The organism is Acidovorax sp. LjRoot117, from assembly GCF_964252695.1.
Lineage (GTDB): Bacteria > Pseudomonadota > Gammaproteobacteria > Burkholderiales > Burkholderiaceae_C > Acidovorax.
On sequence record NZ_CAXUPO020000001.1, the window covers coordinates 672,090 to 729,453 of the forward strand.

Annotated in this window: 47 protein-coding genes and 1 pseudogene (2 of these 48 only partly in view); 15 read left to right on the top strand and 33 right to left on the bottom strand. The window is 64.0% G+C overall.

All coding sequences use genetic code 11. The annotated features are described in order from the left end of the window. From ACSQ3D_RS03255 to ACSQ3D_RS03270, 4 genes are all read right to left on the bottom strand, one after another. Nucleotides 1-289, bottom strand: the 5' end (the start) of a protein-coding gene (locus ACSQ3D_RS03255) for an ABC transporter ATP-binding protein (RefSeq protein WP_436125908.1). The gene continues 530 nt to the left of window position 1, outside the view; only the first 289 of its 819 coding nucleotides appear in the window; the start codon lies at nt 287-289; the stop codon falls past the left edge of the window. A gap of 581 nt (nt 290-870) precedes the next feature. Then, entirely contained in the window at nt 871-2,349 is a 1,479-nt protein-coding gene (locus ACSQ3D_RS03260) for a glutamate synthase subunit beta (RefSeq protein WP_436125909.1), read from the bottom strand. Between the two features lie 56 nt (nt 2,350-2,405). Then, a complete protein-coding gene (locus ACSQ3D_RS03265) occupies nt 2,406-7,139 on the bottom strand; it encodes a glutamate synthase-related protein (protein ID WP_436125910.1) in 4,734 nt (1,577 codons plus the stop codon). A gap of 181 nt (nt 7,140-7,320) precedes the next feature. Beyond that, entirely contained in the window at nt 7,321-8,019 is a 699-nt protein-coding gene (locus ACSQ3D_RS03270; protein ID WP_436126174.1) for a transposase, read from the bottom strand. A gap of 123 nt (nt 8,020-8,142) precedes the next feature. On the opposite strand from ACSQ3D_RS03270, the gene ACSQ3D_RS03275 reads away from it, so the two are divergent. Continuing rightward, nucleotides 8,143-8,319: a hypothetical protein gene (locus tag ACSQ3D_RS03275; protein ID WP_056415353.1), complete on the top strand. Its 177-nt coding sequence runs from the start codon at nt 8,143-8,145 to the stop codon at nt 8,317-8,319. Between the two features lie 57 nt (nt 8,320-8,376). Here ACSQ3D_RS03275 and ACSQ3D_RS03280 read toward each other — a convergent pair whose 3' ends face one another. The 10 genes from ACSQ3D_RS03280 to ACSQ3D_RS03325 all read right to left on the bottom strand — a co-directional run bounded on the left by ACSQ3D_RS03280 (nt 8,377) and on the right by ACSQ3D_RS03325 (nt 18,800). Then, entirely contained in the window at nt 8,377-9,351 is a 975-nt protein-coding gene (locus ACSQ3D_RS03280; RefSeq protein ID WP_436125911.1) for a class I SAM-dependent methyltransferase, read from the bottom strand. After that, nucleotides 9,348-9,986, bottom strand: a complete 639-nt coding sequence (locus ACSQ3D_RS03285) for a DUF1415 domain-containing protein (protein ID WP_436125912.1) — start codon at nt 9,984-9,986, stop codon at nt 9,348-9,350. Before ACSQ3D_RS03285 ends, ACSQ3D_RS03280 begins: the two co-directional genes overlap by 4 nt. Nucleotides 9,987-10,212: 226 nt before the next feature. Continuing rightward, nucleotides 10,213-11,391 carry a deoxyguanosinetriphosphate triphosphohydrolase gene (locus ACSQ3D_RS03290; protein ID WP_436126175.1) on the bottom strand — a complete coding sequence of 393 codons (1,179 nt, stop codon included), beginning with the start codon at nt 11,389-11,391 and terminating at the stop codon, nt 10,213-10,215. Nucleotides 11,392-11,434: 43 nt separating this feature from the next. Beyond that, nucleotides 11,435-12,538, bottom strand: coding sequence for a 3-dehydroquinate synthase (gene aroB / locus ACSQ3D_RS03295; RefSeq protein WP_436125913.1), 1,104 nt, complete (start codon nt 12,536-12,538; stop codon nt 11,435-11,437). Between the two features lie 80 nt (nt 12,539-12,618). Further along, nucleotides 12,619-13,737, bottom strand: coding sequence for a hypothetical protein (locus ACSQ3D_RS03300; RefSeq protein ID WP_436125914.1), 1,119 nt, complete (start codon nt 13,735-13,737; stop codon nt 12,619-12,621). 18 nt (nt 13,738-13,755) lie between these two features. After that, the gene (pilQ, locus tag ACSQ3D_RS03305) at nt 13,756-15,888 is read right to left on the bottom strand and encodes a type IV pilus secretin PilQ (RefSeq protein ID WP_396503502.1); all 2,133 of its coding nucleotides are present in this window, start codon (nt 15,886-15,888) and stop codon (nt 13,756-13,758) included. After that, complete coding sequence (locus ACSQ3D_RS03310; RefSeq protein ID WP_396503501.1) at nt 15,885-16,427, bottom strand: pilus assembly protein PilP; 543 nt, start codon at nt 16,425-16,427, stop codon at nt 15,885-15,887. The genes pilQ and ACSQ3D_RS03310 overlap by 4 nt, the downstream gene beginning before the upstream one ends. Then, the gene (locus ACSQ3D_RS03315) at nt 16,427-17,095 is read right to left on the bottom strand and encodes a type 4a pilus biogenesis protein PilO (protein WP_436125915.1); all 669 of its coding nucleotides are present in this window, start codon (nt 17,093-17,095) and stop codon (nt 16,427-16,429) included. The genes ACSQ3D_RS03310 and ACSQ3D_RS03315 overlap by 1 nt, the downstream gene beginning before the upstream one ends. Continuing rightward, a complete protein-coding gene (locus tag ACSQ3D_RS03320) occupies nt 17,092-17,724 on the bottom strand; it encodes a PilN domain-containing protein (RefSeq protein WP_396503499.1) in 633 nt (210 codons plus the stop codon). Before ACSQ3D_RS03320 ends, ACSQ3D_RS03315 begins: the two co-directional genes overlap by 4 nt. Further along, nucleotides 17,721-18,800 carry a pilus assembly protein PilM gene (locus ACSQ3D_RS03325; protein WP_436125916.1) on the bottom strand — a complete coding sequence of 360 codons (1,080 nt, stop codon included), beginning with the start codon at nt 18,798-18,800 and terminating at the stop codon, nt 17,721-17,723. Before ACSQ3D_RS03325 ends, ACSQ3D_RS03320 begins: the two co-directional genes overlap by 4 nt. A 269-nt stretch (nt 18,801-19,069) precedes the next feature. Between ACSQ3D_RS03325 and ACSQ3D_RS03330 the strand changes: the two genes are divergently transcribed. Beyond that, entirely contained in the window at nt 19,070-21,469 is a 2,400-nt protein-coding gene (locus tag ACSQ3D_RS03330; RefSeq protein ID WP_436125917.1) for a penicillin-binding protein 1A, read from the top strand. 112 nt (nt 21,470-21,581) lie between these two features. Here ACSQ3D_RS03330 and cyaY read toward each other — a convergent pair whose 3' ends face one another. Further along, complete coding sequence (gene cyaY / locus ACSQ3D_RS03335) at nt 21,582-21,911, bottom strand: iron donor protein CyaY (RefSeq protein ID WP_056415320.1); 330 nt, start codon at nt 21,909-21,911, stop codon at nt 21,582-21,584. A 12-nt stretch (nt 21,912-21,923) separates the two neighbouring features. Between cyaY and ACSQ3D_RS03340 the strand changes: the two are divergent. Continuing rightward, nucleotides 21,924-21,992, top strand: a pseudogene (locus ACSQ3D_RS03340) (LPS translocon maturation chaperone LptM); the annotation flags it as partial. 338 nt (nt 21,993-22,330) lie between these two features. Continuing rightward, complete coding sequence (locus tag ACSQ3D_RS03345) at nt 22,331-23,149, top strand: MBL fold metallo-hydrolase (protein ID WP_056422884.1); 819 nt, start codon at nt 22,331-22,333, stop codon at nt 23,147-23,149. 96 nt (nt 23,150-23,245) lie between these two features. Here ACSQ3D_RS03345 and ACSQ3D_RS03350 read toward each other — a convergent pair whose 3' ends face one another. The 5 genes from ACSQ3D_RS03350 to ACSQ3D_RS03370 form a co-directional block, all read right to left on the bottom strand. Further along, nucleotides 23,246-23,911 carry a sulfite oxidase heme-binding subunit YedZ gene (locus tag ACSQ3D_RS03350; protein ID WP_436125918.1) on the bottom strand — a complete coding sequence of 222 codons (666 nt, stop codon included), beginning with the start codon at nt 23,909-23,911 and terminating at the stop codon, nt 23,246-23,248. A 119-nt stretch (nt 23,912-24,030) separates the two neighbouring features. Beyond that, nucleotides 24,031-25,035, bottom strand: coding sequence for a protein-methionine-sulfoxide reductase catalytic subunit MsrP (msrP, locus tag ACSQ3D_RS03355; RefSeq protein WP_056415311.1), 1,005 nt, complete (start codon nt 25,033-25,035; stop codon nt 24,031-24,033). A gap of 174 nt (nt 25,036-25,209) precedes the next feature. Further along, complete coding sequence (gene ccsB, locus ACSQ3D_RS03360; RefSeq protein ID WP_436125919.1) at nt 25,210-26,556, bottom strand: c-type cytochrome biogenesis protein CcsB; 1,347 nt, start codon at nt 26,554-26,556, stop codon at nt 25,210-25,212. After that, nucleotides 26,553-28,718, bottom strand: a complete 2,166-nt coding sequence (locus tag ACSQ3D_RS03365; RefSeq protein WP_436125920.1) for a cytochrome c biogenesis protein ResB — start codon at nt 28,716-28,718, stop codon at nt 26,553-26,555. Before ACSQ3D_RS03365 ends, ccsB begins: the two co-directional genes overlap by 4 nt. A gap of 160 nt (nt 28,719-28,878) precedes the next feature. Further along, on the bottom strand, nt 28,879-29,520 hold the full coding sequence (locus ACSQ3D_RS03370; RefSeq protein WP_436125921.1) for a c-type cytochrome: 642 nt from the start codon (nt 29,518-29,520) through the stop codon (nt 28,879-28,881). 72 nt (nt 29,521-29,592) lie between these two features. Here ACSQ3D_RS03370 and yihA point away from each other — a divergent pair, with 72 nt between their 5' ends. Then, complete coding sequence (yihA, locus tag ACSQ3D_RS03375) at nt 29,593-30,351, top strand: ribosome biogenesis GTP-binding protein YihA/YsxC (RefSeq protein ID WP_056415298.1); 759 nt, start codon at nt 29,593-29,595, stop codon at nt 30,349-30,351. A gap of 50 nt (nt 30,352-30,401) precedes the next feature. Next, nucleotides 30,402-31,307 carry an alpha/beta fold hydrolase gene (locus ACSQ3D_RS03380; protein ID WP_436125922.1) on the top strand — a complete coding sequence of 302 codons (906 nt, stop codon included), beginning with the start codon at nt 30,402-30,404 and terminating at the stop codon, nt 31,305-31,307. 165 nt (nt 31,308-31,472) lie between these two features. Here ACSQ3D_RS03380 and ACSQ3D_RS03385 read toward each other — a convergent pair whose 3' ends face one another. Continuing rightward, nucleotides 31,473-32,339 carry a lysophospholipid acyltransferase family protein gene (locus ACSQ3D_RS03385; RefSeq protein WP_056415292.1) on the bottom strand — a complete coding sequence of 289 codons (867 nt, stop codon included), beginning with the start codon at nt 32,337-32,339 and terminating at the stop codon, nt 31,473-31,475. Further along, nucleotides 32,336-33,202, bottom strand: coding sequence for a lysophospholipid acyltransferase family protein (locus ACSQ3D_RS03390; protein WP_436125923.1), 867 nt, complete (start codon nt 33,200-33,202; stop codon nt 32,336-32,338). The genes ACSQ3D_RS03385 and ACSQ3D_RS03390 overlap by 4 nt, the downstream gene beginning before the upstream one ends. Nucleotides 33,203-33,334: 132 nt before the next feature. Between ACSQ3D_RS03390 and metK the strand changes: the two genes are divergently transcribed. The 3 genes from metK to ACSQ3D_RS03405 all read left to right on the top strand — a co-directional run bounded on the left by metK (nt 33,335) and on the right by ACSQ3D_RS03405 (nt 35,527). Beyond that, nucleotides 33,335-34,516: a methionine adenosyltransferase gene (gene metK, locus ACSQ3D_RS03395; RefSeq protein WP_056415287.1), complete on the top strand. Its 1,182-nt coding sequence runs from the start codon at nt 33,335-33,337 to the stop codon at nt 34,514-34,516. Between the two features lie 323 nt (nt 34,517-34,839). Continuing rightward, a complete protein-coding gene (locus ACSQ3D_RS03400) occupies nt 34,840-35,025 on the top strand; it encodes a DUF1328 domain-containing protein (protein ID WP_056415285.1) in 186 nt (61 codons plus the stop codon). Between the two features lie 49 nt (nt 35,026-35,074). Then, nucleotides 35,075-35,527, top strand: coding sequence for a hemerythrin domain-containing protein (locus tag ACSQ3D_RS03405; RefSeq protein ID WP_396503488.1), 453 nt, complete (start codon nt 35,075-35,077; stop codon nt 35,525-35,527). Between the two features lie 108 nt (nt 35,528-35,635). Here ACSQ3D_RS03405 and ACSQ3D_RS03410 read toward each other — a convergent pair whose 3' ends face one another. Both ACSQ3D_RS03410 and ACSQ3D_RS03415 read right to left on the bottom strand, forming a co-directional pair. Then, on the bottom strand, nt 35,636-36,880 hold the full coding sequence (locus tag ACSQ3D_RS03410) for a diguanylate cyclase (protein WP_396503487.1): 1,245 nt from the start codon (nt 36,878-36,880) through the stop codon (nt 35,636-35,638). Nucleotides 36,881-37,105: 225 nt separating this feature from the next. Then, nucleotides 37,106-37,783 carry an NUDIX hydrolase gene (locus tag ACSQ3D_RS03415; protein ID WP_396503486.1) on the bottom strand — a complete coding sequence of 226 codons (678 nt, stop codon included), beginning with the start codon at nt 37,781-37,783 and terminating at the stop codon, nt 37,106-37,108. Between the two features lie 174 nt (nt 37,784-37,957). Here ACSQ3D_RS03415 and ACSQ3D_RS03420 point away from each other — a divergent pair, with 174 nt between their 5' ends. From ACSQ3D_RS03420 to ACSQ3D_RS03435, 4 genes are all read left to right on the top strand, one after another. Continuing rightward, nucleotides 37,958-38,824, top strand: a complete 867-nt coding sequence (locus ACSQ3D_RS03420) for a cysteine hydrolase (RefSeq protein ID WP_436125924.1) — start codon at nt 37,958-37,960, stop codon at nt 38,822-38,824. A gap of 212 nt (nt 38,825-39,036) precedes the next feature. Then, the gene (pncB, locus tag ACSQ3D_RS03425) at nt 39,037-40,236 is read left to right on the top strand and encodes a nicotinate phosphoribosyltransferase (protein WP_436125925.1); all 1,200 of its coding nucleotides are present in this window, start codon (nt 39,037-39,039) and stop codon (nt 40,234-40,236) included. A gap of 140 nt (nt 40,237-40,376) precedes the next feature. After that, entirely contained in the window at nt 40,377-42,077 is a 1,701-nt protein-coding gene (locus ACSQ3D_RS03430; protein ID WP_436125926.1) for an NAD+ synthase, read from the top strand. A gap of 233 nt (nt 42,078-42,310) precedes the next feature. Beyond that, the gene (locus ACSQ3D_RS03435; protein WP_436125927.1) at nt 42,311-43,366 is read left to right on the top strand and encodes a bifunctional nicotinamide-nucleotide adenylyltransferase/Nudix hydroxylase; all 1,056 of its coding nucleotides are present in this window, start codon (nt 42,311-42,313) and stop codon (nt 43,364-43,366) included. A gap of 47 nt (nt 43,367-43,413) precedes the next feature. Here ACSQ3D_RS03435 and ACSQ3D_RS03440 read toward each other — a convergent pair whose 3' ends face one another. From ACSQ3D_RS03440 to ACSQ3D_RS03475, 8 genes are all read right to left on the bottom strand, one after another. Further along, nucleotides 43,414-45,477 (bottom strand): putative bifunctional diguanylate cyclase/phosphodiesterase, encoded by a 2,064-nt coding sequence (locus tag ACSQ3D_RS03440; protein WP_436125928.1) that lies wholly within the window; start codon nt 45,475-45,477, stop codon nt 43,414-43,416. Nucleotides 45,478-45,734: 257 nt separating this feature from the next. Then, on the bottom strand, nt 45,735-47,258 hold the full coding sequence (locus ACSQ3D_RS03445) for a methyl-accepting chemotaxis protein (protein WP_396503481.1): 1,524 nt from the start codon (nt 47,256-47,258) through the stop codon (nt 45,735-45,737). Nucleotides 47,259-47,550: 292 nt separating this feature from the next. Beyond that, on the bottom strand, nt 47,551-48,807 hold the full coding sequence (locus ACSQ3D_RS03450; RefSeq protein ID WP_436125929.1) for a Zn-dependent hydrolase: 1,257 nt from the start codon (nt 48,805-48,807) through the stop codon (nt 47,551-47,553). A gap of 153 nt (nt 48,808-48,960) precedes the next feature. Next, entirely contained in the window at nt 48,961-50,415 is a 1,455-nt protein-coding gene (gene hydA, locus ACSQ3D_RS03455) for a dihydropyrimidinase (protein WP_436125930.1), read from the bottom strand. A 74-nt stretch (nt 50,416-50,489) separates the two neighbouring features. Further along, nucleotides 50,490-51,947: an NCS1 family nucleobase:cation symporter-1 gene (locus ACSQ3D_RS03460; protein ID WP_396503479.1), complete on the bottom strand. Its 1,458-nt coding sequence runs from the start codon at nt 51,945-51,947 to the stop codon at nt 50,490-50,492. A gap of 223 nt (nt 51,948-52,170) precedes the next feature. Next, on the bottom strand, nt 52,171-53,484 hold the full coding sequence (preA, locus tag ACSQ3D_RS03465) for an NAD-dependent dihydropyrimidine dehydrogenase subunit PreA (RefSeq protein WP_436125931.1): 1,314 nt from the start codon (nt 53,482-53,484) through the stop codon (nt 52,171-52,173). 58 nt (nt 53,485-53,542) lie between these two features. Continuing rightward, entirely contained in the window at nt 53,543-54,913 is a 1,371-nt protein-coding gene (locus ACSQ3D_RS03470) for an NAD(P)-dependent oxidoreductase (protein WP_436125932.1), read from the bottom strand. After that, nucleotides 54,913-55,089 carry a hypothetical protein gene (locus ACSQ3D_RS03475; protein ID WP_436125933.1) on the bottom strand — a complete coding sequence of 59 codons (177 nt, stop codon included), beginning with the start codon at nt 55,087-55,089 and terminating at the stop codon, nt 54,913-54,915. Before ACSQ3D_RS03475 ends, ACSQ3D_RS03470 begins: the two co-directional genes overlap by 1 nt. Before the next feature lie 194 nt (nt 55,090-55,283). Between ACSQ3D_RS03475 and ACSQ3D_RS03480 the strand changes: the two genes are divergently transcribed. Next, on the top strand, nt 55,284-56,009 hold the full coding sequence (locus ACSQ3D_RS03480) for a TetR/AcrR family transcriptional regulator (protein WP_436125934.1): 726 nt from the start codon (nt 55,284-55,286) through the stop codon (nt 56,007-56,009). A 123-nt stretch (nt 56,010-56,132) separates the two neighbouring features. Here ACSQ3D_RS03480 and ACSQ3D_RS03485 read toward each other — a convergent pair whose 3' ends face one another. Further along, on the bottom strand, nt 56,133-57,020 hold the full coding sequence (locus ACSQ3D_RS03485; RefSeq protein WP_436125935.1) for a LysR family transcriptional regulator: 888 nt from the start codon (nt 57,018-57,020) through the stop codon (nt 56,133-56,135). 121 nt (nt 57,021-57,141) lie between these two features. Between ACSQ3D_RS03485 and argC the strand changes: the two genes are divergently transcribed. Beyond that, nucleotides 57,142-57,364: the 5' end (the start) of an N-acetyl-gamma-glutamyl-phosphate reductase gene (gene argC / locus ACSQ3D_RS03490; RefSeq protein ID WP_436125936.1), read on the top strand. 710 nt of this gene lie beyond the right edge of the window; only the first 223 of its 933 coding nucleotides appear in the window; its start codon is at nt 57,142-57,144; its stop codon lies beyond the right edge, outside the window.

Below are 57,364 nucleotides of genomic sequence, written 5' to 3' on the forward strand. Positions count from 1 at the left end.
TGAACAGCGCACCGAACTGGAACAGCATGCCCATGCGCCGGCGGGCTGCGTACAGGCCCGCGACATCGAGCCCTGCCACGTCCTGGCCGTCGAACAGCACCTGGCCGCTCTGGGCCTTCTGCTGCCCGCCGATCAGGCGCAGCACGGTGGTCTTGCCGCCCCCGGACGCGCCCATGAGGGCCGTCACCTTGCCGCGCGGCACGGAGAGCGTCACATCGCGCAGGATCGTGCGGTCACCGTACGAGAAGGTGACGTTGCGCAATTCGGCAAGAAAGGAGGACTCAGGCATGCAGGACGGGATGGATTTCAGGCGATCCGGGCTGGCCGGAGCCAGAAAACAAGGGAAATGGCAGCTGCGATGGTAGCCGAAGACTTAAACATACATTCATGTATGTTTGCAATTTGAAGCACCTGCACAGGGGGTTAAAGAACCGCTCATGGGTGTTTGCCCCCTACCGCCACAGACCTCGATTGTGCCAAGAAAGGCAAAGCTGGGTGTGGGCGGTGCCCATGCGGCACAGAATGCTGTCTCGGCGGTCGCCCGAGCCGCGCCGCCCTCAGGGAACATCGAGCTGGCTTGGTGCATGAAGCGATCAGGCCGTCACCGTCCCAGGACCGCCCTCTCCAAGAGTTTCACGGCCGCGCCCGTTGCGTTACGACGTCCTTTCAGCGCCCTGCCCCGACCCCAAGCACTGCCCCACAACTGCCCCACAACTGCCCCACAACTGCCCCACAACTGCCGATCAACTGCCACGCCCCCGGCGTTTGTGTCGGTTGCGGCCCCTGCGTCCCACGAAAAACGGCGCCCGAAGGCGCCGTTGGCAGCCCGCGACACGCAGGCTCAGGGTCCAGGTCCGAGCCCGCAACCGCTCAGCGGGGCAGGTCCGAATAGCCCATGAGGAATTCGTCGACGGCCCGCGCAGCCTGGCGGCCTTCGCGGATCGCCCAGACCACCAGCGACTGGCCGCGGCGGATGTCGCCGGCTGCAAACACCTTGGGCACGTTGGTCGCATAGCCGCCGTCGAATTCGGTGGTGGCGCGCGCGTTGCCGCGGGCGTCCTTGTCCACGCCGAAGGCTTCGAGCACGGCAGCCACGGGGCTCACGAAGCCCATGGCCAACAGCACCAGGTCGGCCTTGAGCACCGTCTCGGAGCCCGCCACTTCGACCATCTTGCCGTCCTTCCACTCCACGCGCACGGTCTTGAGGCCGGTGACCCTGCCCCTTTCGCCGATGAACTCCTTGGTGGAGATGGCGAACTCGCGCTCGCAGCCCTCATCGTGGCTGGAGCTCGTGCGCAGCTTGATCGGCCAGTAGGGCCAGGTCATGGGGCGGTTTTCTTCGGCGGGCGGCTGGGGCATCAGCTCGAACTGCGTGACGCTCACGGCGCCGTGGCGGTTGCTGGTGCCCACGCAGTCGCTGCCGGTGTCGCCGCCACCGATCACGATGACGTGCTTGCCATCGGCGCGCAGCTGGCCCTTGAGCTTGTCGCCCGCGTTGACCTTGTTCTGCTGCGGCAGGAATTCCATCGCGAAGTGGATGCCGTCCAGGTCGCGGCCGGGCACGGGCAGGTCGCGCGACTGCTCGGCGCCACCGGTCAGCACCACGGCGTCGAAGTCCTTTTGCAGCTGCTCGGGCGTGATAGTTTCCTTGGCCCAGTTGGTCACCTTGGAATCCTTGCCCAGGCCGTCCCTGGCGGCACCGACGAACACGCCGGTGCGGATGGTCACGCCTTCGGCTTCCATCTGCTTGGCGCGGCGGTCGATGTGCGACTTCTCCATCTTGAAGTCAGGGATGCCATAGCGCAGCAGCCCGCCGATGCGGTCGTTCTTCTCGAACAGCGTGACGCTGTGGCCGGCGCGCGCCAGTTGCTGCGCCGCTGCCATGCCTGCAGGGCCCGAGCCCACCACGGCGACCTTCTTGCCGGTCTGGTGCTTGGCGGGGCGCGGCTGCACCCAGCCTTCGTCCCAGGCGCGGTCGATGATGGCGTGCTCGATGGACTTGATGCCCACGGCGTCGTCGTTCACATTGAGCACGCAGGCAGCCTCGCAGGGCGCGGGGCAGATGCGGCCGGTGAACTCGGGGAAGTTGTTGGTGCTGTGCAGCACCTCGATCGCGCTCTTCCAGTCCTGGTGATAGACCAGGTCGTTGAAGTCCGGAATGATGTTGTTGACGGGGCAGCCGCTGTTGCAGAACGGCGTGCCGCAGTCCATGCAGCGCGCGCCCTGGATCTTGGCCTGCGAGTCATCGAGGCCGATGACGAATTCCTTGTAGTGCTTCAGGCGCTCGCCGACGGGCTTGTAGCCCTCTTCGATGCGCTCGTACTCCATGAAGCCGGTGGTCTTTCCCATGACGGTGTCCTTGAATCTTTGGTCTATGAACGGTGAGGTGTGGGTCGCGGCTCGCCTTACTTGGCGGGCACCGCTACCTTTTCAGGAGCTGCTACCGCAGGCGTAGCGGGCTCTTCCAGCACTTTTCGTTCATAAATTTCAGCCAGTGCGCGCTTGTACTCGGTCGGGAAGACCTTGACGAACTTGCCGCGCGACGCGGCCCAGTTGTCCAGCAGTTCGCGGGCACGCTTGCTGCCGGTCCAGCGGTTGTGGTCTTCCAGCAGCTTCTTGAGCTGCGCTTCGTCGCTCTGGCCACCGTGCCAGATGGAACGGGGCATCGTGGCCTCTTGCTCCGAGGCGGGCAGGATGCGCTCCAGCGTCACCATGGACATGTTGCAGCGCGTGTCGAACTGGCCGTCCTCGTCGTACACATAGGCCACGCCACCGCTCATGCCCGCCGCGAAGTTGCGGCCGGTCTTGCCGAGCACCACCACGGTGCCGCCGGTCATGTATTCGCAGCCATGGTCGCCCGTGCCTTCCACCACCGCAGTGGCACCCGACAGGCGCACGGCAAAGCGTTCGCCGGCCACGCCGCTGAAGAAGGCCTCGCCCGTGGTGGCGCCGTACATCACCGTGTTGCCCACGATGGTGTTGCGCACGGATTCACCGCGGAAGTCGATGCTGGGGCGCACGATCACGCGGCCGCCGGACAGGCCCTTGCCGGTGTAGTCGTTGGCGTCGCCAATCAGGTACAGCGTGATGCCGCGGGTGAGGAACGCACCGAACGACTGCCCGCCCGTGCCTTCGAGCTGGATGCGGATGGTGTCGTCCGGCAGGCCTTCGGGGTGCACGCGCGTCACGGCGCCGGAGAGCATGGCGCCCACGGAGCGGTTCACGTTGCGGGCCACCTCGATGAACTGCACGCGCTCGCCCTTTTCGATGGCGGGCTTGCTGCGCTCGATGAGCTTGCGGTCCAGGGTGTTGGTGATGTTGTGGTCCTGCACGTCCACGTGGTAGCGCGGCACATCGGCGGGCACATTGGGCTGGGCGAACAGGCGGCCGAAGTCCAGGCCGCGTGCCTTCCAGTGGGCAATGCCAGAGCGGGTGTCGAGCAGGTCGGAGCGGCCGATCAGGTCGTCGAACTTCCTGATGCCGAGCTGCGCCATGATCTGGCGCACTTCTTCGGCGATGAAGAAGAAGTAGTTCACCACGTGCTCGGGCTTGCCCGAGAACTTCTTGCGCAGTTCGGGGTCCTGCGTGGCCACGCCCACGGGGCAGGTGTTCAGGTGGCACTTGCGCATCATGATGCAGCCCTCGACCACCAGCGGTGCCGTGGCGAAGCCGAATTCATCCGCGCCCAGCAGCGCGCCGATGGCGACGTCGCGGCCGGTCTTCATCTGGCCGTCGGCCTGCACGCGCACACGGCCGCGCAGGCGGTTGAGCACCAGGGTCTGCTGGGTTTCGGCCAGGCCGATCTCCCACGGGCCGCCCGCGTGCTTGATGGACGACCAGGGCGATGCGCCCGTGCCGCCGTCGTGCCCGGCGATCACGAGGTGGTCGCTCTTGCACTTGGTGACGCCCGCGGCGATGGTGCCCACGCCCACTTCTGACACCAGCTTGGTGCTGATGGTGGCGTGCGGCGCCACATTCTTCAGGTCATGGATCAGCTGGGCCAGGTCTTCGATGGAGTAGATGTCGTGGTGCGGCGGGGGCGAGATCAGGCCCACGCCCGGCACGCTGTGGCGCAGCTTGCCGATGTAGTTGGACACCTTGCCGCCAGGGAGCTGGCCGCCTTCGCCGGGCTTGGCGCCCTGGGCCATCTTGATCTGGATCTGGTCGGCCGACGACAGGTACTCGGCCGTGACGCCGAAGCGGCCCGACGCGACCTGCTTGATGCGGCTGCGCAGCGAGTCGCCGTCCTGCAGGGGCAGGTCGACCTCGACGTTGGCGGCGCCGATCACGCTTTTGAGGGTATCGCCCTTCTTGATCGGGATGCCTTTGAGTTCGTTGCGGTAGCGCGCAGCGTCTTCGCCGCCTTCGCCGGTATTGCTCTTGCCGCCGATGCGGTTCATGGCCACGGCCAGCGTGGCGTGCGCCTCGGTGGAGATGGAGCCCAGCGACATCGCTCCGGTGGCGAAACGCTTGACGATTTCCTTGGCGGGCTCGACCTCGTCGATGGAGATGGCCTTGGAGGGGTCGATCTTGAACTCGAACAGGCCGCGCAGCGTGAGGTGGCGCTTGCTCTGGTCGTTGATGATCTGGGCGTATTCCTTGTACGTGTTCCAGTTGTTGGCGCGCGTGCTGTGCTGCAGCTTGGCGATCGCGTCGGGCGTCCACATATGGTCTTCGCCGCGGGTGCGCCACGCGTATTCGCCGCCGGCGTCCAGCATGGTGGCCAGCACGGGGTCGTCGCCGAATGCGGCCTTGTGCATGCGGATGGCTTCTTCGGCGATCTCGAACACGCCGATGCCTTCCACGCGGCTGGCGGTGCCGGTGAAGTACTTGCCCACGGTGTCGGTGTTCAGGCCGATGGCCTCGAACAGCTGCGCGCCGCAGTAGGACATGTAGGTGCTCACGCCCATCTTGGACATGATCTTGGACAGGCCCTTGCCGATGGCCTTGACGTAGTTGTAGATGGCCTTGTCCGGCGACAGGTCGCCTGCCAGACCCGAGTGCATCTCGGCCAGGGTTTCCATGGCGAGGTAGGGGTGCACGGCTTCCGCGCCGTAACCGCCCAGCACGGCGAAGTGGTGCACTTCACGCGCGGTACCGGTCTCGACCACCAGGCCGGCGGTGGTGCGCAGGCCTGCGCCCACCAGGTGCTGGTGGATGGCCGACAGGGCCAGCAGCGCGGGGATGGCCACCTGGGTGGCACTCACGGCGCGGTCGCTGACGATCAGGATGTTGGCGCCGCCCTTGATGGCGTCCACGGCCTGCGCGCACAGCGACGCGAGCTTGGCTTCCACGCCTTCACGGCCCCAGTCCAGCGGGTAGGTGATGTCGATGGTGGCGCTCTTGAACTTGCCCTGCGTGTACTTCTCGATGTTGCGCAGCTTGGCCATGTCAGCGAAGTCCAGCACGGGCTGGCTCACTTCCAGGCGCATCGGCGGGTTGACCTGGTTGATGTCCAGCAGGTTGGGCTTGGGTCCGATGAAGGACACCAGCGACATCACGATGGCTTCGCGGATCGGGTCGATGGGCGGGTTGGTCACCTGCGCGAACAGCTGCTTGAAGTAGTTGTACAGCGGCTTGTTCTTGCCCGAGAGCACGGCCAGCGGGCTGTCGTTGCCCATGGATCCGATGCCTTCTTCGCCGTTCCTGGCCATGGGCGCCATCAGGAACTTGATGTCTTCCTGGGTGTAGCCGAAGGCCTGCTGACGGTCGAGCAGCGGCAGGGGCGCGGCGTCGGGAGTGGACGCAGTGTCGGTGCCCACGCTGTCGAGCTTGATGCGCAGGTTTTCGATCCACTGCTTGTAGGGCTTGGTGTTGACGATGTTGGCTTTCAACTCGTCGTCGTCGATCATGCGGCCCTGTTCCAGGTCGATCAGGAACATCTTGCCGGGCTGCAGGCGCCACTTGCGCACGATCTTGTTCTCGGGGATGGGCAGCACGCCGGATTCCGAGCCCATGATGACCAGGTCGTCATCGGTGATGCAGTAGCGCGAGGGGCGCAGGCCGTTGCGGTCCAGCGTGGCGCCGATCTGGCGACCATCGGTGAACACGATGGAGGCGGGGCCGTCCCAGGGCTCGAGCATGGCGGCGTGGTATTCATAGAAGGCGCGGCGGCGCTCGTCCATGGTGGTGTGCTGCTCCCACGGCTCGGGGATCATCATCATCACGGCCTGGCTGATGGGGTAGCCGGCCATGGTCAGCAGTTCGAGGCAGTTGTCGAACGTGGCGGTGTCGGACTGGTCGGCAAAGCTGATGGGGTAGAGCTTTTGCAGGTCGGCGGCCAGCACGGGCGAGGCCATCACGCCTTCGCGCGCCTTCATCCAGTTGTAGTTGCCCTTGACGGTGTTGATTTCACCGTTGTGCGCCACGTAGCGGTACGGGTGGGCCAGCGGCCACTCGGGGAAGGTGTTGGTGGAGAAACGCTGGTGCACCAGGCCGATGGCCGAGACGCAGCGCTCGTCGGACAGGTCCTTGTAGTACACGCCCACCTGGTCGGCCAGCAGCAGGCCCTTGTAGACCACGGTGCGGCTGGACATGCTGGGAACGTAGTATTCCTTGCTGTGCTTGAGCTTGAGGTTCTGGATGGCGGCGCTGGCCGTCTTGCGGATCACGTACAGCTTGCGCTCCAGCGCGTCCTGCACGATCACGTCGTTGCCACGGCCGATGAAGACCTGGCGCAGGATGGGCTCCTTCTTGCGCACGGTGGGCGACATGGGCATGTCGAGGTTGACCGGCACATCGCGCCAGCCCAGCAGCACCTGGCCTTCGGCCTTGATCGCACGCTCCATCTCCTGCTCGCAGGCCAGGCGCGATGCATGCTCCTTGGGCAGGAAGATCATGCCCACGCCGTATTCGCCGGACGCCGGCAGCGTGATGCCCTGCTTGGCCATCTCTTCACGGTACAGCGCGTCGGGGATCTGGATCAGGATGCCCGCACCATCGCCCATCAGCGGGTCGGCACCCACGGCACCCCGGTGGTCGATGTTTTCCAGGATCTTCAGGGCCTGCGTCACGATGTCGTGGCGCTTCACCCCCTTGATGTGGGCGACGAAGCCGAGCCCGCAGGCGTCGTGTTCGTTACCGGATGAATACAAACCGTGTTGTTGCAGATGCTGGATCTCGGCGGCCGTCGTGGTCATGGCGCACTCCTCATGTGTTTCGCAGGGAGTTGGAGATTAGTGCATTGCAACATGCGTTGCAAGCATATTAATTAGGGTCAGATTCCATTTTATTATCCTACTAAATAAATACGGAATTTATTGGGGACAAATCAAAAATGATAGCAAATGGCACGCATCCATACAGCGAAAGCGCCTAAATCTATTCAGAAACCGGCAGCAACGCCGGGCGCCCGGCCTTACCGCGCACCACACGGCGCGGCGTCTGCTTTTGCAATTCGGCGACAAATTCCGGGTCACCCAGCGCCCAGCCGCTGAGGGCGGAGGTGGTCAACGCTGCTTGCTCCCGCGAGCTGATGCCTGCCTGCACTGCAGCGGCATAAGCCGCTTCCCGCGCGAACGGCGTATTGCCCAGCGCCCAGTACAGTGCGTGCGGGGTCAGCAAACGGTCCACCCGCAGGCCCAGCCAGTGCGCGTGGCTGGACCACGGATAGTCGACGGCTTGCACGACAGCGCCCGAGCGGACCGGATTCAGGTCGAGGTACACCATGCAGGGCAGCAGGTACCGCTCGGGCTGCAGCACCGTGGAGCGGTAGCGGCCCTCCCACAGCGTGCCGGTGCGGCCGTGCCGGCGGTTGAAGTACTGCACATAGCGGCGCCCCACCGCCTGCATCATCTGCGGCAGGCCGTCCGCGGTGGAAGGCGTGGCCATCAGGTGGAAGTGGTTGTCCATGAGCACATAGGCATGGACGGCGACCGCGTGGCGCTGGGCGTTGTCCGCCAGCAGGGCGAGCATGGCCTCGAAGTCTTCGCGGTCCACGAAGATGGGCTGGCGGTTGTTGCCCCGCTGGATGACATGGTGCAGATGACCCGGCAGGGTCAGGCGCGGCAGGCGGGCCATGGGTAGGTAGGTCTCGGGGTGGCTGTTGGGATTGTCCGACACGCGAGCGTACCGCGGGACGACATCGCCCGCAGCATCGAGCGGCGACCATCCGGGCAGAAGCAACAACACGGAAAGGACCCCATGTCTTTTGCACTTTACATGCTCGGCTTCCTGATCTTCCTGGCCGGCGTGATCTGGGCGGCAGTGACTGCCGGGGTACCCCAGGTTTACATCGGCATCGGCGCATTGATCTTGCTGGGCATCGGCATCTTCAGCGCGGTCAGCAAGACGCGCTCCAAGGACCCACCGCAGAGCTGATTGGCTGCATTGCCGCAGGGCCGGGCCCTGTAGCAGCACAAGCACCTGCTGCGCAAGCTACGCGGTCGGCAGGCCCGGATACCGCAGCTTCTCCATCGATTGCAGCCCGAACTCTGCCAGCAGTGCGCGCAAGCGTTCTGCTGCGCTGCGCTTTTTTTGGCCGGTATAGCGGGCGATGATGAGTTCGTTCTTCATGCTGTGTTCCCACCCCACGAGCTCCGTCACCGTGACCTGGTACCCGTTGGCCTCCAGGTACAGGCACCGCAGCACGTTGGTGACCTGGCTCCCTAGCTCACGGGTGTGCAGTGGGTGGCGCCACAGCTCGGCCAGCGGCGTGCGCGTGAGCTGCAGCGCCCTCCCCTGACGCAGACAGGCGGCCATCTCGGCCTGGCAGCACGGCACCAGCACCATCGCACGCGCCTTCTTGTGCAGGCCAAATGCGATAGCGTCGTCGGTGGCGGTATCGCACGCATGCAGCGCCGTCACCACATCGATCTGCGGCGGCAGTTCGTCCGCATCGGTGGATTCCGCCACCGACACATTGAGGAACGACATGCGTTCGAACTCCAGCTTTTGCGCCAGCGCACGGGATTTTTCGACCAGCTCGGCGCGCGTCTCCACCCCGTAGATGCGCCCGCGCCCCAATGCCTTGAAGTACAAGTCGTACAGGATGAACCCCAGGTACGACTTGCCCGCCCCATGGTCGGCGAGCGTGGGCCCCTGATCGCTGCCGGACAGCTCGCCCAGCAACGGCTCGATGAAGTTGAACAGGTGGTACACCTGCTTGAGCTTGCGGCGCGAGTCCTGGTTCAGGCGCCCCTCGCGGGTCAGGATGTGCAGCTCCTTGAGCAGCTCTACAGACTGCCCGGGCCGCAGCTCCGCCAGCTCGTGGGCCTGCGTGGCGGGGGCATTGGCGCCCTTGCCGTGGCCCTTCTTGCCGCCCACCGTGTCATTGCCTTTGTTTTTATCTTTGCCCTTGCCGGGGGCTGAACCGGTGGCTGCCGTGTCGCGGGCCATTGCGTGATTCTTCATGGTGCGACCGCCCTTGCCGCCGTGGCTGCACCCGCCCCACCGCCCGCACCGGGCCCCACATCCAGATCCGCCCACCCCTGGGTGCCCAGCGCCTGCAGCACGTCGATGTTGCGCTCGAAGATGCTTTCCGCCTCGGGGAACACCTCGACCGCACGGTCGATGCTCTCTTCGCGCAGCAGGTGCAAGGTGGGATACGGAGATCGGTTGGTGCAGTTGGTGACATCGTCCGTATCGGTCCCGGCAAACTGGAACTGCGGGTGAAAGCTGGCGATCTGCAGGGTGCCCTCCAGCTCCAAGTCCTCAAGCAGCGCCTCGGCGCGGCCCAGAAAGTCATTGAAATCGAGGAAGTCGTCCAGGCAGTGCGGCACCACGATCAGCGTCGTATCGCGCTCCTGCGTCGGGGTTGCCACCAGCGCTGCGAGTTCCTCACGCAGCAGGTCCAGCACGTGTTCCGCGTTGTCGGTCAGCGCCAAGGCATAGTGGATCTGGCCCTTGACATGGACGCCCTTGGCAAAAGGGCACAGGTTCAGGCCGATCACCGCCCGCTCCAGCCAGCGCACGGTGTCGCCGATGAATGGGGAGGTCACAGCCAGACCGGAGGATGGTGCCGAAGCAGCAGGGGAAGTAAGCGTCATGAAAAGGAAAGTGCGCGTGGCGCGAGGAGGAGCCTGATTTTACCGGTGTGCATTTCTTTGGCGGTGGCTCCAACTCCATGACCGCACCGGCCGCGCGGCGCGGCGCACGGCGCCATCACGGGTGCACACCGGCCCAGCAAAAGGCGCGGGACGCCCGACATTGACATTGAGATTGCGGACCTGCGGGCTGCACCGTGCCATTGCGGCCCCGTCGCCGCCGTGCCACTCACGCGGACAGGAGACGCTGCCCCGTCAACCGCTCGTGTTCTCGCGCCGCAAAGCGGTCCGTCATGCCCGCGATGAAATCGGCCACCGCCCTGGCCCGCAGAGGCCCCTCGTCCAGCGACGCCTGCTCGGCGAAGGCGGCTTTCATTTCCTGGGGGGATGCGGTGTACGCGGCGAACAGGTCCCGCACCACCTGCTGCGCCAGGCCCGTGGTCTCCATCACCTGCGGGTGGCGGTACAAGTTCTTGAACAGAAAGCGCTTGAGCACCTGCGAGCGCTCGCGCATGGCGTCACTGAACATGACCAAGGCCGGCGCACGGCGCACGGCATCGACGCTGTCGGGGGCCACGCGATCAATGGCGGCTTGCGTGGTGTCGATCACGTCGTAGACCTGGTCGCTCAGCATGCGCCGGATGGTTTCGTACAACAGCCGGCGCTGGCTGGAGGGCTGCGCCAGGTCCGGGAAGCTGGCGATGGCGGCCACCCGGTAGTGCTCGAACAATGGCACGTCCTGCAACTGCGCCATCGATATCAATCCCGAGCGCACGCCATCATCGATGTCATGCGCGTTGTAGGCAATCTCGTCCGCCAGATTGCACAACTGCGCCTCCAGGCTCGGCTGCTCGCGGCGCAGAAACCGGGCTGCGACGCCATGGGGCTCCACGGCTTCCAGCTGCTCGGCATGCACGCGGGAGCAATGCTTGAGCACGCCTTCGCGTGTTTCGAAAGTGAGGTTCAGCCCGTCATATTGCGGGTAGCGCTCTTCCAGCTTGTCGACGACCCGCAGGCTTTGCAGGTTGTGCTCGAAACCGCCATGCTCCAGCATGCAGGCGTGCAGCGCGTCCTGGCCGGCATGCCCAAACGGCGTGTGGCCCAGGTCGTGCGCCAGAGAAATCGCCTCGACCAGGTCTTCATTGATGCGCAACGATCGCGCAATCGAACGGCCCAGTTGCGCCACCTCCAGCGAATGCGTCAGGCGCGTGCGGAACAGGTCGCCCTCATGGTTCAGGAACACCTGGGTCTTGTAGACCAGCCGGCGGAACGCGGTGGAATGCACGATGCGATCCCGGTCGCGCTGGTAGTCCGTGCGTGTGGGGGCCGGCAGTTCGGGATAGCGACGTCCGCGCGTCGAAGCCGGATCGCAAGCGTAGGGAGCAAGGCGCGCTAAGTGATAAGACAAGATATGAGAACCCACGAGGGTGGACGAAGCGAATATGACACTTCTATGACCTGGGCTCACAACATGCGTCAATGACCTCCCTCACGAGAGCATCAGGCGCCGTTCGCAACGTTGCATTGCCTGGGCCATCAATTACAACAAAACGAATCTCGCCAGCCTCAGATTTTTTATCGACGCGCATAAGTTCGAGATAGCGGCCAGCATTGTCATTCGCGTCAATTATTGGCCCAATTGTTGGCAACATAGCGCGCGTAATTAGAGACGTCAGGCGCTCCACAAACGATCGATCCACTAATCCCAGTCGACATGAGAGCTCTGCTGCCATGACCATGCCGACCCCTACACCTTCACCATGAAGCCATACACCGTACCCAAGCCCTGCCTCGATGGCATGTCCGAATGTATGGCCGAAGTTCAATATGGCGCGAAGCCCGGACTCCTTTTCATCCTGACCAACCACCCCGGCCTTGATTTCGCAACTGCGACGGACTGCGTATGCAAGGGCTTTCCGATCTTTGCCAAGCACCGCCTCGACGGAATTCTCGAGCCACTTCATGAACGACATGTCGGCGATAGGCCCGTACTTGATAACCTCGGCCAAGCCAGCACTCATTTCTCGTGGAGGCAATGTATCAAGGGTAGAGAGGTCGCAAATCACCAGTTTGGGCTGGTGAAAGGCACCGATCATATTCTTTCCTTGAGGATGATTAATTGCTGTTTTTCCACCGACGGACGAATCAACCTGAGCTAGGAGCGTGGTAGGAATCTGCACAAAGGGAATCCCGCGCATGTACGTAGCGGCAGCAAAACCGGCAATATCCCCAACAACCCCCCCGCCCAAAGCAAAAAGTACGGTTTTACGATCGCATGCCCAACTGATTAATGAATCGTATATTCTCCACAAAGACTCCGTATTTTTATATGACTCACCATCCGGCAAAATAATAATTTTAACACCACTTCCATGGCCTGCAAGCCTGTTACGCAAATTATCAAGATGCAGTGCAGCAATGGTCTCGTTTGTCACAATTACACAATCACTCACTGAACCCAAAAGCGATTTCAATGATATTTGCGAAAAAATATCCGCGCCAATTAATATTTCATAACCAGATTTTTCAAGCAGGACAGGAACTCGCTCTATCATAGCAATCAATCCTTAAATTTATTAATTTCCAAAAACAAAAAGCCAATCCGAAGATTGGCTTTTTCTGATTTAACGCCGATTTAGGGACATGTGATTGCAGCGCCACCATCTTTGATGGTCATGGTCACAGTCTGCTTGATAAGTTTAGAATCGTAAATATCGATGGGCACTACCCTATCCGCAGTCACACATCGATTAGCACCAGGTGCGCCGACAGTCAATGTTGAACCGACAACAGTCACTGTAGCAAACGCCGAATCTGCGACGCTGATCAGGGGCGTGTACGGAGCAGTTCCCCCGGAAATTAGATAAGTCAAAGAGGCATTTCCTTTTTCTGGAACTTCCTGATTTGCAGGTGCGACCCTGAGCGTATCACTATTAACAGTGACAGATACGATGATCGACTGCCCTGTGCTGTCCGATACACTAATGGATGCGGTGCCCAAGGAGAGCAGATTGACGCTCACGCTGGAGCCAGACACAGATGCCGATGCAACAGCACTATTCGTTGAACTCACCGCGTAAGGGGCAATGCCACCTCTAATGGAAATGCTGCTGCTAGTTCCAGCAGGACCCGTAATCGTAGCCGGACTTACGCTCATGGTAGATATAGCAACAGTAACCTGAATGCTAAAGGTCGACCCCAGACTGTCAACCACTGAAATGGTTGCAATACCAGATTTCGGCTGAGCTGTGATAACAACACTTGAGTCGGAAACACTAGCAGTAGCTACACTGGCGTCTGTAGTTGTCACGCCGTAGGGACCGACACCCCCTCGGATAGTAACTTGTTGCGACTGCCCTGGTGCCAGGTTAATAGCCGTACCTATATTACTTGATATCGGCACCACCTGCGCGGTAACAGAAACCTTGACCGTTTGTACAGGCAAACTGGTGTCGTAAATGACAACCTCCGACGTACCCGCTTTGGTGCCAGCAACGTATAGAAAATTATCCTCACTCAACCCAACTTGCACAGCTCCATCAGAAGTGGTAACTGTGTAGGGGCCCCGCCCGCCACGAACTTCGACACCCGCTGATCCACTGGCACCAACCGGCAAGCTAATCGATTCAACTGGAGGATAAATGCGTAGCTTAGCAGACGGGCCAGTAGGCTCACCACCGCCGCTGCCACCACCGCCACAAGCGACCAGAATCGCCGAAGCGACAACAATGAAAGTTCTAAGAAGTGTGTTCATCATATTCACCAGTATTCGTTATCTTCTCGTAGCGTTCTCGGAAATTATTTTCGGAGTGATAAATACAAGCATTTCACGCTTGGTTGACTCCTTGGTACGACTCTTAAATAGGTTGCCAACCACTGGAACGTCGCCGATCAACGGCACCTTATTCTCCTGATTGGTTTCCTCCATTTCAAAAATCCCACCAATAACCACTGTTCCGCCATTCTCTATCAATATCTGAGTCCTTATATGTTTCGTATCAATAGCGACACCTTGGGTAGTAGTCTCCCCGCGACTATCTTTATTGACATCAAGGTCCAATATGATGTTACCCTCCGGAGTTATTTGCGGTGTGACTTCAAGTTTCAATACTGCCTTCTTAAATGCAAGCGTGGTAGCTCCGTTTGGAGCAGTAATCGAGTAAGGATACTCAGTCCCTTGCTCGATAAGCGCCTTCGTTTGATCCGCAGTAATAATGCGCGGACTTGAAACAATCCGTCCTTTACCATCGGCCTCCATAGCTGAGAGCTCCAACGTGAGAAAACGGTTAGCTGCAGAATTGAAAATTGACAGAGCAAAACTGCCTACAGTACTAACGTTAGAGAGACTAGCAGGAAGATTAACAAAGTTTGCGTTGGCATTTGTAGTCCCACCCGCACCGCTGGATGATACTGCGTTTTCGTAGGAACTACCGAATGCCACTCTGTTGTTGCCTCCAAGACCGTAGCCGCCGTCGCCACCACGATTGGCGCGCAAATCTGCGCCGCCTAGCCTCACACCCAGAGACCTGCCAAACGAGTCCCGCGCTTCAACAATACGTGCCTCGATCAAAACTTGTCGAACTGCCACGTCCAAGTTTAGTAAAAGCTGCCTCACCTCTTCCAACTTACTTGCGGTATCTGTCACAAATAACTGGTTAGTTCTTGGCTCCGCAATCGCACTTCCACGCTCAGATAGGAACCGTGTCGACGTTCCGCTACCGCTCCCACCAGAGCTAGCCAATTGCGTGAGGATATCCGCAGCCTTAGCATAATTTAACTGATAAGCTTGGGTTCTCAACGGCTCAATCTTCTGAATTGACTGGGCTGCTTCAAAATCCTTCTTTATACGCGAATCAATTTCATCTTTAGGGGCGATCCATAACACGGTTCCCGTCTTCTTCATCCCCAAACCCTTTGCATCCATAATGATTTGCAGAGCTTGGTCCCAAGGTACATCTTTCAGGCGCAGCGTCAGAGTCCCGGTAACAGTGTCGGAAGTAACAATATTAAAATTCGTAAAATCAGCAATAACCTGAAGCAACGAGCGAACTTCTATACTTTGAAAATTCAGAGACAGCTTCTCCCCAGAAAATCCCGGACCCTGGGTGATTTTCGTAACGTCAATCTTCTTTTGGCGAACCTCAACCACGAACTGAGTATCACTTTGATATGCACTATGTTCCCAATCACCAATCGGCTCAATACTCATCCGCACGCGGTCACCAACAACTGTGGTGGCAACGGACTGCACGGGAGTGCCAAAATCGGCAACATCCAGCCTCCGCCGAAGTCCCTCTGAAAGCGAAGAGCGCAGGAAATCGATTGTCAGGCCCTTCCCCTTTTGTTGTATATCAACACCCGTATTGCTGGTACTCAAGCCCACTACGATTCTTCCAGACCCGTCACTTCCGCGGCGGAAGTCAATGTCCTTTAGCGGTAAAATTTGGTTATCGCCAAGTTCCATAGCAGGTGAAGCTTGAGGAGCAAAAGATACGGAGCCTTGTGCCGAGCCAAGCGTTAACACCACAGATTTTTCAACGATATCTGCCCTGTAAGAAGTCGGCGTCTTGAGATTCACAACAATCCGAGCACGGTTATCTACCTGCACAAGGTTAATGGATTTAATATTTCCAGAATTCACCTCGTACAAAGTTTTACCTGTCGAGCTCGACATATTATTAAAATCTAAGGCTATGCGAGCTGGCGCCTGTACTGCAAATCCAGTGGGCAAAACACTAGGCGCATCTTGAAGTTCAATTCGCACAACCTCCACTCCACCCTGAATACTACTGCTAATAGCATTAATGGTATTCTGCGCATTCGCAAAGGTCGACAGTAGCGCCGCGAATGCCCCAAGACAGAGGACACGACATAATTTCACCAAAACCATACCATGCTGTTTCATTTCTTCCCCTCTTGCAATTCTAGAGCGGTGCTGCGCTCAATCCAGTCACCGCTCGGATCTTGAATGATCTCTCGAAGACCAATAGAAGACTCAGTAATCCCGGTTATTTTCCCATAGCTCTGCCCGATATAATCGCCTTTTCGGACTTGATAGAGCAGATTATCAACTTTCAAAAGCGCAACTATAGAACCGTTTTTATTCAGGCTACCAACCATTGTCATTGCATCTAATGGAAAAGCTTCGAGAGGCTCTTTCCTCCGAGTCATTTCGGGAGCAATCAATGCAGCGTTCGATGCAAGCTGAACCGAATCTCGACGGAGTGCCTGCACCAACTTCACTGGGCTGAAAGGCTCAGTATTACCGTCAGCAGTGTATCTCTCTGGAGAGAATTTTTTCGGCTCCGTCAATGGAGTCACGCGAGGCTTCGTTGTAGCACGCTGCTCTGCCATCCACACCTTTAATTCGTCCTCTCCGGTAGGAATACATCCTCCGATCGCCAAACAGGCCGCCAGAGTTACAAAGGTATAGATCCGGGCCATCACTTCTTCCCTCCAGCATTTCTTTGCGCTTGCACCTCGTCCGGATCCAGATAACGGAAAGTTCTCGCTGTAGCTTCCATCACCAGACTACCACTGTCACGCGCGGCAGGGGATATCACCATGTTATTTAGCGTAACGATTCTTGAAAGATTAGCCACATCTGAAGCAAAGGCACCCATGTCGTGATATCTGCCATTCACACGTATCGATATAGGAAGTTCCGCATAATAATCTCGAGCGACAACTTGCCCAGGCCGAAACAATTCAAACTGCAAGCTGCGCCCCAGTCCTGCTTGGTTAATATCTGACAGAAGAGCTGCCATTTCTGCTTTGCTAGGCAACTGCTTTTCCAACTGTATGACGTATTGCTGAATTTGCTCACGCTGCTTTTTTAACTCATCCAGGCTAACTGCTTTAATCAATTTCTTTTGATAATCTTCCTTCAGAACAACCTCTTTCGCCCGCACAGTGTCAAGCTCCACCTCATAATCAGACAGCAAAGCATACCAACAAACCACAGAGACAGCCACAGCTATAAAAAGACACAAAAATACTTTAGGCAAAAACGGCCAGAGCGACGGATCCTTAGAATCTAGATTTCGAAATTGACGCGATATGTTACTAAGAACTTGCGCATACTCAATAGACTTCTTTTTGGACTCTCTCATTTCAGTCGCTCCCTAGCAGAAATGCTCGCAGCACCGGCACCTGCCGCATCGATAGCCTTTTGCGCTTCGCTTGCTCTTACCAATTGGAACTTCATATTGAACGAGGCCACTCTTCGCTGATCACGCGTACCCACTGCGACATTGCTCGAAACAATTTCCAGTAGCTCCGGCTTTGTAAACCATGGGGTATTATTAGCAATATTCCGTAAAAGCTCCGACACACGTTCATTCGATTGAGCTATACCCTGCAGCGAGACAGTCTGATCGGACTGTCGGAGGGCCGTTAGGTAAATGCCATCAGGCAATTGTTTAACCAATTCGTTCAGCAAATGTACGGGAAGGTTTCTATCTGACTGCAGGTCTTCAACAGCCTTCTGCCTAGCACGCAGTGAAGCAATTTCATCCTCGATAGTCGCAATTTCCTTAATCTGGCCTTCGAGTATTTTTATTTCGGCCTGTATGAAGTTATTCTTTTGCTGCTGATCAGCGATCATCAACTGAAACCACCAATAGATTCCACCTGCTATTGCAAGGCCGATCAGAAATGATGCAAACATCGTGGCTTGAAAAGCCTCTTTTCTGCGCTTGCGAGCAGCCTCTCTATGTGGAAGTAGATTAATTAGAATCACTGCAAAAACCTCCGCATCGCAAGACCGCATGAGGTCAGATAAGAAGGCGCCTCACGCACCATTTTTTTCAGCCTGACGGAACTTCCTATTTCCATTCCATCAAACGGATTCACCGCACTGCAAGCGAAGCCTGATTGTTGCGTGACAGCTTCAGTGAGACCAGGCAACGGCGCGGAGCCACCGGCCAGCAAAATATGGTCGACTCGGTTGTGTGGAGTACTTGTAAAAAAGAACTGAAGTGCTCTACCAATTTCCTGCGCCATGCTCTCTACAAACGGGCGAAGTACGACAGGTGAGTAGTCTTCTGGTAGGTCACCACTTCGCTTTTTACCCTCTGCCTCTTCCATGGAAAATCCGTATTGGCGAACAATCAACTGCGTGAGCTGCGCGCCGCCGAAGGCTTGATCCCTGTCGTACAGAACCTCTTCGTTGCGTATCACCTGCATGCTGGTCGTGAGAGCACCGACTTCGAATAAGGCCACCATGGCATCGACGCCATTGTTTGGCAGGCCTTCGATAAGACGACCAGCAGCGAGTCTGGAAGCGTGGGATTCAATATCAACAATCACGGGTTTCAGTCCGGCGGCTTCGGCCAAACCTTGACGGTCCTGCACCTTGTCTCGACGCGAGGCAGCAATGAGAACATCCACATCGCCGGGGGCATTTTTGCTGGGTCCTATGACGCAGAAGTCTAAACTTACTTCGTCAAGCGAGAAGGGGATGTACTGGTTTGCCTCAGATTCGACCTGGACCTCCAACTCCTGCTCAGTCATCCCCCCAGGCAAAGTGATCTTCTTGGTGATAACTGCTGACGGAGGCAAGGCCAGTGCCACGTTTTTCGTACGCGTTCCGCTTTTTTTGACTAGTCGACGCAAGGCGTCGGCCACTTCGTCAAACTTATCGATGTTGCCATCAGTGATCCATCCGCGCTCCAGTGGCTCGATAGCACAACGCTCCAGAACCAGTGCGCCGGACTTGTCGCGCGCAAGCTCCACCAGCTTGACGCTGGAGGAGCTGATGTCGATTCCCAGCAGCGGCGCCGACTGGCGATTGAACAAAGACCCCATTGAGCTCAAGATTGGTCCCCTAAAACTTGCCAAAACGAGGCAACAAAACTTAACACTTCACATGAATGCTATCAGTAAGGTACTTCTCCAGCAAAGATTTTTCCCCGTGTAACGTTGTTGGAGCGTTGCCAAAAGCAGACGATTTTCAGTCCCTGCGCAACACCGTTCAGCGGCGACTTCCCACCTTTCGGCGGGCGATCGGACTACATGAACACAGGATTTCCCCTTCCAGGGACACGCATTTTTTATAATGGGCGGTCTTACCCCCTCGGAGCGATATGTCGCCCTCTCCATCGAAGCCTTCCGACAAGTCGGACTCCCCCGCCCCTCGCGCTCGCCCCACTTGGCTTCGCTGGATCTTTCTTGCCTTCGCCTGGACTGCAGGCCTGGCGTTGGCCGGCGCCTTCGGGCTGGCCCTGACCATTGCAGTCGCCCTGGCGGTGGCCTATCCCAACCTGCCCGACATCTCTGACCTTGCGGACTACCGCCCCAAGCTGCCCTTGCGGGTCTACTCCTCCGAGGGAGCCTTGCTGGGCGAGTTCGGCGAAGAACGCCGCAACCTGACACCCATCAAGGAAATCCCCACGGTCATGAAAGACGCGGTGCTCGCCATCGAGGACGCCCGCTTCTTCCAGCACGGAGGGGTCGACTACAAGGGTGTCGTGCGCGCAGGCCTGGCCAATCTCGGCCGCGTGAAGAGCCAGGGCGCCTCGACTATCACAATGCAGGTAGCGCGGAATGTTTATCTTTCGTCAGAAAAAACATTTACTCGCAAAATTTACGAAATCTTACTCACGTTCAAGCTCGAGCATTTATTGACAAAGGATCAGATTCTCGAGATTTATATGAACCAGATTTATCTGGGGAATCGAGCCTATGGTTTTGCCGCGGCGTCCGAGGCCTATTTCGGCAAACCATTGAAATCAGTATCGATTGCAGAAGCTGCGATGCTGGCCGGCTTGCCCAAGGCTCCTTCGGCCTACAACCCGATCAGCAACCCCAAGCGCGCCCGTTCGCGGCAGCTCTACATCATCGAGCGCATGCAGGAGAACGGCTTCATCACCGCCGAAGAAGCCGTGGCCGCCAAGAAGGAACAGCTCAAGATCCGCTCGGGCCCCGACAACACGCGCGTGCATGCAGAGTACGTGGCAGAAATGGCCCGCCAGCTCATCTTCACGCAGTACGGCAACGAGGCCTATACCCGCGGCCTCAATGTGTACACCACCCTCAATGCCGCAGAGCAGGAGGCCGCATACACGTCCCTGCGCCGCGGCATCATGGACTACGAGCGGCGCCAGCAGTACCGCGGCCCTGAAAAGTTCGTGGCCCTGCCCACCAGCGCTCAAGAGGTGGAAGATGCCATCGACGATGCGCTGGCCAACCACCCCGACAACGGCGACGTGCTGTCTGCCGTGGTTCTGGAGGCGTCGGCCCGCAAGATTGTTGCGGCGCGTGCCAACGGCGACACCCTCGAAATCACCGGCGACGGCCTCAAGCCCGCGCAGTCCGGCCTGAGCGACAAGGCGCCGCCCAACATCAAGATCCGGCGTGGCGCGGTGATCCGCGTGGTGAAGACGCCCAAGAATGCCTGGGAAATCACGCAGCTCCCTGAAGTGGAAGGTGCTCTCGTGGCGTTGGACCCCCGCACTGGTGCAATTCGCGCTCTGGTCGGCGGCTTCGACTTCGACAAGAACAAGTTCAATCATGCAGCGCAGGCATGGCGCCAGCCGGGCTCGAGCTTCAAGCCCTTCATCTACTCCGCGGCGCTGGAAAAAGGCTTCACGCCCGCCACCGTCATCAATGACGCGCCGCTGTTCTTCGATGCGGGCACCACGGGCGGCCAGCCTTGGGAGCCCAAGAACTACGACGGCAAGTACGACGGCCCGATGAGCATGCGCACGGGCTTGGCCAAGTCCAAGAACATGATCTCGATCCGCATCCTGCAGGCGGTCGGCCCCAAGACGGCCCAGGAATGGGTGTCGCGCTTTGGCTTCGATGCTGAAAAGCACCCGGCGTATCTGACGATGGCGCTGGGTGCAGGGTCGGTCACCCCGCTTCAGATGGCGACCGCCTATTCCGTGTTTGCCAATGGTGGCTACCGCGTGAACCCCTGGCTGATCGCGAAGGTGACCGACCACAAGGGCCGTGTGATCTCAGAAACCACGCCACCCGAGACCAGCGAGCAACCCCGCGCCATCGACGCCCGCAATGCGTTCATCATGAACAGCCTGCTGCAGGAGGTCACGCGCTCTGGCACGGCGGCCCGCGCGCAGGCCACGCTCAAGCGCCCGGACCTGTATGGCAAGACCGGTACGACGAATGACTCGGTGGATGCGTGGTTTGCGGGTTATCAGCCCACCGTCGCGGCAGTCACCTGGATCGGCTACGACACGCCGCGCAACCTGGGCAGCCGCGAAACCGGCGGGGGCCTGAGCCTGCCGGTGTGGATCAGCTTCATGGAGCGGGCGCTCAAGGGCGTGCCGGTCATGGAGGCCAAGGTGCCGCCAGGCGTCGTGAACGTGGGCGGCGAGTGGTTCTATGAAGAATACGCCCGCAATGCAGGCGTCGCGAATGTGGGGCTGGACGACCGGTCTGCCGCATCGCCCGCAGGTGCGGCCCCCCACGCACCACCGCCCACCGAAGAGCGAAACCGCATCCTCGATCTGTTCCGCAACTGACAGTCCCGGAGCACTCCCCGAAGGACTGGTGGCCGGACAGCGAACGGCCGCCAGCCAGAAGCGCCTGCATTCAGCGCAGCGGGCTGCTGCTGCCGGCGTGCTGGTTTTCCCGTCAGGCGGTGAACTGCAGCGGCATCCCGGACTGCTGCGTGGCATCACGGGTCAGGCAGGCGAAGAAGTCGCCGGCGCCCTTGGTGTCCTGCCAAGCGGTGCCGTCAAACTTGTAGTGGTAGCCACCGGACTTGGCGGCCATCCATACTTCGTGCAGCGGCCGTTGCAGGTTGATCACGATCTGGGTGCGGTTGGGGAAGGTCAGCGTCACCATGCCGCCCGACCGCTGCGCATCCACATCGGCGTCCGTGTCATCGTTGATGCGATCACAGCTGCGCTCGACGGCGAGAAGCAGTTTTTCGGCGTGGTCCAGGAATTCGAGGTCGGTCATTACAATTTGCGCATGTTGAAAGCTTCCCAAATTCTAGTCAGGACGCTTGTCCTTGCTGCCAGTGCGGCAGCGCTTGCCGGTTGTGGTCAACGTGGGCCGCTGTATCTGCCCACCGACCCTGCGGCAGCGCAGCGCGCCACGCTCCCGCAAACCCTCACGCCCAGCAGCATGAACATCAACAGCAGTACCGGCACCGGCGCAGGTGTCGATACGGACAGCTCCGCCAGCCCGTCCGCGCCCGAGGCCACCGCGCCGGCCCCAGCCGCTGCGGCCTCCACCCCGCGCTGAACGCGCACGTGCAGCCGCAGCCAAGCCCGGACAAGCCCGCTGCGCATCAATCCTCTGACCCTTGATTTCCATCAAGGACGTTGCGAAGGGGCCATCGTAGATTCGGTGCTTTATTGCACTGCAGGATGGCCATGGCCCTGGAACTCTACCGCGACAAGAACCATGCTTGTCTGATGTTCACCGACCTGATCGAGGAAGACGGCCAGGCCGTGCAGGCCAATCAATTCCTGATCGTGGACGACGACACGGGCGCCATCATCGACCCGGGCGGGAACCTGGCCTTCAACGAGCTGTTCATGGGGATGACCAAGCACTTCCCCCCGCACAAGCTGTCCTACCTGATTGCATCCCACGCGGACCCGGACATCATCGCTTCGCTGGACCGCTGGATGACCAGCACCAAGGCGGACCTGGTGATCTCGCGCGTGTGGGAGCGGTTTGCCCCCCACTTCACCAAGGTCGGCAAGACCGAAAACCGCGTGATCGGCGTGCCCGACAGCGGCGGCCACCTGCCGCTGGGGCGCCATGAGCTGGTGCTGTTGCCGGCGCACTTCATGCATTCCGAGGGCAATTTCCACTTCTACGACCCGGTCAGCCGCATTCTGTTCACGGGCGACCTGGGGGTGTCGATGATGTCGGGGGCCGAAGCGCGCGTGCCGGTTACCGACCTCAAGCCCCACATCCCGCGCATGGAGGGGTTCCACCGCCGCTACATGGTCTCCAACAAGATTCTGCGTCTGTGGACACAGATGGCGCGGAAGCTGGAAATTTCCATGCTGGTGCCGCAGCATGGCGCTCCCATCATGGGCAAGAAGGCCATTGGCGACTTCTTCGACTGGATCGAGAACCTGATGTGCGGCATCGATCTCTTTGACGACCGGGCCTACCAGATCCCCACGGCCCACATCGATCCGGTGAGCCGGCAAATGCGTGCCCAGCCATTGCGCTAGCGCAGCTGGTCTTCAAGTGTCAAAAGTCACTCTACCGCTTGATAGTCAAGCGCTGCCAGCTATTATTTCAATAGCAAATCAAACCGCTGCGCTTCTTCAGGATTTGGCGCGTGCGGCCGGCGTTGCAGGCCGGCTGGCGGCCCCGCCACGGTGGGCCGCAACGCGGTCCTTGCGCAGCCGGTGCCACAGCCGCCAGCCCAGCAAGGCGGCCAGAATGGCGGCATACACCGCGACCTCGCCAAAGTTGTTCTTGCCGGCGCGCATCCAGAAGAAATGCAGGATGCCGAGCCCCGCCACGGCATAGACCGTGCGGTGCAGCGCCTGCCAGCGCTTCGCACCCATGGCCTTGATGGCGCGGTTGAACGATGTGGCCGCCAGCAGGGTGAGCAGCAGCAAGGCCAGCGATCCCACCAGGATGAAGGGCCGCTTGGCGATGTCGCGCAGGATGTCCGGCAGATCGAACCCCATGTCGAACCAGGCGTAGCTCAACAGGTGCAGCACGGCGTAGAAGAACACGAACAAACCCAGCATGCGCCGAAACCGCGCCAGCTGCGGCGTGGCAGTGATGACGCGCACGGGCGTCACCGCCAGCACCAGGCACAGCGCACGCAGCGTCCAGTCACCGGTGGCGCGGATCAGCGCCTCCGCCGGGTTGGCGCCTAGCTGGTTGGCGGCCGTGGCATACACCAGCCAGGCCAGTGGCAGCAGGCACAGCACGAACACCACGGGCTTGGCGGCCGGATGAAGCAAGAGTTTTCGCATGGGGTGCCCAGGCTGGGGGATCGGTGTGCTGGCGTACAGACTTAATGTCGTGCCGGTGTGTAGCTGGGAGGCGAGGCCGAGCGGGGCGCTGGTCGGTGGCCCTGCCCGGCGCCCGCAGTTCAGTAGAACTTCTTGAGGTCCATGCCCGCGTACAGCTGGCCGACCTGGGCTTCATAGCCGTTGAACATCAGCGTCTTGCGCTTCTTGGCGAACAGGCCGTCTTCGCCGATGCGCCGCTCGGTGGCCTGGCTCCAGCGGGGGTGGTCCACTTCGGGGTTCACGTTGGAGTAAAAGCCGTACTCCTGCTTGGCCGCCTTGTTCCAGGCCGTGCCTGGTTCCTTCTCGACGAAGCGGATCTTGACCAGGCTCTTGGCGCTCTTGAAGCCGTATTTCCATGGCACCACCAAGCGCACCGGCGCGCCGTTCTGGTTGGGCAGCACCTCGCCATACATGCCGAAGCTCAGCAAGGTAAGCGGATGCATGGCTTCGTCCATGCGCAAACCTTCCACATACGGCCAGTCCAGCACGCGAGAGCCGACAAAGGGCATGGTCGCCTTGTCTGCCAGCGTCACGAACTCCACGTACTTGGCGCTGCCCTGGGGCTCCACGCGCTTGATCAGCTCGGCCAGCGAATACCCCACCCACGGCACCACCATGGACCAGCCCTCCACGCAGCGCAGGCGGTAGATGCGCTCTTCCTGCGCGCTCAGCTTGAGCAGGTCTTCGATGCTGTACTTGCCCGGCTTCTTGACCAGGCCCTCGACTTCCACCGTCCAGGGGGTGGTCTTCAGGGTGTGGGCATTGCGGGCAGGGTCTGCCTTGTCGGTGCCGAATTCATAGAAGTTGTTGTAGGTGCTCGCGTCCTTGTAGTCGGTGAGCTTTTCCATGGTAACGGCCCCGGCCACCGTCGACCGGGTGCTGGCCAGCGCGGCCAGCTTGCCGGGCTTGGGCACTGCCGCCGCCTGCGCCATGGCCTCGCGCCCTGCCCAGGCCGCCAGGGCAGCGCCTGCGGCACCACCGGCCATCAGGCGCAGCATCTGGCGCCGGTCCTCGTAGACCGAGCGCGGCGTGATCTCCGAGGAGTGCGGGTGGTTGAAGCCTTTGTCGCGGGGCGGGATCAGCATGGCGGTCTCCGGTGTTCTCGGGTTGAAACAGTGTGACGATAGAGCAGAACAACTGCTAGTTCGTTCCCTGTACCGCTCAGGTTACACCGAAGACGCAATAGTTTCCATCGCGCCGACCGCACCACCCATTCGCACCACGCCATACCCCGGGGGAATGGCGCCCTGTTGTTCTTCTTACAGCGTGCCGTAGCTGTGCAGCCCCGACAGGAACATGTTCACGCCCAGAAAGGCGAACGTGGTCACCGCCAGGCCGACCAGCGCCCACCAGGCCGACAGGGTGCCCCGCAGCCCCTTCATCAGGCGCATGTGCAGCCAGGCCGCGTAGTTGAGCCAGACGATCAGCGCCCAGGTCTCCTTCGGGTCCCAGCTCCAGTAGCCGCCCCAGGCCTCGGCCGCCCACAGGGCGCCCAGCACGGTGGCGATGGTGAAGAACGCAAAGCCCACGGCGATGGACTTGTACATCACGTCGTCCAGGATCTCGAACGACGGCAGGCGCGCCGCGATGCGCTTGCGGCCCAGCAGGATGCCCGCGACGATAAGCGCGGAGATGCCGAAGTACACCATCCAGTAGCTGCCGCCGTTCTCGGTGGCACCCTGGCGGAAGACGATGGGCTCGAAGCACAGCACCACGCCCAGCAGCCACAGCGGGGCCAGCTTGTACCAGCGGGTTTCGGTGGCCTGCTGCTTGATCAGGTAGGCAAAGGCCACCATGGCAGCCAGCGCGAAGGTGCCGTACCCGATGAAGTTGGCGGGCACGTGCAGCTTCATCCACCAGCTTTTCAGGGCCGGCACCAGGGGCTGGATCTCGTGCGCCTCGCGCACCACGGTGTACCAGAGCAGAAAGCCCACCGCCGCGCTCACCACCAGCATCACGAAGCCGCCCAGGGCCCGCGTGTCGTACTGCTGCTCGTAGTACAGGTAGAACGCTGCGGTCATCCAGCAGAACAGCACGAACACCTCGTACAGATTGCTTACCGGGATGTGGCCGATGTCCGGGCCGATGAGGTAGCTCTCGTACCAGCGCACCAGCGTGCCGATGAGCGCCATGGCCACCGCCACCCAGGCGATGCGCGAGCCCAGCAGGCTCATCGTGCGGCCTTCGCCGCGCGAGAACATGCCCACCCAGTAGAAGATGGTGCTCATGAAGAACAGCATGCTCATCCACAAAATGGCGGACTGGCTGGACAGGAAGTACTTGAGGCCGAACACCGTGTCGGCACGCGCCAGGCTGCCCGCGCCGTCCTGCTGGTACAGGCCGATGGCCATCAGCGCCACCGCCGCCACCACCAGCAGCAGCACGCGCAGCGGGCGCCAGAACCAGCACAGCCAGATGGTGCACGGGATGGCGCCCAGCAGGATACCCTTCTCGTACACATCCATGAAGCTGCCGTAGCGCTGGAGCGCATACAGCCCCCCTGCCACGACGATGGCGGCAAACAGCCAGTCGAACCAGTTGCGGCGGGCGAAGAACCCCTCGTTCAGGGTGATCACGGTGGTCGTGTTGCGGGTGGCGGTGTTCATGCGGTGCCTTCCGGGGCCTTGGTGGCCCCGATCAGTTTCTGTGCAAGCTGGACGAACTCATGGTCGCCGTCCATGGTTTTTCGATTGGTCGACAGGGCCATGACGGCGTGGCTGCGCGTGCCATCACCGTCGCGGGGGGCGAGCCAGACCCATACGCGGCGCTCGCGGACGTAGAGCATGGCGAAAACGCCCAGGATCAGCAAGGCGCAGCCCAGATAGACGATGTTCTTGCCCGGGGCGCGCGCCACCTGGAACACGCTGGCCTGCACCTGCGTGAAGTCCTTGAGCTCGAACACCAGCGGTGCGGGGTAGATCTGCGCGTCGGACAGCGACAGCACCGCCTGCGTCATGAAACCCTGGGTCTTTTCATCCTGCGGCAGCGGCGGCAGGCCGGCGCGCTGGCGCGACAGCTGCGCCAATTCGAACAGCGTGCCGTTCAGGATGCGCACCAGCACTTCGCCGGCGCGCGCGCGCTCGGCCTCGGGCACGTTGGCTTCCATGAAGTCCGACACCGCCTGCAGGCCGCCGGTGGGCTTGCCATCGACCATGCCCCGGCCCGCGAACAGCGCCAGCGCGCGGGATGCAGACTGCCGCAGCTGCTCGGCCAGCTCGGGGCGCGAGGCGTCGATGGCCTGCGCCACATAGCGGCGCACGGCCACCTCGCGGGCCTCCGGGTCGGCCAGGGCGGCCTTCATGCGCAGAAAGCCATCCATGCTGCCCGCATCATCGGCCGGCACGCGCAGGTAGCGGAACGGCTCGGACGGTGTCTCGCGCACGCCCAACAGGAACACGGGCGCGCCATCGCCGGTGTCCACCGGCAGCATGTAGTTGTGGAACTCGCGGGCCTGGCCTGCGGCGTCGCGCAGCTTGTAGCTCACGCTGGGGCCCACGTTGCGCAACTCTTTCTTGGTCACCGTCTTGTTGGCCGCGCCCAGGCGCGACTCCACCGATTCGCGCAGGTCGACCTTGCGCACATCCACGCCCGTGCTGCCGGGGCCGGCGCCCGCGAAGTTCTCCACGTTGATGGTGCGCAGCGCGGTGAATTCGAGCGTGAGCTTGTCGCTGCCCGGGCCGCCGCCCTTGTTGGTGAGCTCGGTGGAGTTGCCCACCACGCCCTCGATGTCGAACGGCTTGGCACCCGCCACCATGGGCACGGCACGCATCTTCAGGTGCGAGCCGCCGTCGTCGAAGCTCGACTGGTAGATCTCGATGCCTTTGTAGCTGGCCGGGTGGTTCACCTCGACGCGCGCCGGGGTCTTCTCGCCCGTGGCCTTGTCGTGGATGACGATCTCGCTGGCAAACAGCTTGGGCATGCCGGTGGAGTAGTGCTCCACGATGAATTTCTTGAGCTCGATGGCGAACGGCAAGTCCTGCAGCAGCACACCGTCGGACTGGTTCAGGATGGCCGTGCTCGACTGCGTGCCTTCGGCCACGAGCAGGTTGCCCCGGAACGTGGGGTTGCGCTCGGACAGGCGATGCTCGGGCTTCACGTCGGCGATCAGGCCGCCGCCCTGGTAGGGCGTCTTGCCGCCCAGCAGCATCTGGGCCCGCACGATGAGGTCGCCGTCCAGCAGCCCGCCCAGGCACACCAGCACGATGGCGCTGTGCGCCGCGATGTACCCGAGCTTGTTGGCCGCGCCCGCCTTGGCCGCCACCATCCAGCCCGTGCCCGGGCCGGCCGCCGTATCGCGCTGCTGCAGGCGCACCTTCCAGCCGCCGCCGGCCAGCATGGTGCCGATGCGGCGCGCCTCGGCTTCGGCCGACTCGTTCAGGTCGGCCTCGGCCTTGTGGTGAAAGGCCTTGAGGCTCTGCTCGCGGATGTTTTCCTTGTAGACCTTGAGGTCCGTGAGGATCTTGGGCGTGTTGCGCGCGATGCACAGCGAGGTGCTGGTCACCAGGAACGCCAGGATGAGCAGGAACCACCAGGCGCTGTACACCGCGTTGAGCTGGATGGCGCCGAACAGCTCGGCCCAGAATGGCCCGAACTGGTTGACGTAGTTGACCGCCGGCTCATGCTGCTTGAGCACCGTGCCGATCACCGAAGCGATGCAGATCACCGTCAGCAGCGAGATCGCGAACCGCATGGAGGACAGCAGTTCGACCCCGGCGCGCAGGGCTGCTGAACCAGACTGGACGCGAAGGCCCTGGGTGTTGTCGGACATGGATGAAGAGGAGAAAGAGCGGGGGCTGCGAGGCGCGGGAAGTGGAAAGCAAAAAGGGCGGGGCCATCCGTGCGATGGACCCGCCCTTTTTGGGGTTGTTATTGGCGGTAGGTTCCGTGCGGCGCCCTTAAAAAAGCCGCCGTGGGTTGACGAGGATCAATCAGCGCAGGCCGGCGATGTAATCCGACACGGCCTTGATTTCCTTGTCGTTCAGCTTGGCGGCCACTTGCGTCATCTGGATGCTGTTGGCGCGCTTGCCTTCACGGAACTCCACCAGCTGCTTGACGGTGTAGTCGGCATGCTGGCCCGACAGGCGGGGGTACTGGGCCGGGATGCCGGCGCCATTGGGGCTGTGGCAGCCGGCGCAGGCGGCGATGTTGCGGTCGGCGATGCCGCCGCGGTAGATGCGCTCGCCCAGCGAGACCAGTTCCTTGTCCTTTGCGAAACCAGGCTTGGCGGTCTTGGAGGTCACCCAGTAGGCGATGTTCTTCATGTCCTCGTCCGACAGGGCCGAGGCGAAGCCCTTCATGACGGGGTCGTTGCGCTTGCCGGACTTGAACTCCTGCAGTTGCTTGACCAGGTATTCAGGGTGCTGCTGCGACAGCTTGGGGTTGGCTGCGATGGCAGAGTTGCCATCGGCGCCATGGCAGGCTGCGCACACAGCCGTGAAGCTGGCCTCGCCTTTGACCAGATCGGGCTTGGCCGCCTTGGGCGGTGCCGCAGGAGCTTCCCCCGCTGCAAAGGCCGAGAAAACAGGTGCTGCCAATGCGGCAGCTGTCAACAAGGAGGCAAGCAACTTCATATCGAGGGTCTATGTTATGGGCGCAAAAACCTCGCGATTCTACAATGAGGCTCTCTCGTAACCCAATACTCCATGACGACCTCCCCCACTGCGCCAGTTGCTGGCTCCCTCCCGCCCGCACCCGACGCGAAGATCGCCATGGGCTGGATGCACACGGCCAGGTTCCTCACCACGGCCGCCCAGCTGCACCACCTGCCGCCCATCCACGTGCCCGAGATCGCCTTCGTGGGCCGCTCCAATGCGGGCAAATCCACCTGCATCAACACGCTCACCCAGCAAAAGCAGCTGGCGTTCGCCTCCAAAAGGCCGGGGCGCACGCAGCACATCAACCTGTTCTCGCTGGGCAAGCACGGCGTGACCGATGCGGTACTGGCGGATCTGCCCGGCTACGGCTACGCAAAGGTGTCGCGCTCGGACAAGCTGCGCTGGCAGCAGGTGATGGTCAACTACCTGGTCAGCCGCCCCGGGCTCACGGGCATCGTGTTGCTGTGCGACCCGCGCCTGGGCTTGACCGAGCTGGACGAGGCGCTGCTCGAAGTGCTGCGCCCCCGCGTCGAGGAAGGCCTCAAATTCCTCATCGTGCTGACCAAGGCGGACAAGCTCACACGCTCCGAGCAAGCCAGGGTCCTGTCGATTACGCGACTGAACGCGGCGGGCGGAGATGTGATGATGTTTTCGGCCCTCAAGAAGCAGGGCGTGGACGAGGTGGCGCAGCTGCTGTGGCAGTGGGCGCACCCGGTGCAGCCCGGCGCCCCCGCCGCGTTGCCTGCCGATGGCCCCGCCACCGCCAGCGCCACGTCGGATGCGCTTGAGGATTCTCAGCAAAACTAGGCCTTAGCGCTGATCCAACGGGCGCTATCAGCTATTCAATTCATAGCGCCATGATCCAGACCCGCTCCGTCGCCCTGCCCCACGGCATCACCCTGCACTGCCGCGTGAGCGGCGTGGCCGGCCGGCCCGTGCTGCTGTTTCTGCACGGATTCCCCGAAGGCGCGTTCATCTGGGACGAGCAGCTGGCGTACTTTGCGCGGCCCGAGAATGGCGGCTACCGCTGCATCGCCCCCTACCTGCGGGGGTTCGGCGCCTCCAGCAGCCCCGCCGAGGTCGAGGCCTACCGCGCCAAGCACCTGGTGCAGGACCTGGTGGCGCTCATCGCCGCCGAGTCGCCGCAGGCGCCGCTCGAATGCCTGGTGGCGCACGACTGGGGCGGCGCCGTGGCCTGGAACCTGGCCAACCAGCAACCGCAGTTGATGAAGCGCCTGGCCATCGTCAACTCGCCGCACCCCGGTGCCTTCGTGCGCGAGCTGGCGCACAACCCGGCGCAGCAGGCCGCCAGCGAGTACATGCACTTCCTGTGCAGGCCGGACGCCGAAGCCCTGCTGGCCGAGAACGACTTCCGCCGCCTGTTCGGCTTCTTCGACGACCCCCAGGGCCGCGCCCCGGCGTGGCTCACCGAGAGCGTGCGCGCCCAGTACCGCAGGCTGTGGCAGCAGGGCCTGACGGGCGCGTGCAACTACTACCGTGCCAGCCCCATCCGCCCGCCACGGGACGGGGAGCCCGGCGCGCAAGCGATCACGCTGCCCGAGTCCATGCTCACGGTCGCCGTGCCCACGCTGGTGCTCTGGGCCATGGACGACCCGGCCCTGCTGCCCGGTCTGCTCGACGGACTGCCGGGCTGGATACCGCAGCTGCAGATCCACAAGGTGGAGCAGGCCTCGCACTGGGTCGTGCACGAGCACCCGGAGCGCGTGGCGCTGGAGCTGCGCCGGTTTTTGCAATCAAATTGATAGCTGCCGGCGCTTGGCAGACAAGCGCCAGCGGCCATTTTCGTGAGCATCTGCCATCTTGCCCACTGGCGCACCCCAGGCCAGTGCCACCGTGGAACCGGCTCTGCCAGGCCACGGGTGGCGGCCCCCGGAGAGGGAAGACGCCGCAGGCGGCTCAGTGGGGAATCAATACAAACCTGGCTCGCCCTCGGGCCGCGTCTTGAAGCGCTTGTGCACCCAGTAGTACTGCTCGGGCATGGTGTCGATCACGGCCTGCAGCTCGCGGTTCATGCGCTCGGTGTCGGCATCGACGTCGTCGGTGGGGAAGTTCGCCCACGCGGGCGACACCTCGGCCACGTAGCCGGTGGGCGTCATGCGCGAATACACCCCGACCACCTTGGCACGCCCCAGCCGCGCAAACCGCGACAGCGACGGGATGGTCGCGGTGGTCACGCCGTAGAACGGCACGAACACCGAATCGTTGCGGCCATAGTCCATGTCGGGCAGCAGGTACAGCAGGCCGCCCTGGCGCAGGTTGGCGATGATGGGCTTCACGCCGTGAGACCGGTTGAGCATGCGCACATCGCCGAAACGCTGGCGCCCCGCCATGAACCAGGCGTCCACGGCGGGGTCCGGGTGGGTGGCGAAGATGGAGGTGAATGCGCGGCTGGAATGCAACGGCAGCGCCAGGCCGCCCGCATCCATGCCGTAGAAATGCGGCGCGAACAGGATGGTGGGCGTGTCGCCCTCCAGCTCGTGGATGGCGCCTTTGAGCACGACGCGCCGCTCCACCACCTCGCGCGGCGCGGCCCACAGCCAGCTGCGGTCGAGCCAGGTCTGACAAAACGCCACGAAACTCGCCCGCGCCACCGCGCGGCGGCGCGCCTCCGTCCAGTCCGGAAAACACAGCGCCAGATTGCGCAGCGCCACCCGCCGCCGGGGCGCCGCCAGCACAAAGGCCACCTGCCCCAGCAGCCAGCCCAGGCCCCGCAGCACCGGCAGCGGCAGCAGTGCCAGCACCCGCATGAACCACACGCCCAGGCGGCCGGTCATGCTGCGGTCTCCGGAGCCGGTGCAGCCGGCGGCGCGGCCTCGGCACGGGGCTGCTTGTAGCGGGCGTAGCCCCACAGGTACTGCTCGGGGCACTGGCAGATGAGGTGTTCCATGGCCTGGTTGATCTGCAGCAAGGCCTGATCCATGTCGGCCGACAGCGGCGCCGGCAGCGGCTCGAAATGGGTGACGTAGCCACGGCCCCAGGACAGCCGCTCGCACCGCGCCAGCACCACCGCCGCGCCCGTCTGCTGCGCCAGCCGCGCGGCCAGGGTCATGGTGTAGGCATCGCGGCCGAAAAAGGGCGACCACAACCCCTGCCCGTCGGGCGGCACCTGGTCGGGCAGCAGGCCCACGGCCTCGCCGCGGCGCAGGGCCTTGATCATCTGGCGCACCCCCGCCAGCGTGGTGGGCACGGCCAGCATGCCGGGGCGGTTGCGCGCGGTCTCCATCACCTTGGCCAGCCAGGCCTGGCGCGCAGGGCGGTACAGCACGGTGATGGGGCCGCGCTCGGCGCTCCAGCGGCGCGCGGCCGCCTGGGCCGACAGCTCAAAGCACCCCTGGTGCGGCGTGAGGTACACGATGCCCTTGCCGGCCGCATAGGCCGCCTCGACACACGCCTCGCCCTCCAGCCGGCACGGCATGGGCGCGCCCAGCCACAGGCGGGGCAACTCGGTCACCATGCGGCCCGCGTGTGCCACGGCGGCACGCACCGCGCCGAACGGATAGCCCGCCAGCGCCACGTTGGCCAGAAAGCGCCGCCGGTACGTGGGCGACGCCGCAAACGCCACCCAGCCCATCGCCGCGCCGAGGGCGTGCAGCAACCACAGCGGGAACACAGAAAATAAACGGAACACGACTGGCATTAAAATAACGGGGTCGCTGAGTTAAATGAGCAACTTGCAGGGCGACGTTAAAAAAATCTGCTAAAGCGTTCGCCACAGCTCCTTCGGGGTGAGGGCAACGCCCCAAATGCCGGAACACAGGAGTTTATTCAAATGGCGAACGACTTTCTCTTTACCTCGGAATCCGTGTCCGAAGGCCACCCCGACAAGGTGGCCGACCAGATCTCGGATGCGATCCTCGATGCGATCTTCAAGGAAGACCCCCGCTCTCGCGTCGCCGCCGAAACGCTGACCAACACCGGCCTCGTGGTGCTGGCGGGCGAGATCACCACCAATGCCCACGTGGACTACATCCAGGTGGCGCGCGACACCATCAAGCGCATCGGCTACGACAACACCGACTACGGCATCGACTACAAGGGCTGCGCCGTGCTGGTGGCCTACGACAAGCAGTCCAACGACATCGCCCAGGGCGTGGACCACGCGTCCGACGACCACCTGAACACCGGCGCCGGCGACCAGGGCCTGATGTTCGGCTACGCCTGCGACGAGACGCCCGAGCTGATGCCCGCGCCCATCTACTACGCCCACCGCCTGGTGGAGCGCCAGGCCCAGCTGCGCAAGGACGGCCGCCTGCCCTTCCTGCGCCCCGATGCCAAGTCGCAAGTCACGATGCGCTACGTGGACGGCAAGCCCCACAGTATCGACACCGTGGTGCTGTCCACGCAGCACCACCCCGACCAGAGCGAAACCCAGACCAAGATGAAGGCCTCGTTCACCGAAGCCATCATCGAAGAGATCATCAAGCCCGTGCTGCCCAAGGAATGGCTGCAGAACACCCGCTACCTGATCAACCCCACCGGCCGCTTCGTCATCGGTGGCCCCCAGGGCGACTGCGGCCTGACCGGCCGCAAGATCATCGTGGACACCTACGGCGGTGCCTGCCCGCACGGCGGCGGTGCCTTCAGCGGCAAGGACCCCACAAAGGTGGACCGCTCGGCCGCCTACGCCGCCCGCTACGTGGCCAAGAACATCGTGGCTGCCGGCCTGGCGCGCCAGTGCCAGATCCAGGTGGCGTACGCCATCGGCGTGGCCGAGCCGATGAACATCACGGTCTACACCGAAGGCACCGGCGTGGTCCCGGACGAGCGCCTGGCCGAACTGGTGCGCGAGCACTTCGACCTGCGCCCCAAGGGCATCATCCAGATGCTCGACCTGCTGCGCCCGATCTACGAAAAGACGGCTGCGTATGGCCACTTCGGCCGGGAAGAACCCGAGTTCAGCTGGGAGAAGACCGATAAAGCTGCCGCACTGCGTGCGGCAGCCGGGCTGTAAAGCCCGCCGCGCTCCTTGCGCGGTATCGGTCTTCGGGCGAAGCTCATATCGCGCAGCGATGTGAACGTAGACCAAGGTACGGATACCCCCGCCGCCGCATCCTGGCCCCCCACAGTCCCATCAAAGCCGCAACGCCCCGCGTTGCGGCTTTTCTTTTGCCTGCTCACCAAACACCAGGTCCGCGCAAACCTTGCCCCAGCGACTCTCTCCTACACCCGCATCCCGCCCATGCTGACGGCTGTGCCCAGGCCCCGCCGGTATCGTTCCAGCACACCCTCACGCAGCCCCGGGCTGCTCTTCAACCCCCGCTAGGAGCGACCATCATGCTGAAGTACGCCATCATTTTTGCCCTGATCTCCCTGGTTGCAGGTGCACTGGGCTTCACCGGCGTGGCTGCCGGCGCCGCAGGCATTGCCAAGGTGCTGTTCGTGATCTTCTTGATCATCGCCGTGGTGTTCGTGATCCTTGCTGCCGTGGGCGTAGGTGCAGCGCGCAAGGCGCTGAAGTAACCGCACCGCCGGCTTCACCCCACGATCGACACAAGAAATCAGGACTCCCATGGCACTCAACATCTTTGAAGCACTGCGCGAAAGCCATGAACGGCAACGCGAGCTGTGCAAGCAGCTGGTCGACACCAGCGGCGACACGCCCGAGCGGCACGAACTGTTCGAGCAGCTCAAAACCGAACTGCTCGCGCACGAGCTGGGCGAAGAGCGGCATTTCTACATTCCGCTGATGGCGCACGATGCCGGCGTGGATCTGTCGCGCCACGCGATCTCGGAACACCACGAACTCGATGAGCTGGTGGAATCCATCGAAGAGGCCGACCCTGCAACGCCCGCGTGGCTGCCGCTGGCCAAGAAGCTCGCTGAAAAGGTCGAACACCACCTGAAAGAAGAGGAACACAAGTTCTTCCAGATGGCGGGCAAGTTGCTGACCGAAAAGCAAAAGACGCAGCTCGCCAAGGAATACCTGGCGACCTACGAAGAAGCCAAGACCACGACGGCCTGAGGAGCTGTTGTCGCGTCGCAGGGCCCAAGCGGCGCGACGCAGGCAGCCACGGCCCAGCTGCTGCGCTCCGCGCCCTGCACAGGCCTGAGCACAGCGCTCCAGAGGTGGTCAGGCTGTGGCTTCCTCGGCCTGCACCACGCAGTTGCGGCCCTTGGACTTGGCCACATACAGCGCGGTGTCTGCGCGCTTGATGAGGGCGTGGGCGTCTTCGTGGTGGTCCCAGGTGGCCACGCCAAAACTTGCGCTCACATGCCCCACCGAATCGAACGGCGCTCCGGCAATGCGTGCGCGCACCGCCTCGGCCATGGCCATCGCGGCGTCCACCGGCGTTTCCTTGAGCAGGATGATGAACTCCTCGCCGCCAAAGCGTGCGGCGCAGTCCGAGGTGCGCAGCAGTTCGCGCACCCGCAGCGCAGTGCTCTTGAGCACCACGTCGCCCGAGTCGTGGCCGAATGTGTCGTTGATGCGCTTGAAGAAATCGATGTCGAACATCACCACCGACAGGTGGCTCTTCTTGATGCGCGTGTCGGCCATTTCGGTTTCCAGCCGCTCGAAGAACCGGCGGCGGTTCACCAGGTCGGTCAGGAAGTCCTTGGTGGCCAGGTCCTCCAGCTTGGCGTTGAGCCGGGCCATGGGCTCGATCACCAGCGACGAGAGCGACAGGTTGAGCACCACGAACAACAGCACGAAGCTGGCCAGCAGCGCGCCCATCACGGTGTAGAACGTCTGGCGCGCCTTCTCCAGCGGGAAGTACATCGGCACCTTCACCACCTGGATGCCGACCGTCTCGTTCATGCCCCAGCCAAAGCCGTTCTTGTCGCCATAGATCTTGAGCATGGTCGGCGGCGCAGCAGCCGGTGTGCTGTGGCAGGCCATGCACTGGGCCTGCTTGATGGTGATGGGCCGGGCCACGTACATGGCGCGGTGCATGCCCTCGCCCACTTCGCCCGTCACCTCTTTCTTCACGTCCACGCGGCCTTCGCGGAAGTCGCTGATGATGCGCTCCTCCCACTCGTTGGCGCGGTCGCGCAGGTTGGTGGGGTTGAGCACCGCCTCCTTGTACTCGTAGCCGGCGAAGCGGCCCTGCAGGCGGCGCAGGGTTTCGGTGGCGGCGTAGGCGGGCACGGTCTGCGGCAGGAATTTCTCGGCCAGCGTCACGTCCAGGTGCGGCTTGACCAGCTCGGTGGTGTAGTCCCGGATGGCCATGGCGGCGTGCATCATGATCTGCGAGTTGTGCTGCACCTCCTCGATGGCCGACTTCTGCAGGAAGCGATGCACATAGGCTCCCGCACCGACCAGTGCGAGCAGCAGCACGGCTGCCAGCACCAGGTTGAATTTCAGCCGCAAAGACATGGATTTCCCTCGGGTGCCAGCGTGGGTGGCCGGCTTGTTATGGGTACGGCGTGGGCCGCCGCTGCACGCGGGGCGGCTGCCAGCGCACGCCACTCCCTCGTCAAAGCCTGCGTTTGTGCCAGATTTTGCAGGGGCGGTCCAACACTTTCTGCCACCGTGCCCCAGCGCAACACACACGGCACACCGATGGCCCGGGCCCGCAGTTTGGCACTGGCAAAAAACTGCTTACAAGCCGCGCGCGCTCAGCGACAGGCTGCGCCGGTACGCCGGCCGCACCCGGTACAGCTGTGCGGGCCGGTGCGCACCACCCGTCTGCAGGGCGCCGGGCACGGGCTCCAGCATGGCCAGCTCGTCCACCTTGCGGCGAAAGCTCACCTTGTTGATGGCCTCGCCCAGCAGCGCTTCGTAGACGGCCTGCAGTTGAGGCAGCGTAAAGGGCTCGGCACACAGGTGCACCGGCAGCGACGAATACTGACTCTTGCTGCGCACGCGCTGCACGGCGGTGTCGATGATCTGGCGGTGGTCGAACGGCAGGGGCGGCAGTGCATCCACCGCCACCAGCTCCACGCGGCCCTCGGCCTGGGCCAGCGTCTCGGGCGGCACCAGCGCGCAGTACGCCACCGCCACGGACCAGCCCCGCGGGTCCCGCACCGCGCCCGAGAACGTGGCCAACTGCTCCAGGTACGGGCTCTCCAGGCCCGCCTTGTCGCGCAGCACGCGGGCGGCGCTGGCCTGCGTGTCCACATCGTCCTGCGCATGGATGTAGCCGCCGGGCAAGGCCAGCGCCTGGGCGAACGGCGCCCGCTCACGGCGCACCAGGGCCACCTTCAGCTGGCTCTGCTCCAGGGTCAGCAGCACCACGTCCACGGTGCAGATCACGGCAGGGGCACTGTCGCTGGTCATGGTTCGATCGTTGAGTTCATTGCAGAGATATACGAACAAGGCTAACACTGCACCTTCAAAACCCCAAGTATTCAGAGAAAAAGCTCTCTGGAATCCGACACATCGTGTTGCATCTTAGTTAGTTGCATTTTTGTATTAACAAACTTACACTGCATCCAACCCAAGGAGAAGACCATGGCCCGCAACATCCAGCTTTTGGTGATCGACCCGCAAAACGACTTCTGCGACCTGCCTGCCGAGTGGCATCCTGTGCAGACCGGCCAGCCCCCAGGCAGCCGCACAGCACCCAGCCTCCCAGTCGCCGGCGCCCATGCCGACATGCAGCGCCTGGCCGCGTTCATCCGCACGCAGGGTGCAGGGTTTGACGCCATCACCGTCACGCTCGACTCGCACCAACGCTTCGACATCGCCCATCCCGGGTTCTGGCAGCAGGCAGGCGGCGCAGCCGTCGCGCCCTTCACCCCCATCACGGCGGCCCAGGTGCGCAGCGGCGCGTTCACGCCCCGCAGCGCCGCCGCACTGCCGCGCACGCTGGCCTACCTGGATGCGCTCGAAGCCCAGGGCCGCTACACGCTCATGGTCTGGCCGGTGCACTGCGAGATCGGCAGCTGGGGCCACGGCGTGCATGCCGACGTGCTGTCCGCCTGCGGCGACTGGCAGCTGCAGCAACAGCGCGCGGTGCACAACGTGTTCAAGGGCACCAACCCCTGGACCGAGCACTACAGCGCCATCCGGGCCGAGGTGGTCGACGCCGCCGACCCGGACACCGCCCTCAACACCCGCCTGCTCGCGGCGCTCGACACCGCCGACCTGCTCCTCATCGCCGGCGAAGCCAGCAGCCACTGCGTGCGCTCCACCACCGAGCACATCGTGCAGCACCTGCCCCGCCTGCAGGCGGCAGGCGCCCGGCCCAGCCACATCGTTCTGCTGACCGACTGCATGAGCCCCGTGGGCGGCTTCGAACCACAGCACCAGGCCTTCCTCGACGCCATGCGCGCCCAGGGCGTGCAACTGGCCACCAGCACGGAAATCAGCCTCTAGGGGCCCTCTGCACGAATCATCGCGCCGTGTGCATCTGCGGTCTCGGGCGGCCTGCGGCGTTGCAAATACTCGCAATAGCTACGGCTATGGCTGCGTTTTGCGCCTTGCACTCCATCCCGATCCGCAGCGCACACTTGGCAGCTCGATTCGTGCAGAGGATCCCTAGCGCTTGCTGAACCAGCGCAACCAGCTACAAAAACAGGAGCATCACCATGACCCGCATCATCACCAGCCTGCTCGACACCGACCTGTACAAGTTCACCATGTGGCAGGCCCTGCTGCACCGTCACCCGCAGACGCAAAGCGAATACCGCTTCGTGTGCCGCAACCAACCCCTGTACCCGCTGACCGAACTGCTGCCGGAGGTGAACGCAGAGCTCGACCACCTGTGCTCGCTGCGCTTCACCAAGGGCGAGCTGGACTACCTGGGCGGCCTGCGCTTCATCAAGAGCGACTTCATCGATTTTCTGCGCATCTTCCAGTTCCAGCGCAGCTTCATCGAGGCGCGGGCCGAGGGCGACACGCTCACCATCGTCGCGCGCGGCCCCCAGGTGCACGTGATGGGCTTCGAGATCTTCGTGCTGGCCATCGTGAACGAGCTGTACTTTCGCCGCTTCGACGCCGCCGCAGCGCTGGCCAGCGGCCGCGAGCGCCTGGCCGCCAAGGTGCAGCAGCTGCATGACCTGGCGCAACAGGCCACGCTGCGCCACCCGTTCGAGCTGTTCGACTTCGGCCTGCGCCGCCGCTACAGCGGTGACTGGCAGCGCGAGGTGGTTCAGACGTTTGCGGAGCAGACGCCCCAGTGGTTCAAGGGCACGAGCAACGTGCTGCTGGCGCGCGATTTGAACCTGGTGCCCATCGGCACCATGGCGCACGAATACCTGCAAAGCTACCAGGCGCTGGGCGTGCGGCTGCGCGACTTTCAAAAGGCCGCGCTGGAAGACTGGGTGCAGGAGTACCGCGGCGACCTCGGCATCGCGCTGACCGACACCGTGGGCATGGACGCCTTCCTGGCCGACTTCGACCTGTACTTCGCCAAGCTGTTCGACGGCCTGCGCCACGACTCGGGCGACCCGGTGGCCTGGGGTGAAAAGGCGCTGGCGCACTACGCCAAGCTGCGCATCGACGCGAACACCAAGCGGCTGGTGTTCTCCGACGGCCTCACGCTCACCAAGGCGCTGTCGCTGTACCGCCACTTCGGCGACCGCACGCAACTGGGCTTTGGCATTGGCACCCACCTCACCAACGACATGGGGGACACACCCGAAATGAAGCCGCTGAACATCGTGATGAAGCTCACCCGCGCCAACGGCCAGGCGGTGGCCAAGCTGTCGGACACGCCCGGCAAGACGCTGTGCGACGATGAAACCTATCTGGCCTACCTCCGCCAAGTCTTTAACGTTGCTAACTGAGCGGCTGAGAAAACTCTCCTGGCGTCGTTGTTCCGTCTTGCCGTACCTCCGGTACTGTCTGCGACGGAACGCCTAGCCAGGACCGCTTCGCTGAGTTTTTCAGCCACTCCGTATCGCTCTGCGCACTCGAGGAAAACGCAATGCTCCGCATCACCATCGCTCAATTGAATATCACTGTCGGCGACATCGAAGGCAACGTGACCCGCATGGTGGCCGCCGCGCGGCAGGCCGCGGCCGAGCAGTCCGATATCGTCGTCTTCAGCGAACTCTCGCTGTGCGGCTACTACCCCGGCGACATGCTGGATGAGCCCGAGTTCATGCAGCGCGTGGAGGCCGGGGTGGCTGCGTTGCAGGCCGCATCGGCCGAGCTGCCTGCCCTGCACTGGGTGGTGGGCACGCCCACGCGCGCCAGCGGGCCGGGCAAGCGGCTGCACAACAGCCTGCTGGTGCTGCAGGGCGGCACCGTGAAGCTGTCGTACGCCAAGCAGCTGCTGCCCACCTACAACATCTTCGACGAGCGCCGCCATTTCGAACCCGGCCCCGACGTGGCCAAGGTGCTGCGCGTGGGCAATGCCCAGGTGGGCCTGCTGGTCTGCGAAGACGGCTGGAACGACCACGGTGCCGACTACGTCACCAACCCCTTCGTGCGCCTGCGCGACGCCGCACCAGACCTGGTGATCAGCATCAACGCCAGCCCCAGCCACGTGGGCAAGCGCGAGCAGCGCCACCAGATCTTCGGCGGCTCATCGCGCCGCCACGGCCTGCCCATCCTGTACGTCAACCAGGTGGGCGGGCACGACCAGCTGGTGTACGACGGCGCATCGTTTGCGGCCGAGCCCGATGCCGGCATCGTCTTCGAGGCGCCCCGCTTCGTGGAGGACGTGCGCACCCTGCAGTTCGACAACGGCCACTTCTCCATGGGCGACGGCCAGGCCCCGGCCCCCGTGCCGGCCGAGGGCATTCCCACCATGGAGTTCTACCGCCAGCAAATCATGCTGGGCCTCAAGGACTACGCGCGCCGCTGCGGCTTTCGGCAGGTGGTGGTGGGCAGCTCGGGCGGCATCGACAGCGCGCTCACCCTGGCCCTGGCCGCACAGGCGCTGGGCCCCGAGAACGTGGTGGGTATCACCATGCCCTCGCGCTACTCCAGCAGCGGCTCGGTCGACGACTCGGTGGCCCTGTGCCGCAACCTGGGCGTGCAGTTGTTCACCCACCCCATCGCAGACCTGGTGGCGGGCTACGCGCAGCAGTTCGGGCAATCCTTCGACCAGCCGCTGGCGGGCCTGCCGCTCGAAAACCTGCAGGCGCGCATCCGCGGCACGGTGCTGATGGAATACTCCAACGCCTTCGGCCACCTGCTGCTCACCACGGGCAACAAGTCCGAGATCTCGGTGGGCTACTGCACGCTGTACGGCGACACCAACGGCGGCCTGGGCCTCATCGGCGACCTGTACAAGACCGAAGTGTTCGCGCTCTCGCGCCACGTCAACGCACAGGCCGGGCGCGAGCTGATTCCGCAGGCCATCATCGACAAGGAACCATCCGCCGAGCTGGCCCCCGGCCAGCGCGACGTGGACAGCCTGCCGCCCTACCCGGTGCTGGACGAAGTGCTCAAGCTCTTGATCGAAGGCGAGCGCCTGTCCACCGCCGAACTCACGGCCGCGCAGACCTTCGTCTCGACCCTGCAGAACGACGACGCCGGGCGCGCCCTGGTGCAGCGCGTGCGCATGATGGTGGCGCGCAACGAATACAAGCGCCGCCAGGCCCCGCCCATCCTGCGCGTTCGGCCCCGGGCGTTCGGCAGCGGGCGGCAGATGCCGATCGCCGCAAAATATGTCTGACGGCATGCATATGGAATGCACTCCCATCCGCTTGGGCTGAGCTGGCCGAAGCCCGGCGCCGCGCTTCGACAAGCCTGCCGTGACATGCCGAAAGGCCCGGCGTGAACGGATGGACTTTTCAGCAGCCGCCGAGCAGCCCCGCACGCCCTTTTACAATCGCTATCAAAACAGTAGCTGGCAGCGCTCTCCCATCAAGCGGTAGAGGCTCAGATCACTCAACCGCCTGGAGACTCATGTACGACACCGCCATCTACATCGGCCGCTTCGAGCCCGTCCACACCGGCCATCTGGCCCTGCTGCAACGCGCACTCGACAGCGCGCGTAATGTGATCGTGGTGGTCGGCTCTGCTTGGCAGGCCCGCTCGCCCAAGAACCCCTTCACCTGGCAAGAACGCGAGGCCATGCTGCACGAAGCCCTGCCCGCGGCCGACCGCGCCCGGGTGCGCGTGCTGCCCGTGCGGGACTACTACAACGAGGCCGTGTGGGTGCAGGCCGTGCGCCGCGGCGTGGCCGAGATCGCCGGTGCCGATGCCAACATCGGCCTGGTGGGCCACTTCAAGGACGCCACCAGCAGCTACCTGAGCGCCTTCCCCGGCTGGCAGCTCATCCACGTGGAGCGCCAGGGCCGCATCGACGCCACCGCCATCCGCGACGCCTACTTCGGCGCCACGCCCGCCACGGTGCAGGCAGCGCTGGCCCCGCTGGCGGCCGAGATTCCGCCCAGCACACTGACCGCGCTGGAGCGCTTTGCCCACACCCCGCACTACCCGGCCCTGCAGGAAGAATGGCGCATGCTGCGCCGCTACCGAGAGGCCTGGTCCGCTGCGCCCTACCCTCCCGTCTTTGTGACCGTGGACGCTGTCCTGCGCTGCCAGGACCACGTGCTGCTCATCCGCCGCGCCCACGCCCCCGGCAAAGGCCAGCTGGCCGTGCCGGGCGGCTTCATCGAACAGCGCGAAACGGTGTGGCAGTCCTGCCTGCGCGAGCTGGTGGAAGAAACCCATTGCGACCTGCCCGAAGCCACCATGCGCGCCGCGCTGCAGGCCGTGGCCGTCTTCGACCACCCCGACCGCAGCCAGCGCGGCCGCACGCTCACGCATGCGCACTACTTCGACCTGGGCAACGCGGCCTTCCCCAAGGTCCAGGCGGACGACGATGCGCTGCAGGTGCAGTGGACGCCGCTGTCCGAACTGGCAGGCATGGAAGAGGAGTTCTTCGAGGACCACTTCCACATGCTGGACCACTTTCTGGGTATCACCGACGCGCCGGAACTGGCGGCCTCGGCCTGACCGAATCAGTGTGAGCCGGGCATCGCGGCGACGCCTGTCTGCCAGGCTCACCCCGGCGGGTGCACACGCATCCAGTCGGTGAACTCCCGCACCGGCATTGGCCGCGCATACAGATAACCCTGGTACTGCGCAATGCCGCGCCCGGCCACCCAGTCGAGCTGTTCCTGGGTCTCCACGCCCTCGGCCACTGCCGTGAGCTTCATCAGTGTCGACAGCGAGACGATCAGCTCGGCCAGCGAGCGGTTGGCGTCGTTGTCCTGGATGAAGGTCTTGTCGATCTTGAGCGTGTGGACCGGGAACCGCTGGAGGTAGGCCAGGTTGGAATAGCCCGTGCCGAAATCATCGAGCGCAATCGTCAGGCCCAGCGCCGACAGCTCGCGCAGCACGTTGAGCACGTGCTGGTCTTCCCCCAGCAGGATGGACTCGGTGATCTCGAGCTCCATGCGCGCGGGGTTCACAGCGGCCTCGCGCAGCACGCTGGTGATGTCGTGCAGCAGGCTGGGCGATGCGAACTGGCGGGGCGACAGGTTGACCGACACCACCAGGTCCCAGCCCTTCGCAGCCCAGGCCACCTGTTCGCGTGCCGCTTGCGCCAGCACCCACAGGCCCAGCGCGCCGATGAGGCCGGTGGTCTCGCAGGCCGGGATGAAATGCGCGGGCGACACCACGCCCAGGCGCGGGTGGTTCCAGCGCACCAGGGCCTCCACCGCGCGGATGGTGTTGGTGGCCACGTCCACGCGCGGCTGGAAGTACACCTCGAACTCCTCGCGCTCCAGCGCCAGGTGCAGCTCTTTCTCCAGCTCGGTGCGGCTGCGCACCGTCTCGGCCATGTGCCGGTCGAAATAGGCCAGCGCGTTGCGCCCGCGCTCCTTGGCCGCGTACATGGCCAGGTCGGCGTTGCGCAGCAGGATCTCGATGGACTCGCCGTCCTGCGGGTACAGCGCCACGCCGATGCTGGACGTGACGCGCAGCTGCGCCCCGGCAATGGACAGCGGCGCCGCCATGGCCACGGAGATGCGCTCGTGCAGTGCATCCAGGTCTTCGCGGATGCGCGGCGATGTCAGCAGCACCAGGAACTCGTCGCCACCCCAGCGGGCCAGCACCTCGGTGCCGTGCCGCGTGTGGCGCAAGCGCTGCGACATGGCCACCAGCAGCTCGTCGCCCGCAGCATGGCCCAGGGTGTCGTTCACGTCCTTGAAGTGGTCGAGGTCGATCAGCATCAGCGCAGCTTCGAGCGACTGGGCCTTGGCCTCCTCCACAGCCCGCGCAAAACGCTGCGTGAAGTGGGCCCGGTTGGGCAGGCCGGTGAGCACGTCGTGCAGCGACTGGAAATTGGCGCGCTCTTCGGTGTGCTTGATGGCGCTGATGTCCGCCTCGCTCACCAGCACCGCGTCCTGGCCGGTGACGGCGTCGCTGCAGCGGCGCGCCGACAGCTCGTGCCAGCGGTCGCCCTGCGGCGTGCGCACTGCGAGCGTGAGCGTACCCACGCCGTGCTGCTCCAGGCTGCGCGAGAGCGCGGCAAACACCGCCGCGTTGCCCACGCGCTCCTGCAGGCGCTCGCCGGGGCTGAGTACGGCGGCACGCGCGGCAGGGTTGCGGTACAGCGCCTGGCCGTTGCCGTCGTACAGCGTGATCATCACCGCGGTGTGCAGCAGGGCCTCGACCGAGCGCAGGGACTCCGGCAGGGCCGCGCCCATGGCGTCGGCCTCGCACAGCATGCCCATGCGGCCATCGGGCAGGCGGTGCCCGCCAAAGCGCACGTTGAGCGACACCGGCACGCCGCCGGGGTAGATGGTCCACTGCTCGGTGAAGCTCGCGTCGCCCCGCAGCACGAAGTCGCTCTGGTACTGCGCCAGCCGCTGCGCGACCGACTCGGACATGTCGTGGCCCATGTCGCGCCCGCACAGCTCGGCCAGCGTGGTGGCCTGCCACACGGCCAGCGCCGCCGCATTGGCCCAGTACACGCACCGGCCGTCGATGTCGAAGAGCCAGACGGGCCGCGACAGCCACTCCAGCGCCGCGCAGCGCAGTCCGCGCTCGGCCAGCTCGGCGTCGGTGGGTAGGCGGTGTTGCGGCAGGCGCGCTGCCGGCAAGGGGGCCGACACGGTCATGCCAGCCCGCAGTCCAGCACCAAGCCGGCGGCCTGCGGGTGCGCAAAGGTCAGCAAGAGACGGGCGGGCATGGTGGTGATGACGGTGGGGTGACAGCAGTGCAGACAGGGTGTGCGCCGGCAGCGCGCTCCGTCCGCGATGCCCTTGGCGCACCCCGGCCGTAGACGCCATGGCTTGCATCTTCGCACAGCCAGAGGGCTTGTCCAGCCAAGTTTTGCCACCCCCGCGACGCCTGCCGGCGCCCGCGCAAAACCCTCTCAAGAGACGCGGAACTGCCCCACCGTCTGCGACAGCGCCACCGCCTGCTGGCTCAGGGACTGCGCCGCGGCCAGGGCCTCTTCCACCAGCGCTGCGTTCTGCTGCGTGCCCTGGTCCATCTGCGACACGGCCTGGTTGACCTGCGCGATGCCCGCGCTTTGCTCGGCGCTGGCCGCGCTGATCTCGGCCACCATGGTGGTCACGCTCTTCACGCCGTCGACCACCTCGCGCATCGTGGCACCGGCCTGCTCCACCAGTTGCGTGCCCGCACCCACCTTGGTCACGGAGTCGTCGATCAGGCCCTTGATTTCCTTGGCCGCGGCGGCACTGCGCTGCGCCAGGCTGCGCACTTCGCTGGCCACCACCGCAAAGCCGCGGCCCTGCTCGCCGGCGCGCGCGGCTTCCACCGCGGCGTTCAGCGCCAGGATGTTGGTCTGGAACGCAATGCCGTCGATGACGCTGATGATGTCCACGATCTTGCGCGAGGACTGCTCGATGGAGCCCATGGTGCCCACCACCTGCTGCACCACGTCGCCGCCGCGCACGGCGGTGGCCGAGGCCACACGCGCCAGTTCGTCGGCGCGCCGGGCGTTGGCGGCGTTCTGCTCCACGGTGGAGGTGAGCTCTTCCATCGACGCAGCGGTCTGCTGCAGCGCGCTGGCTTGCGATTCAGTGCGGGACGAGAGGTCGCCGTTGCCTGCCGCGATCTCGGCCGATGCCGTGTTGATCGAGTCGGTGCTGTCGCGCACCTGGGTCACCAGGTGGGCCAGGTTGTCGCGCATGGCGCGGATGGCAAACAGGATGCTGGAGGTGTCGCCCGGGCGCGTCTGCACATCCACCGCCAGGTTGCCTTCGGCGATCTGCGTGACCACCTGCGCCGCGTACTGCGGCTCGCCGCCGAGCTGTTGCACCAGGGTGCGGAGCATCTGCCAGGCCATCACCGCCACGATGAGCATCAGCACCGCGCCGATGGACAGCAGGATGGCGGTGTTGCGCCAGAACGCATCCTCGATGTCGTCCACGTAGTCGCCAAAGCCGATGATCCAGTCCCAGGGCTCGAACTTGATGATGGCGTAGAGCTTGTCCACCGGCTCCTTGGCACCGGGGCGCGTGCCCGGCGCGGTCACCGTGCCGATGGTCTTGCCCTGCAGCGCGGCGCGGTAGCGCACGCCGGCTTCCTTGCCGCCCTTTTCGTCGACGATGCCGATGCGCTTGGGGTTGGGGTGCACGTAGTTCACATCGTTGGTGAAGCCGCGCACGAAGAAATACTTGTCCTTGTCGACAAAGCTGCCGATGGTGCGCTCGGCCTCCTTGATCGCGTCCTCGCGGGACAGCGCGCCGCTCTTTTCCTTGTCGTGCGCCTTCTGCGCGGCGGCGTGGGCCAGGATGACCAGGTTGGACAACTGCGCCGTGCGCTCGTTCATCATCGACCGGTACAGCGTGGTCAAGGCCACGGCGGACAGGACCACCAGGCCCAGCAAGGTGGCCGCACACAGCCACAGGATTCGGGTACGCAATTTCATGGGAAACATCTTCGGGAAACGGAAAAAGTAACCAGAAGATACAGGGACCGCCTCGTTAATCCCCTCAAGACCGCCAGAAAGTCACGGTCTCTTCATCCCATTGTGGTAGACGCAGATCGGTGTGCAGGCCGCACGGGGGCACGACTTGGCGCCTGCGGGGACCCAGGTGTAACAGCGGGGGACCTGTGGCGCACCCACAACGGGACGGACGGCCTGCGCTGCCGGCGCAGGCGCTGGTTGGCAGGAAGGCCGCCCCGTGTACCGAGCCCGCGTCCACCCGGCGTTGCGGGCGTCAGGTCCCTGCCCGCTCCAGCATCGCATGCAGCAGCACGTTGCAGCCCGCCGTGATGTGCTCGGGCTTGGCGTCCTCGATCTCGTTGTGGCTGATGCCGTCCTTGCAGGGAATGAAGATCATGCCGCTGGGCGCGAGCTTGGCCATGTACACGGCATCGTGTCCCGCGCCCGAGACGGCGGGCATGTGGCTGTAGCCCAGCCTGGCGGTGGCGCGGGCCACGGCCTCCACGCATTCGGCGTGAAAGGCCTGCGCGGGGTAGCTGGACACCATCTCGATGTGCACCTGCACGCCGTGCTCCTGCGCCACCTGCTCGGCGCGGGCCTTCACTTCGGCGGCCATCCGGTCCACGAGTTCGTCGGTGCTGTTGCGCAGGTCGATGCTGAACTTGACCCGGCCGGGAATGACGTTGCGGCTGTTGGGAAACACCTGCACCATGCCCACGGTGCCGCGGCCGTGCGGCGGGTGGCGGTGGGCCGCGGCCACCACGTCCTGCATGATGTGCGTGGCGGCGAGCAAAGCGTCCTTGCGCAGCGCCATGGGCGTGGGGCCCGCGTGGGCTTCCATGCCGGTGACGGTGCAGTCGAACCAGCGGATGCCCAGCACGCCGCTGACCACGCCGATGGTCTTGTCGTTGTCTTCCAGCACCGGACCCTGCTCGATGTGGGTCTCGAAGTACGCGCCGATGGGGTGGTCGCCCGGCTCCTGCTCGCCGACGTAGCCGATGCGTTCCAGCTCGCCCTTCACCGTCTTGCCCTCGGTGTCGGTGGCGGCGTAGGCGTGCTCCAGCGTGAAGGCCTTGGCGAACACGCCCGATCCCATCATCACCGGCACGAAGCGGCTGCCTTCTTCGTTGGTCCAGAAGGCCACCTCGATCGGTGCCTCGGTCTCGATGCCGTGGTCGTTGAGCGTGCGCACCACCTCGATGCCGGCCAGCACGCCATAGTTGCCGTCGAACTTGCCCCCGGTGGGCTGGGTGTCGATGTGGCTGCCGGTCATGATGGGCGGCAAGCTGTTGTTGCGCCCGGGGCGGCGCATGAAGCCGTTGCCGATCTTGTCGATGGTGACGCTCATGCCGGCCTCGCGCGCCCAGCGGGTGACGAGGTCTCGGCCCTGCTTATCCAGGTCGGTGAGCGTGAGGCGGCACACACCGCCCTTGGGCGTGGCGCCGATCTGCGCCAGTTCCATGAGCGATGCCCACAGGCGGTCGCCGTTGATGCGCAGGCTATCGATGTCGGGTTTGACTTTGGTGTCCATGGTGTTCTCCAAGGGATGTCTGAATTACCGGTTCACTCAGTACCGTTCGGGCTGAGCCTGTCGAAGCCGGGGCTGGTGACGGCCTTCGACAGGCTCAGGCTGAACGGGCTGTGAAATTGCAAAGCCGGATGGAATGCTTCAATAGCGCCCGCATCAGCCGCGCGCCACCGCCGTGGGCGCAAGCTCCTGCGCACGCTTTTGCACCGCCTGGAAATTGGGGCCGAACGCAGGGCGCTTGATGTAGCGGCCCGTACCCGCCTCGGCCCGCAGGTCCCCATTGGCAAACACCACGCGGCCCTGACTCACGGTGTGGGTGGGGATGCCGCGCACGGTGCGGCCCTCGAAGATGTTGAAGTCGCCCTTGCTGAACTGCGTCTTGGCCGAGAAGGTCTTGGTGCCCTCGGGGTCCCACAGCACCAGGTCGGCGTCGGCGCCCTCGCCGATGAAGCCTTTGCGCGGGTAGATGTTGAACAGCTTGGCCGCGTTGGCCGAGGTGATGGCCACGAACTCGCTGGGCGTGAGGCGCCCGGTGTTGACGCCGCCGTCCCAGATGGCGGCCATGCGCTCTTCGACGCCGCCGGTGCCATTGGGGATCTTGGCGAAGTTCTCCTGGCCCATGGCCTTTTGCGCGGCGCAGAAGGTGCAGTGGTCGGTGGCGGTGGTGTGCAGCTGGCCGGACTGCAGGCCGCGCCACAGCGCCTCCTGGTGGATCTTGGGGCGAAACGGCGGGCTCATCACATACGCGGCGGCCGTGGCGAAGTCGGGGTCGCGGTAGACGCTGTCGTCCACCAGCAGGTGCCCGGCCAGCACCTCGCCGTACACGCGCTGGCCGCGCGCGCGGGCGCGGGCGATCGCGTCGGCCGACTCCATGCAGCTCACGTGCACCACGTAGATGGGCACGCCCAGCACGTCGGCAATCGCGATGGCGCGGTTGGCGGCTTCGGCCTCGACCATGGGCGGGCGCGACAGCGGGTGGCCCTCGGGGCCGGTGATGCCCATCTTGGCGACCTCCTGCTGCAGCAGGTACACCAGCTCGCCGTTCTCGGCATGCACCGTGGGCATGGCGCCCAGCTCCAGCGCGCGCTTGAAGCTGTTCACCAGGGTTTCGTCGTCGCACATGATGGCGTTCTTGTAGGCCATGAAGTGCTTGAAGCTGTTCACGCCCTCCTCGTGCACCAGGGTGCCCATGTCGGCGCGCACCTGCTCGCTCCACCAGGTGATGGCGACGTGGAAGGAATAGTCGGCCGCCGATTTCTCGGCCCAGCCGCGCCACTTGCGGTAGGCGTCCAGGATGGGCTCCTGCGGGTCGGGAATCACGAAGTCGATGATGCTCGTGGTGCCGCCCGCCAGCGCTGCCGCCGTGCCGGTGAAGAAGTCGTCCATGGTGACTGTGCCCATGAAGGGCAGCTGCATGTGCGTGTGCGGGTCGATCCCGCCGGGCAGCACGTACTGGCCGCTGGCGTCCAGCGTCTGCGCGCCGGCAGGGGCCTGCGCCGCCGCACCCTCGCCCACGGCCACGATGCGGCCATCGACGCAGAGGACATCGGCCTGTTGTTCACGGTCGGCGTTGACCACGGTTCCACCGCGGATCAGGAGGGCTTGGGTCATGGAGATCTCCTTCAGGGATGCAGATCAAAAAAAGCAGGCCCGGCACCGGCACCACGGCCGGGCGGGGCCCCAGGTCACTTCTTCTTGGCGGTCAGGTAGTAGTAGGTGCCGGCCACGGCCAGGCTGAAGAACCAGCCCGAGTCGAACAGCGTGAGCCAGATGGCAGGCATGCCCGCCTTGTCCACCACGCCGGACACCGCCAGGTAGCCCGGCAGGCAGGGCAGCACGCCCAGGGCGAAGGCGATGAGCGCATGCAGGTTCCAGCCGTTGCTGTACTCGTAGTCGCCGCCGCGCCGGTACAGGTCGTCCACTTTCAGCACGCTCTTGCGCACCAGGTAGTAGTCCACCAGCAGGATGCCGGCAATGGCGCCCAGCAGCGTGCCGTAGCCGCCCAGCCAGGTGAAGAGGTAGCCGCCCGATGTGGCGAGGATCTTCCAGGGCATGAACACGAGCCCGATCAGCGCAGCGATGACGCCGCCCATGCGAAAGCTGATCTTGGACGGTGCGATCTGGCTGAAGTCGTACGACGGCGACACCAGGTTGGCGGCCACGTTGGTCGTCAGGTTGGCCAGCAGGATCACCAGCAGGCCCAGGCCCGCCGCCACGCTGCCCATCTGGGTCAGCAGGCCATCAGGGAACAGCTGCGCCTTGCCATACAGGATGGCCGATGCCGAAAAGCCGATGACGCCCACCATGGAGAACAGCGCCATGGGCAGCGGCAGTCCGATGGCCTGGCCCATGACCTGGTCCTTCTGCGACTTGGCAAAGCGCGTGAAGTCCGGGATGTTGAGCGCCAGCGTGGCCCAGAAGCCCACCAGCCCCGTGAGGGCCGCCCAGGTCTTGGGCCCGCCTTCCACCACCTTGGCGGGCAGGTTGAAGAGCTGGCCCGACGGCACCTTCATCAAAAGCACCACCACGAACAGGATCGACGCGCCGATCATCAGCGGCGCGGCGATGACCTCCAGAAGGCGGATGGACTCCGGCCCCTTCCAGATGAAGTAGATGTGCACGGCCCAGAACGCGAGGAAGCACATGAACTGCGAGGTGCTGATGGTCTCTCCCTGGGCGGGCCCCGCGAGGTTCATGCCCACGATGTTCAGGAAGCCGTGCAGCGCCAGCGCACCGAAGTAGCAGTTGATGGAGAACCAGCCGCACGCCACCAGGCCGCGCAGCACGGCCGGCAGGTTGGCCCCCTTCACGCCGAACGACGCACGCGCAAGCACCGGGAACGGCACGCCGTACTTGGGCCCCACCCGGCCGATGAGCACCATCGGTATCAGCACGATGCAGTTGGCCAGGAACACGAGCCACACGGCCATCTGCCAGGTGAAGCCCTGGTCGAGCATGGAGCTGGCCATGGTGTACGTGGGCACGCACACCACCATGCCCACCCAGAGCGCGGCGAAGTCTTTCCAGGTCCAGTGCCGCTGCGCCGCGGTGGTGGGGAGCAGATCTTCATTGGCGAGCGAATTGGATGCTCCGCCGGGCAGGTGCCCTGCCACATGGGCAGCGCTGCCGGTACTGTTGGTCATGCCTGTACTCCTGTCAAAGACGTCGTGGGGGTGGAACACAACCCGCTGCCTGGTCCGGCGTTCTCACGCTGGCAGATGGCGGGCCAAGGGGATGCCAGCGATGTTGAGGGCTACGCAAAAAATGCACCAGATGCAGTGCAGCATGCGAGCCCCGTCAACACCCTGCCAACGCACAGGGACTGCTCTGCAGGCCCTGTGGCGAATGCACACGGAAAGCGGTCCATCACGCTGCCGCCGCCACCCGCTGGGGGTTGTTCGGGTGCGTGGTCCAGTTGGCGTATTCGCCGGTCACCGGCTTGCCGGTGCGCGCATCGACCTCGCCGGGCTCCAGGGCGCGCATGGTGATGCACTCGGGCACGGGGCAGATCGACACGCACAGGTTGCAGCCCACGCACTCGGCCTCGTTGATCTCGAACTTGCGCACGCCGCCGTCCTTGGTGAAGGTGATGGCCTGGTGCGAGGTGTCTTCGCACACCACATGGCAGCGGCCGCACTGGATGCAGGCATCCTGGTTGATCACGGCCTTTTCGATGTGGTTGAGGTTCAGGTTCTTCCAGTCCCGCACCGTGGGCACGGCCTGGCCCTTGAAGTCGTCGAGCGTGGCGTAGCCGTGATCGTCCATGAAGTTGGACAGCCCGTCGCACATGTCCTGCACGATCTTGAAGCCGTACACCATGGCCGCCGTGCACACCTGCACCGTGCCGCAGCCCAGGGCGATGTACTCGGCCGCGTCGCGCCAGGTGGTGATGCCGCCGATGCCGCTGATGGGCAGGCCAGCGGTCTGCGCGTCGCGCGCGATCTCGGCCACCATGTTGAGCGCGATGGGCTTGACGGCCGGGCCGCAATAGCCGCCGTGCGACCCCCAGCCGTCGGTGCTGGGGCTCATGACCATGCGGTCCAGGTCCACGCCCATGACGGAGTTGATGGTGTTGATGAGCGACACCGCGTCCGCCCCGCCCGCCTTGGCCGCCCGCGCGGGGTGCCGAACGTCGGTGATGTTGGGGGTGAGCTTCACGATCACGGGCAGGCGGCTGTAGTGCTTGCACCAGGCCGTCACCATCTGGATGTATTCGGGCACCTGGCCCACGGCCGCGCCCATGCCGCGCTCGCTCATGCCGTGGGGGCAGCCGAAGTTGAGCTCGATGCCGTCGGCGCCGGTGTCTTCCACCAGGGGCAAAATGCTCTTCCAGCTCTGCTCTTCGCAGGGCACCATGAGCGAGACGATCATGGCCCGGTCGGGCCAGTTGCGCTTGACGCGCTTGATCTCCTCCAGGTTGGTGTGCAGCGGCCGGTCGGTGATGAGCTCGATGTTGTTCAGCCCGATCACGCGGCGGTCCTGCGACAGGAGCGTGGAGTAGCGTGGCCCGTTCACGTTGACGACCGCCGGGTCCTCGCCCAGCGTCTTCCAGACCACGCCGCCCCAGCCTGCCTCGAAGGCGCGGGTGACGTTGATCTCCTTGTCGGTCGGTGGGGCGGAGGCCAGCCAGAAGGGGTTGGGGCTCTGGATGCCCAGGAAATTGCTGCGGATGTCTGCCATGGATGTGCTCCCGTCAATTGCAGTCAGGTTGTGCGGTCAGGATGTGCCGACGATGCCGTCAGGCCACGAGCGCCACCGGCACGCTCATCGCTTCATGGATGGAGATGGCCGCCAGCTTGCCGTGCTCCACGGCCTCGACCGTCAGGTCGCGCCCCCCAGCCCGGCAGTCGCCGCCCGCCCAGACCCTCGCCAGGCTGGTGCGGCCTGCGGCGTCGGTGGCGATGCGTCCGCCCTCCAGCGCCATCGCCTTGCCAGCGGGCTCCGCCACGTAGGTCTGGCCGATGGCCTTGAGCACCATGTCCGCCGCGAGCGTGAAGGTCTCGCCGGTGTTCACCAGCTTGCCCGCCGCATCGAGCGCCGTGGCCGCAAAGCGCACGCCGGTCACGGCGCCGCCCTCGCACAAGACTTCTTGCGGTGCCGCCCAGTGGCGGATGGTCACGCCGTTCGTCTGCGCCCATTGCTGCTCCACCTCGGATGCCGACATGGCATCGGCCCCCCGGCGGTAGACGATGGTCACCTCTTCGGCGCCCAGCTTGCGGGACTGCACGGCGGCGTCCACCGCCGTCATGCCGCCGCCGATCACCACCACGCGCCGGCCCACGGGCAGGGTGGACAGGTCGCTGCTCTGGCGCAGCTCGGCGATGAAGTCGACGGCATCGCGCACGCCAGACGCCGTGGGCTCGGCCACGCCCAGCGCATTCACGCCCTGCAACCCCAGGCCCAGGAAGACCGCATCGTGGCTGGCCAGCAGGCCGTCGAGCGTGATGTCGCGGCCCAGCTGCTGGCTGGTGCGCACCTCGATGCCACCCACCGACAGCAGCCACTCCACCTCCTTCTGCGCGAAGTTGTCCGTGGTCTTGTAGCTCGCCAGGCCGTATTCATTGAGCCCGCCCAGCTTGGGGCGCGCGTCGAACAGCACCACGTCGTGCCCGCGCAGCGCCAGCCCGTGGGCGCAGGCCAGGCCCGCAGGTCCCGCACCCACGACGGCCACGCGGCGGCCGGTGGGCGCGGCGCGCTGGAACATGGGCGCGCCGGGGTTGGCGAAGAAGGCGTCGGTCGCGTAGCGCTGCAGCGCGCCGATCTCCACCGGCTTGTCCTCGTTGGTGTTGCGCACGCAGGCCTGCTCGCACAGCACCTCGGTGGGGCAGACCCGGGCGCACATGCCGCCGAGCGGGTTGGCCTCCAGGATGGCGCGCGCGGCGCCCCGGTTGTTGTCCTGCGCGATGCGGTGGATGAAGGACGGGATGTCGATGCCCGTGGGGCAGGCCGTGGCGCACGGCGCGTCGTGGCAGTAGTAGCAGCGCTCGGCCTCGATGAGGGCCTGCGGCCGGGTCAACGGCGGGTGGGCGTCGCTGAAGTTGACGGCGTAGTCGGCCAGGTTCAGGCGTGCGGCATGAATGCCGCAGGCACGGCTTGCGGGTGTGTCCATCAGATGTCCTCCGAAAGGTGCGGGGTGGTTGTGCAGGCCGGGCCCTTGCTCGCTGGTTCGGCCGGGGTGGGCGCGGGCGCCCGGTGCAGGTGGCGCGCGCCGCTGCCGGGGCGGCGGCGGGCAGCCGATGCGGCGCCAGCGTGGATGCTTGCGCCCGCAGACTTCGGAGGTTTCATCGTGGTCCTCGCTGTGGGGGTGCAGGTGCCCACGGCTTGGTGTGCCGCGGTGCCCTGCGTTGTGGGCCAATTTACCAACCCGTAAAAATTTACCAATTGGTAAAATCCCTAGAGCAAACCCCATGCCAGGCAATTGCCAGCATTTGCCAGCGAATTGCCAGTTTCCAGGCCCCGGCTTGTTCCACAATGGTGCAATGACCGACGCCCGCCAGTCCCCGGCTGCCCCCGCCCCCCGCCCTGCCAAACGCCCCCGCGCACCCGCCGCTGCGGTGGCCACCACCGCCGACGACACCGGCCCCCGCGCCCCCAAGGCTTCGCGCCTGCGCAAGGAGCAGGGCATCCTGGCCGAGGCAGAGAACCACTTCGCGCAGTTCGGCTTCGAGGGCGCGTCGCTCGAGAGCATTGCCGCGGCCATCGGCATCAGCCGCCACAACCTGCTGTATTACTTTCCGAGCAAGGAGGCGCTGTACCAGCGCGTGCTCGACGACGTGCTCACCCAGTGGCTCGAAGGCATGGAGGCCCTGTCGCACAGCGATGACCCCCAGCAGGCCCTGCGCCGCTACATCCGCGCCAAGCTGCAGTACTCGCGCATGCGCCCCCAGGGTGCCAAGGTGTTCACCAAAGAGGTGATTGCCGGCGCACCACGCTATGGCACCGCCATCGCAGAGCGCGTGGGCCCGCTGCTCAAGACCGAAGTGCGCACCTTCGAACGCTGGGCGCGCGAGGGCCGCATCGCCAAGGTCAACTTCACGCACCTGATGTTCATCATCTGGTCGGTCACGCAGGCCTATGCGGAACAGGAGGCGCAGTTCGCCCTGCTGCTGGGCAAGCCCGCGCTGACCGAGCGCGACTACAACAATGCCGAGGAACTGATCGTGCGCATGGTGCTGAGCGCGCTGGGTCCCAACGCCACAGCCTGATGTACCCCAGGCGGGGCGGCCGGGCATTCCCGCAGCCGAGCACCGGAATTGCTATTTAATTGATAGCTGATTGCGCTTGCCAGATAAGCGGTAGCAGCCTGTTTTACCCAAAAATTCGATTTTTCAAGCCTGGCGCTGTTGCCACAGCACATCCAGCACGTGCTGCGTGGCGCGCTCCAACGGGCCTGCGCGGTGGGCGATGCCCAGCGGCCGCCACAGCGCGGGGCGCAGCGGCAGCATGCGGATGCGCGGGTCGAGCAGCGTGGAGGACGTGGCCTCGTGCGGCAGCAGCGTGGCGCCGTAGCCTGCGGCCACCAGGCTCTTGATGGCGTCGTTGTAGTTGAGCTGGATGCGCGCCTTGGGGTGCGCGCCCGCCAGCGCAAACCATTCCGCCGTCAGCCGCGACAGGCTGGTGCCCACATCGTTGAGGATGAGCGGCTGCCCCGCCAGCCACTTCGGCGTGACACGCTGTGGCACAGGCCAGGCCGACGGCACGAACGCCATCACCGGATCGCGCCGCCAGGGCTGCACCTTCACGCCCTGCACGGTGGCCTGCGGCAACGCCACCAGGCCCACATCCAGCGACCCGCCGGCCAGGCGCGCCATGGTGTCCTGCGTGGTGAGCACGGCCACCTGCACGTCGATGCCAGGGTGGTTCTGCCCCAGCACCTCCAGCGCCTGGGGCAGCAGGTGGGCAATGGCACCGGTGGAGGCCCCCAGCCGCACGCGGCCCGCGAGCCCCTGCACCTGGCGCTGCACCACATCGAGCGCCTCGTCCGCATCGGCCAGCAGGCGTCGCGCGCGCTCGATCAGCGCGTCGCCCACGCCCGAGGGAGTGACCTCGCCGCGCTTGCGCACCAGCAGCGGCGCGCCGAACAGCGCCTCCAGGTCGGCGATGTGCAGGCTCACCGTGGGCGCCGCCAGGTGCAGCACCCGCGCGGCTTCGGCAAACGAGCCCAGGTCTGCGATGGTGACCAGCGTGCGCAGCCGGTCGAGGTTGAGTTCGCGCATGACGTTCAGTAAATCTGATGCTGATGTTTGTGAAATTCAACTTTTCAAATTCTAGGGCGCGGCCGAAGATTCGTCATACCTTCATTTTTTCTTCAGCCATTCCATTCATCAGGAGCACCGCATGAGCGCACCCTTGGTTTTCATCGACGGCGATCAGGGCACGACCGGCCTGCAGATCCACGAACGCCTGCACGGCCGCAGCGACCTGCGCCTGCTCACGCTGCCCGAGGCCGACCGCAAGAACCCTGCGCGCCGCGCAGAAGCGATCAATGCCTGCGACATCGCCGTGCTGTGCCTGCCCGACGGGCCTGCGCGCGAAGCGGCGGCGTCCGTGGTGAACCCCG

Excerpts from the sequence above, each read along its gene's own strand:
- ACSQ3D_RS03415 (WP_396503486.1), bottom strand. The coding sequence starts at position 37,783 with ATGACCAGCGACAGTGCCCCTGCCGTGATCTGCACCGTGGACGTGGTG.
- ACSQ3D_RS03430 (WP_436125926.1), top strand. The coding sequence starts at position 40,377 with ATGCTCCGCATCACCATCGCTCAATTGAATATCACTGTCGGCGACATC.
- ACSQ3D_RS03480 (WP_436125934.1), top strand. The coding sequence starts at position 55,284 with ATGACCGACGCCCGCCAGTCCCCGGCTGCCCCCGCCCCCCGCCCTGCC.
- ACSQ3D_RS03460 (WP_396503479.1), bottom strand. The coding sequence starts at position 51,947 with ATGACCAACAGTACCGGCAGCGCTGCCCATGTGGCAGGGCACCTGCCC.
- ACSQ3D_RS03405 (WP_396503488.1), top strand. The coding sequence starts at position 35,075 with ATGGCACTCAACATCTTTGAAGCACTGCGCGAAAGCCATGAACGGCAA.
- ACSQ3D_RS03260 (WP_436125909.1), bottom strand. The coding sequence starts at position 2,349 with ATGGGAAAGACCACCGGCTTCATGGAGTACGAGCGCATCGAAGAGGGC.
- ACSQ3D_RS03435 (WP_436125927.1), top strand. The coding sequence starts at position 42,311 with ATGTACGACACCGCCATCTACATCGGCCGCTTCGAGCCCGTCCACACC.
- ACSQ3D_RS03345 (WP_056422884.1), top strand. The coding sequence starts at position 22,331 with ATGGCCCTGGAACTCTACCGCGACAAGAACCATGCTTGTCTGATGTTC.
- ACSQ3D_RS03485 (WP_436125935.1), bottom strand. The coding sequence starts at position 57,020 with ATGCGCGAACTCAACCTCGACCGGCTGCGCACGCTGGTCACCATCGCA.
- ACSQ3D_RS03265 (WP_436125910.1), bottom strand. The coding sequence starts at position 7,139 with ATGACCACGACGGCCGCCGAGATCCAGCATCTGCAACAACACGGTTTG.
- metK (WP_056415287.1), top strand. The coding sequence starts at position 33,335 with ATGGCGAACGACTTTCTCTTTACCTCGGAATCCGTGTCCGAAGGCCAC.
- pncB (WP_436125925.1), top strand. The coding sequence starts at position 39,037 with ATGACCCGCATCATCACCAGCCTGCTCGACACCGACCTGTACAAGTTC.
- ACSQ3D_RS03420 (WP_436125924.1), top strand. The coding sequence starts at position 37,958 with ATGGCCCGCAACATCCAGCTTTTGGTGATCGACCCGCAAAACGACTTC.
- ACSQ3D_RS03365 (WP_436125920.1), bottom strand. The coding sequence starts at position 28,718 with ATGTCCGACAACACCCAGGGCCTTCGCGTCCAGTCTGGTTCAGCAGCC.
- ACSQ3D_RS03445 (WP_396503481.1), bottom strand. The coding sequence starts at position 47,258 with ATGAAATTGCGTACCCGAATCCTGTGGCTGTGTGCGGCCACCTTGCTG.
- msrP (WP_056415311.1), bottom strand. The coding sequence starts at position 25,035 with ATGCTGATCCCGCCCCGCGACAAAGGCTTCAACCACCCGCACTCCTCG.
- ACSQ3D_RS03385 (WP_056415292.1), bottom strand. The coding sequence starts at position 32,339 with ATGACCGGCCGCCTGGGCGTGTGGTTCATGCGGGTGCTGGCACTGCTG.
- ACSQ3D_RS03475 (WP_436125933.1), bottom strand. The coding sequence starts at position 55,089 with ATGAAACCTCCGAAGTCTGCGGGCGCAAGCATCCACGCTGGCGCCGCA.
- ACSQ3D_RS03440 (WP_436125928.1), bottom strand. The coding sequence starts at position 45,477 with ATGACCGTGTCGGCCCCCTTGCCGGCAGCGCGCCTGCCGCAACACCGC.
- preA (WP_436125931.1), bottom strand. The coding sequence starts at position 53,484 with ATGGCAGACATCCGCAGCAATTTCCTGGGCATCCAGAGCCCCAACCCC.
- ACSQ3D_RS03370 (WP_436125921.1), bottom strand. The coding sequence starts at position 29,520 with ATGAAGTTGCTTGCCTCCTTGTTGACAGCTGCCGCATTGGCAGCACCT.
- aroB (WP_436125913.1), bottom strand. The coding sequence starts at position 12,538 with ATGATAGAGCGAGTTCCTGTCCTGCTTGAAAAATCTGGTTATGAAATA.
- ACSQ3D_RS03470 (WP_436125932.1), bottom strand. The coding sequence starts at position 54,913 with ATGGACACACCCGCAAGCCGTGCCTGCGGCATTCATGCCGCACGCCTG.
- hydA (WP_436125930.1), bottom strand. The coding sequence starts at position 50,415 with ATGACCCAAGCCCTCCTGATCCGCGGTGGAACCGTGGTCAACGCCGAC.
- ACSQ3D_RS03410 (WP_396503487.1), bottom strand. The coding sequence starts at position 36,880 with ATGTCTTTGCGGCTGAAATTCAACCTGGTGCTGGCAGCCGTGCTGCTG.
- ACSQ3D_RS03310 (WP_396503501.1), bottom strand. The coding sequence starts at position 16,427 with ATGGCCCGGATCTATACCTTTGTAACTCTGGCGGCCTGTTTGGCGATC.
- ccsB (WP_436125919.1), bottom strand. The coding sequence starts at position 26,556 with ATGAACACCGCCACCCGCAACACGACCACCGTGATCACCCTGAACGAG.
- ACSQ3D_RS03285 (WP_436125912.1), bottom strand. The coding sequence starts at position 9,986 with ATGACGCTTACTTCCCCTGCTGCTTCGGCACCATCCTCCGGTCTGGCT.
- yihA (WP_056415298.1), top strand. The coding sequence starts at position 29,593 with ATGACGACCTCCCCCACTGCGCCAGTTGCTGGCTCCCTCCCGCCCGCA.
- ACSQ3D_RS03330 (WP_436125917.1), top strand. The coding sequence starts at position 19,070 with ATGTCGCCCTCTCCATCGAAGCCTTCCGACAAGTCGGACTCCCCCGCC.
- ACSQ3D_RS03400 (WP_056415285.1), top strand. The coding sequence starts at position 34,840 with ATGCTGAAGTACGCCATCATTTTTGCCCTGATCTCCCTGGTTGCAGGT.
- ACSQ3D_RS03315 (WP_436125915.1), bottom strand. The coding sequence starts at position 17,095 with ATGAGAGAGTCCAAAAAGAAGTCTATTGAGTATGCGCAAGTTCTTAGT.
- cyaY (WP_056415320.1), bottom strand. The coding sequence starts at position 21,911 with ATGACCGACCTCGAATTCCTGGACCACGCCGAAAAACTGCTTCTCGCC.
- ACSQ3D_RS03280 (WP_436125911.1), bottom strand. The coding sequence starts at position 9,351 with ATGAAGAATCACGCAATGGCCCGCGACACGGCAGCCACCGGTTCAGCC.
- ACSQ3D_RS03270 (WP_436126174.1), bottom strand. The coding sequence starts at position 8,019 with ATGGCCCGCCTGCCGCGCCTGACCCTGCCGGGTCATCTGCACCATGTC.
- ACSQ3D_RS03300 (WP_436125914.1), bottom strand. The coding sequence starts at position 13,737 with ATGAACACACTTCTTAGAACTTTCATTGTTGTCGCTTCGGCGATTCTG.
- ACSQ3D_RS03390 (WP_436125923.1), bottom strand. The coding sequence starts at position 33,202 with ATGCCAGTCGTGTTCCGTTTATTTTCTGTGTTCCCGCTGTGGTTGCTG.
- ACSQ3D_RS03380 (WP_436125922.1), top strand. The coding sequence starts at position 30,402 with ATGATCCAGACCCGCTCCGTCGCCCTGCCCCACGGCATCACCCTGCAC.
- ACSQ3D_RS03350 (WP_436125918.1), bottom strand. The coding sequence starts at position 23,911 with ATGCGAAAACTCTTGCTTCATCCGGCCGCCAAGCCCGTGGTGTTCGTG.
- ACSQ3D_RS03275 (WP_056415353.1), top strand. The coding sequence starts at position 8,143 with ATGTCTTTTGCACTTTACATGCTCGGCTTCCTGATCTTCCTGGCCGGC.
- ACSQ3D_RS03450 (WP_436125929.1), bottom strand. The coding sequence starts at position 48,807 with ATGGACACCAAAGTCAAACCCGACATCGATAGCCTGCGCATCAACGGC.
- pilQ (WP_396503502.1), bottom strand. The coding sequence starts at position 15,888 with ATGAAACAGCATGGTATGGTTTTGGTGAAATTATGTCGTGTCCTCTGT.